The following is a 57351-nucleotide window of genomic DNA, read 5'->3' as shown; positions in this document are numbered from 1 at the left end:
TCGAGGCGTCGGAGCGTTCTAGTGTTCGTCGATGAGGATGCACGTCGGCGGACAGGCGCAGCGACGATGAGGCAGGGTTCCAGTCCGCTACCTGCATGATGTAGCCGAAAGTATGATGTCGCAGTCTGCTGCAAACCCGTTGCTGACGGAATGCATGGATCGGCCGGATGCAACAAGTTGTTGATACTCAAGCGCTAGGGGCGTTCAAAGGCGGAATCATTCGTAACCGCCCAGCTGCTCGGGGAGACAGGATCATGAGCCGGAAGTGTCGCATGGACATCGTCCGGAATTGCTGATCCAAAGGCATATGTTCAGAGTGGCGCGTACCGACAGCAAGGCCGATGATGCCGGCCTCAGCCGGCTGTTCATGATCGCCCTGCGTACTGGGTCCGCCAATGCCGTGAAATCCTTCCTAGGCCGGAAAATCAATATCTCCGCGACTGACGGGCGCGGCCGATCTGCGCTCATCATCGCCGCCGGAGCAGGACATCTGGCGATCTGCAGGTTGCTGATCGAGGCTGGCAGCGATCCATTCTTTCGTGACGTCAACGGTCTTGATGCCAGCCATCACGCCCGTGTCGAAGGGCACGACGAGGTTCTTGCATTTCTTGACGATGCGATGGGTCGCCAATTCGACAAGCCTGATGAGCCGGACCTGGAAACCAGCTCAGAGGTGCTCCCACTACCAGTCGGGTCGCGGCCCGTCTCCGCAAGCTTTGAACCTGTAAACACAAACTCCGATTTGAGTCCTTCAGACAATCATGTTCAACCACTAGTCCATGATCAGGATCAGGTTTCCAACGATGTAGATCGTCAGTGGGATGATTTGCCGGAAAGTTCGACTTCGAACGGCACCCTGACGTCTTCGCCGCCGGAACCTGACAATGATCCGGATGATATCGTTGGCGTTGGGTCAGTGCGCGGTGGCGAGGACTTTCCTGACGAACTATCTGCGCGTGCTCCGCATCCGTCTCAGGCCCCCGTGCAGGTTCCGTCGTCGACCCCGGTTGAACAGGCATCTGTCCCTCGTCAGGATGCTGACGCAGACGCCGATTCCTGGGAAGTCGACAGTACCGACCTTCCGGACGAGAGCGACAGGTCTGCCGTCCAGGAAGCCGGGCTGGTCCAGGCCCGCCTCTCGGCCAGTGCCGCCATGTTCGTCGGCGGCGAAGACTGGTCTTCGGTCCTCATCGAACTGCCCGATTTGCCAGGTATCCGATCCGAGCTCGTTCTCCCGAACAGCATTACTGCAATGGCGCGGAGTGCCCTGACCCGAGCTGCCCGCGCTGGCGAGTTCCAGGCCGATCTCTGCGACATGCCGGGTGGGTTGGTGGATGCCCGGAAGGACAGCCTGTGTCATGCCGTGCGCCAGACTGCAGCCGCCTTTGGCTGCGTTGTCGATCGCCCGCCGGATCCGTGGTTCGCTGCGCTGAGCTCGACGGCTGGCGTACCGGATCCCGGCGAAGGAATTGACGACGCAGTTGAAGCCTTTGCGACGCATCTGTGGTCCGCTGGCCGAGCAGCGAGCTACAATGCCCGTCTGGACACCATGCCGCCCCTGAAGCGCGCCGCAGAGGCCGACCTTTTCGGGAAGGTTGCTCAGGCAACAGCCGAGGCCATGCTCTCGCTTGCGATGTCGATCCCTGCAATCGACTTCATTCTGTCTGCCGATGATCTCGTCAGCCAGGCGCATCTGCCGTTCAGCTTCATCTCGTCCCACCCGCTGGAAGAGCAATCTACGGAAGATGAAGGTTTGGATGAAACAGTCGAAGATGACGAGGGAATGGATGAAATCGCCGGCACCGGCCCGGTGGAATTGATCGAGCTTCCCACTGCCTATGTCACTGCAATGATCGAGCTTCGCGCGGTCCGGAACGCGTGCTCAACCATCATGCTGCCGGCTGAAACCCGGCGTGCGGCCAGTGCCCTGCGCGGTCTGTCGCTCACACCGGATTTCCTTGCGTATCTTGATGGCGAGTTGCCGGCGGTCGAGGCGAACCAGCGCACCATGAAAGCCGTGTTCTCGGCAATGCGGCGTGCCGATCAGGCGCGGCAGGTCATCATCGAGCGACACCTGCCCCAGACAAGGTTTTTCGCGCAACGTTACAGGGGGCAGGGTCTGGAGTTTGATGACCTCGTTCAGGAGGCAAACATCGGGCTGCTGCGGGCAATCGAAACGTTCGATATGGCTCGAGGGTATCGTTTCTGGACTTATGCCCAGACATGGGTCTGGCAGCGGCTCAACCGCGCAGTCGCAAGCCTCGGCAGTCCGATACGCCTGCCGGTCCATGTGCATCAGGATCGCCGACGCCTCGAGGTTGCAATCGAGGAAGCCGAAAAATCCGGCATTCAGCATGATGTGCAACACCTCGCAACGTTGTCCGGCCTGCCGGTCACTCTTGTGAGGCGATTGCTCGGTGCATGGGTCGTTGATCTGCTCGAGGATCTGGATGATCTTGCCGGGGACGGGATTGCCGGTGCGCGGATAATCGACGATGCGCAACCGGACCCTCTCGCCAGTTCCCTCGAGATCGACCTTGTGGACGAACTGCATACCGCGATCGAGGAGCTGCCGCCACGACTGGCCGATGTTGTCCGGATGCGCTTCGGACTCGATGACAGTCAGGCACATACCCTTGAAGAGATCGGTCAGAAGTATGGGGTTACGCGAGAACGTATCAGGCAGCTGGAGGTACAGGCGTTCAAGATACTGAAGCATCCCGGCCGATCCCGTGTCCTGCGAACCTTGCTGGAACATTGAACATGAATTTCCGGAATGCGCCCCCCCGCGCCGCAGCGCTGGTCGAATCACTGCGTGGTCTTGGCTACTCGACGGCGACAGCGATCGCCGACATCATCGACAACAGCATTGCCGCCGGGGCCGGGGTCGTGGACGTCCGGTTTCACTGGGCTGGCGCCGGCAGCTGGATCACGATCCTCGACGACGGCAGGGGGATGGATCCGGTTGAACTGGATTCGGCGATGCGGCTTGGCGACCGCAATCCGCTCGACGAGCGAGCGGCCGGCGACCTCGGACGGTTCGGTCTGGGACTGAAGACGGCGTCGTTCTCGCAGGGAAGAAGTCTGACCGTCGCAAGCCGGACGACGAACGGCACCATCGACTGTCTGCGATGGGATCTGGATGTGCTTGCCAGCTCGACTGAGTGGCATCTTCTCGAAGGCCCTTCCGAAGGTTCCGAATTCCATCTCGACGTGTTGCGGGACCACATGTCCGGAACGCTGGTTCTGCTCGAGAAACTGGACAGACTGGTCACCAGCGAGTTCGAGGCGCAGGACTTCCTTGACGTGATCGATCGGGTTGAGGGTCACCTCGGCATGACCTTCCACCGGTATCTGGAGGGAAGGCATCCCCGATTGCAGCTGAAGCTGAACGGCAAGCTGGTTCAGCCGTGGGAGCCGTTTCTGACCGGCCATGCCGGCAAGCCATGGTCCCCGGCGGCGCTGCGTCTTGGTGCAGATCGGGAGATAGAGGTTCAGTGTCATGTTCTTCCGCACCGGGACAAGCTCAGCCCGCGCGAGTACGAGGAGGCCGCAGGGCCGGAGGGCTGGACCCTGGGTCAGGGGTTCTATGTCTATCGCAACGAGCGGCTTCTGGTTGCGGGGGGGTGGCTGGGGCTCGGTACCGGGCGTCGCTGGACCCGGGATGAGGCGCATCGGCTGGCCCGCATCCGGATCGACATTCCCAACAGTGCGGACAGCGACTGGAAGCTCGACATACGCAAGTCGGCGGCGCGGCCACCGGTCGGGGTACGCAAGCGCCTGACCCGTCTGGCGGAGGAGACACGGCACCGCGCACGGCGGGTATTCGCCCATCGTGGGCGGACGACCCCGGCAGTGCGCGGGGAGCCAGTCGAGATGGCCTGGCTGTCCACAAACACGGCGACCGGCACCCGCTATCGCATCTCCCGTACGCATCAGGGCGTCCTGAACATGCTCGAGCAGCATCCCGAACTTGCCCCGGACATTGAAGCGATGCTGCGCTGCATCGAGGAAACGGTGCCCGTGCAGCGTATCTGGCTCGATACGGCCGAGCAGAAGGATACCCCGCTGAGCGGGTTTGCGCATCAGTCCGACGCTGAAGTTTGTGGAGTTCTGGAGGCCATGTTCAGGTCTCTGGTTCTGAAGAAAGGTCTGACAGCCGAAGAGGCGCGCATCCGTCTTGCGCGCACCGAACCCTTCGATCGTTTTCCTGACCTCGTCTCGTCGCTTCCCGACGTACCGATCTCTCCCGGAGCCTGAAGCCAGATGTATGCTGCTGCAGGAAGCAACGCTTCCAATGTGATCAAGTTCGCCCAGACGCTTCTGGCAGAAGAGGATGGGGCGTCGGTGACCCCTGCACTCATCAATCAGAAGATCGACCTGATCCTCCAGATGAATCCGAAGTGGGCGGTCGAACTCGATCGGGACTCCGTGATCGAGGAGCTGGTTCGCCGGTTCAGCGTCTGGCTGGGTCAGGATACGACGCTGCAGGACAATACGGGTCACGATCCGTGGCTCAATGCAGCCAGAAAGAAGGAATGGCGATACTGGCAGCGCTACCGTGAGTGGATGGAAGGGCGTCTTTCGGACGTGGCCATGGATGGCCTCGATACCGCCACGGATCACATACTGGGTCTGCTCGAGGATCCGGTACGCACCGGCAACTGGGACCGCCGCGGTCTGGTCGTGGGTCACGTCCAGTCCGGCAAGACCGGGAACTACACGGGTCTGATCTGCAAGGCGGCCGACGCCGGCTACAAGATCATCATCGTACTGGCCGGGATCCACAACAATCTTCGCTCCCAGACGCAGATGCGATTGGACGAGGGCTTTCTGGGCTACGAAACCAGCCCCTCTCAGGACGATTTTCGCCTGATCGGGGTCGGCAGGATAGACTCCGACCCGGCCATCAAGCCGAATTCCGCCACAAATCGTTCAAACACGGGCGACTTCAGCGCCGCAGTTGCAAAAAACCTTGGTATCTCCCCCGAGGAACGTCCGTGGCTGTTTGTCGTAAAGAAGAACAAGACTGTTCTCGAACGACTGAACCGGTGGGTGCGAAACCATGCCGCCAACACAACCGATCCCGAGACCGGCCGCAGGCTCGTCACCAATCTTCCCCTGCTCCTCATCGATGACGAGGCAGATCACGCGTCAGTCGATACTGGTGAACAGGTTTTCGATGCGGACGGCAAGCCGGACGAGGAGCATGAACCGAAGGCCATCAATCGTCTGATACGACGGTTGCTTCATTCGTTCACCCGGTCAGCCTATGTCGGTTATACGGCCACACCATTTGCCAACATATTCATTCACGAGCGCGGACATACCAGGGAAGAAGGTCCCGATCTGTTTCCTGCGAGTTTCATCATCAATCTGGGCGCTCCATCAAACTATGTTGGACCATCCAAGGTGTTTGGCAGCGCGAGCAGGGACGAGGAGGGACTTCCCCTCGTACGCGCAGTGGACGATTTCACCGGCGATGATTCCGGGGGGTGGATGCCGCTCGGTCACAAGAATGGGCATCTGCCGCTGCACGAAGGCAGGGATGTTCTTCCCCCTTCGCTTGTCCGGGCCATCAACTCCTTCCTTCTGGCATGCGCAATCCGGGACCTGCGGGGGCAGGGCAAGGAGCACGCCTCGATGCTTGTTCATGTCACGCGTTTCACATCCGTGCAGCAGGCCGTCACTCGCCAGATCGAGCAGTATGTCCGGGAAAGTCGCCAGCGGCTTGTGCGGGACGTGGACAGCGCTCAGCTGATCGCGTCGCTGCACGAGCACTGGGAGCGCGAATTCGAGCCAACCACGATGCGGATCCGTCAGCGGTATCCCGACGACGTGGGCGTTGGAGGCGAAAACTGGGATGCTGTCCTGCTGAGACTGCGGGAGATCATCGCCGACGTCGAGGTCCGCATGATCAACGGAACCGCGAAGGATGCTCTCGATTACGGTGATAGCGGCGGCGTCGGCCTGAAGGTGATCGCCGTTGGCGGTGACAAGCTGGCCCGGGGCCTGACGCTCGAGGGCCTGAGCACGAGTTACTTTCTTCGCGCGTCGCGGATGTACGATACCCTCATGCAGATGGGACGCTGGTTCGGCTATCGTCCCGGGTACCTTGATCTGTGCCGTCTTTACACGACGCATGAACTTATCGACTGGTTCGGGCACATATCCGAGGCGGCGGAAGAGCTCCGCGAAGAGTTTGACCTCATGGCTGCTACCGGCGGGACCCCGAGGGACTACGGTCTCAAGGTTCAGTCACATTCGACGCTCATGGTGACCTCGCGTCTGAAAATGCGCGCTGCCCGCAGCCTCAGCCTGTCCTTCAGCGGGCAACTGCTTGAAACGGTCGTGTTCCACCGTGAGCCAGCGAAGCTGGCTGCGAATCTTGACGCAGGCAGACGCCTTCTGGAGGGGCTAGGCGCGGCCAGCCCCATTCCGGTCCGCGTGCGCGGGGGGAGTCGTCAGGAATGGACAGGTTCCATCTGGCATCAGGTTCCGGCGGCCGACATCACCAGCTTTCTGCAGGGCTACTCCACCCATCCTGCCGCATATCGCGTGGTCAGCCCCGTCATCGCGGACTTCACGCGCATCATGGCGGAAGCCGGCGAGCTGACGTCCTGGACCGTTGTTCTGCTCGGCGCACAGAATGGAAAATCCACTCCACTGTGCGGCGACGTGACGGTGCAGATGATAACGCGGACGGCAAAAAAGGAAGATGACCGGTTTGCGATCGGCCGGCTGATGTCGCCTCGCGACGAGACAGTGGACCTCGACAACAACGCGTGGGAGGCGGCGCTGAAGGTGACGCGCGCAGCCTGGGCCGGGGATCCGGGTCGTTCCGCGACCAGAGCCGAGCCTGACGCGCCAAATGGTCCGGCAGTGCGTCAGGTTGCTGGCTTTGGTGCAGAAGGAGTCGCCCCCCATCCGGAGAAGGGGTTGCTCATCCTCTATGTTATCGATCCCGAGGAGTGGGGGGCAGACCTGCCGGAAGTCCTTGCGTTCGGGATCAGTTTCCCGGGCAGCAACACCGGGCCAAAAATCGATTACAAGGTCGGCAACGTTTACTGGGAGCAGATGTATGGCAGTGCCGACTAACAGCGAGCTGTCGGCAACCTGGCGCGCGCTGTCGGGGTCGGGAACAGAAGAAGGCTGGCAGTTCATTGCCGTATCACGGCTCGGCCCGTGCACCCTGCATGCAGGTCGACGATTTCCCGGTAATGACGAAGGTCTGCTGGTCAGCTTTGTGGGTGCCCGGCTTCCGGGAATACGCCAGCTACCGAAGGCGCGCGGGTTTGAAGTCACCCATGTAGCCCTGCCGGGAGCTGCAGACACCACGTCGACGATCGGCCTGGTCAGGGAACCGCAGGGGTCGCTCGAGCTGTTCACGATGATCGCACAGGACATTGTGACCGTACTCGAGGGATGCCGCCACATGACGGCTCAGGAGATGCTTCAGGCGTTCCTCCGCCGCGTCACCACGTGGCAGGAATTCATGCAGCGGCCCGGCGACCAGCTGCTGTCGTCGGAAGCGGAGGTCGGCCTGTACGGGGAACTGCTGACCCTCGATCTTCTGCTCGATGCGGGCATCGAGCCCGTCCCGGCTGTTGAAGGGTGGCAGGGGCCCGAGGACGGCGTTCATGATTTCGTTTTCGGAGCTGGTGCGATCGAGGTGAAGACAACGGTCGCTTCCACGGGCTTTCCTGCGAAGATCGGATCGCTTGATCAACTCGACGATGGTGATCACAAGCCCCTCTATCTGTGCGGCCAGCGCCTCGGACTGGATGCGGAGGGCGACACACTGTCTCTCCGGGTTGCGCAGCTCCGCGACCGTCTGAGCCAATCGGGGGCACTTGGCCGGTTTGAGGTGAAAATGCTCCATGCCGGGTATCGTGACGATCATGCGGACAGCTACCTGCGGCGCTTCAGTTCGCTGGAAAGCCGGATACTCCTCGTTGACGAGGACTTTCCGCGCCTTACCCCTTCCATTGCCGGCCCTGTCATCAGGCGAGCGACCTACGAGATGGATCTCGATCTCGTGACGGCGAAACCGGTACCGATCAGCACGGCGCTTGCCGCCCTGGGAATGCTCTGAAATGAACCTTGAAGAATTTCTCGCCCAGACGCAGCGGCGCGTACAGGCCGATCTTGCGGAGCGCATGCAGGACGCAGCTGCGCCATATCCCCATGAGGAGCTGATTTTCTCGGAGATCGTGCTGCAGCACATGGCCGATGTCGGAATGATTGACGATCCGAAGATCTGCCAGTTTTCCGGACGGGTCGGCAACGCCGTGCTCCGGCTGGTAGGCTATGCGGTTTCCGAGGATCTGGACACGCTTGACCTCTTCGTCAGTCTTTACGACGGCAGGAACGTGGTGACCTCGGTACCTGATGCCGACGTGATGCAGGCGGCAGGCCATTGCCTGCAATTCCTGAAAAGCTGCGTCGAAGGCAAGCTTGTCACGAAGCTCGACGAGACAAACGACGCCTTCGAGATCGCAAGCGTCATCGAGGCCTGTTACGATGATCTCGACCGGATCCGCATATTCGTGCTTACCGATCTTCAGTCGAAGGCAAAGGCTTTCAAGCCGCGCGATGTCAAGGGAAAGACAATCTCGCTTGAAGTCATGGATATCGAGCGTCTTCACCGACACTGGTCCGAAGGCAAGCCGCGCGACGAACTCGTGATCAATTTCGAGGAAGTGAGTGGAGACGCCCTTCCGTGCGTTTTCGTTCCGGGTCAGCTGGCCGGATACGACTATGCGCTTACTGCAATACCTGCAGCAACGTTGTATTATCTGTACGAGAAGTTTGGTCCACAACTTCTCGAAGCCAACGTTCGATCGTTCCTGAGCGCAACCGGAAAGGTCAATCGCGGCATCCGGGATACGCTTCGTCAGGCGCCCGAGCATTTCATGGCGTTCAACAACGGCATTGTAATGGTGGCGGACGAAGCGCGCATCGGCCGGGCTACGGACGGATCCATTGGTCTGACGGGCCTCAAGGGCATGCAGATCGTGAACGGGGGGCAGACCACGGCATCGATCTACTTTTCGAAAAAGAAGAATCCCGATGTCGATATCAGCCGTGTTCGTGTTCCAGCGAAAATCATAATCCTCCAGTCGTCGGATCCGGCAGCCGAAGAGCAGATGATTGCGGATATTTCCCGGTTTGCCAACAGCCAGAACTCGGTAAAGCAGTCCGATCTTTCAGCAAACAAGCCGTTCCATGTACAGCTGGAGAAACTCGCCAACACAACCTTCTGTCCGGACGGCGTCGGGAGATGGTTTTACGAGCGGGCCGCAGGAAGTTACAATGTGCTCTTCGCACGGGAAGGAACCACACCCGCAAAGCTGCGGATGCTCAAGGAGGCCGTTCCGGCAGCGCGAAAGATATCCAAGACGGATCTGGCCAAATATCTCAATGCGTGGGACCAGCGACCTGACACGGTCAGTCAGGGATCGCAGAAGAACTTCAACCGGTTCATGGAGGATCTTTCTGAGGGCGCAACTGGTGTTCCCGAACCTCTGACTGTCGGGTGGTTCAAGAACGCGATTGCCAAGGCAATCATCTTCAAGGAGGCGCACCGCATCTCCCGAGCCAAGCATTTTGTGCAGGCACAGGCAAACATCGCGACCTATCTTGTTTCACTGCTTGCAAACCGTTCGGACGGCCGTCTCGATCTGGATCGAGTATGGAACCGACAGGGGATATCTCCTCAGTTGCAGGCACAGCTGGTAACGTGGGCTCGCGAGGTGGAGACAGTACTGCGAAGCAACTCCGGTGCACGAATGATCTCCGAGCAGGCAAAGCGGCCCGAATGCTGGGATGCTGTTCGGAAGCACAAGTTCAGTGTGCTTAGCACGGACATTCCGGAAATCGTCTGACCATGCGTCAGGGATCGAGGTGCGCAGGAGCTACAAGTGATCGGTCGAGCGGAGCCTGGCGTGACGTTTGACTGATCAGTTTGAATGAACCGTATTTGAAAGAACCTTCTCAACCACATCGGCAATCCTGAATGCGAGAAGTGGTGGTACCGCATTGCCTACCTGAATGTACTGTTCGGTTCGATTGCCTTCGAAGTAGTAGTTGTCGGGGAAGGTCTGCAAGCGCGCTGCCTCCCGGACCGTGAGGCTGCGACACTGTAGCGGGTCCGGATGTATGAAATAGTGACCATCCTTGGAAATGTGACTGGTGATCGTTGTGGACGGTGCTCCCCAGCGCTGAACCCGAAAGCGGTCCGCGAATTTTCCGGACAGCCAGTTCACGTGCGCCGGAGCAAGAGCTTCCGGAAACTCTGCGGCCTTCGGTGAGCGGCCAACTTCCTCGGCAAAGGCGGCAGCAAACGCGTAACGACACAGGTCCCCGGTCATGTGACTGCGTGCCTCATGATTGGGGAGCGACAACAGCTTCGGATCAATCAGCCAGTCGGAGAGCTCGTTGTTTCGTATTGCTGAAAGGGCTGCGGAGTGGCGGGGTGGTGGCTCGGCGATTTCGAGCGCGTTTGCGTGCTCCGCGAGCCGGAATGCGATACGGTCAAGCTGCTCGTCTTCTTCCTCGAAAGCGGCCAGTGCTGCCGTTCGAAATTCTGCAGCGACAGCTTCTCGCCACTTGCCGGGCGTATCGGCCGTGCGACTGAGGCCGCTTCTCAAGGGGGGCATTCCGCCAAGCACGTCCTGAACCGTAAGGGTGTTGGTCGATGGCTGCATTTTTGGACTGTCCAGTCGAAAGCCACCCCGGCTCTCGGCAATATCCCGTCGAACCCCGAACAGGATTACCCGGTGACGACACTGTGGAATGCCGAACCGTTCCGCCTCAATCACGTGCTCACTGCCCCGGTGATCTTCCGACGCCACCAGAGGGAACAATATATAGCTGTTCGGCTTACCGCCGGAAGAACGCAGGTCCGTCAGGACCTTCGGGAATATCCTGTCCTTGTCGACACGCGCCGACAATATTCCCTTCACGTTCTCCATGATGAACGCTGCTGGCTGGAGCCTGCCGATTATGTCGATGTATTGTTCGTACAGATAGTGACGATGATCATCGCCTGCCACGTAGTCCGCGATCCCCTGGTTCCGCGACCGTCCAACGACTGAGTAAGCCTGACACGGCGGTCCGCCGATCAGCACGGTGTCCTGTCCGGCTTTCGCCCGTATCGCATCCAGCCTTGGATAGAGAACCTGATCGGCGCCACTCGCCCCCAGTTCCAGCTGGATGGTCTCTGCGCAGGCAGCGGCCCACTCCCTCGGGTATGCCGATGTTAGCTGGTCCCGGTCGATCTCGCCGGCGACATAGCGATAATATGCCGTCGGAAGCGTATCGCTAAACTGCCGGACGAAACTGCGGAGCCGAAGCGTCGAGAAGGCGGCTGCTTCCTTTTCAACGGAAAGCGCGATCTCGAACGACTGGTGACCCTCGGCATTTCGGTGCCGGGAAAAACCTTCGGCAAGGCCACCCGGGCCGGCGAAAAGGTCAACGACCTTGAAATTGCTTTTCATAACGATGACATACCTTGGACGAGCGCCTTACCAGGTGTGTGACCGGGGTCCAGTCCTATTCTCATGGTTGATGTCGTGGATGCAGCCACCCGGTCGAGGATGATGTCGGGCATCCGGGGCCGGAACACGAAGCCGGAGATACAGCTGCGAAGCGGACTTCACGCACTTGGCTACCGGTTTCGCCTTCACGCAAAGGGGCTGCCGGGCAAACCGGATATCGTGTTGCCAAAATACCGGGCCGTGGTGCTCGTGCACGGCTGTTTCTGGCATCGTCATCAGGGGTGCAGGTATGCCACGACACCGGCCACCCGCACGGAATTCTGGAGCGAAAAATTCGCCGGGAATGTTCTTCGAGATGCCCGGAATGCCTCGCTCATCAAATCTGCGGGATGGCGCCTGGCGACAGTCTGGGAATGTGCGCTGCGGTCGGACGGGGGACACGAAGTAGCCAGACTTGTTTCCGAATGGCTGCGTTCGGATCGGACCGAACTGGAGATTCCCAGCTGTCTCCTCACGGAAAGATCAGGTTAGACAGTGATTTGATTCTCGGCCTACAGGAAGACCTCGCTTCTTCGTGCCTTGCAACTATGCTTGCCGTACGGAAGCCGCGGCCAGCCGGTGTTCAAGGCCACAGGGGAACGAATGGATCAGATCATTGGCAACCATCTTTCAGTGATTCAATGCCGATGAAACCGCCAGCCCGTCCCAGCTGGCAAAGGCGTCTCGCTTCCATCAAGGCACGGACGGTCGAGAACTGTCTGGCTGTCGAGTTAAGTTCCAGCGAGTATGATGCGGCAATTGTTGCCAGATTTCGGAGAAGCCTCTCCCATGACCTGCTGACGGCTTGGTCGCCGATTCTCGGACCCTCGAACTCGACATCGGTCGCTCGGTGCGAAGGGATGGTCGGTGGTTCGCTGTTTTCGTCCCACGAGTATCCGTGGCCTGCCAGCGGCGCTGGTTGGGCAGAGCCCATCCTGCAGGTTAGCATGACCCACATCAACAGGATGGCAGGTGAACCCCTTGGGGAAGGGCTTCTTCAACTCTGGATGCAGGGCCTTGATGGTCACATCCGAGTTATTCCGTGGGATGCCATCCGGGAAAGTTGCCTGACCCCCGAGCCGCAGGAACGTCAAACAACGTTCAGCCGGATGGCTCGGGTAGGATATCCGATTACCGGATACTCTAGCCCATACATATACGCATCGAATGACATGGAAGAAGACGTTGAATCGTATCTTGATGGATTTGACATCAAGAAATCGATACAGGCGGATTTGAAGGAACTGGTTTCTATGGGAAAACAGCAGCGTGCCTCTATTCTGTTGCGCAGCATTAGTTTCATGGGATCATTCAATTCAATACAATATTCGCCGGGCGATATCGGCAGGACGATAGTCGCCCTTGAGAGCGGTCCCTATTTTGGGTGGGGTGATTCAGGAAATGGACAAATCGCTTTATGTGCCGATCCAGGCGAAAGCGCTTTCAGGTTTCACTGGCAGAATTGCTAGAGTGAAACCGTTCTCCATTGAGTACAATGCGATTGATTGGCCGATTACCTTGTTTTCGCCGGAACGTAAAGGTAAGGTCGTGTGGAACACTCGGGCAACGCCCGAATATTCAATGGAATACGGAAGGGTAAGACGTTGTGCTCTGCAACCGAGTTTGGTTGTCGGTAAAAAGGGCCACGAAGCGCTGTATCGGGGATAGTTAGACAGCGGGCTCCATTACGACGACGGCGACGGGTGAAAGTACGGCCGTTATCGCACGGGGCCGAACAGAGTGTTGAGGTAAGCAGCCAGCCGGACCCCGCCTTTTTCAAGACGCTCTTCCATACGCGCCTTGTTCTGGAAGACGTACTGGTAGGACAGGGGCTCGCCGGTAGCGGGATAGATCCGGTCGCGCATTGCGGTGCTTTCCGCGATCCAGACGTTCGGATCAGCCGTCATCCAGACTCTGGCATCTTCCGTCGTGATCCGGGCGCCAAGCCACGTGGCCAGTTCCGAATAGGAAAGCTGCTCATTGTCGACCAGACCTGAGTCCCACACCGAATGCAGGTTCGTTGGTCGGCCGTTGAACGTCACGCGCGTGTCGTTGCCGCCCTTGTCGGTCCCGTTGCCCGCATGCAGCGGCTGGTGAAGGTCGCCAACGATGTGGATGATAAAGCGGAGCGCGAGCTGCTTGTCAGCAAGCGACGCCTTGCGGTCGCGGATCGTCGCCGAGAAGCTCTGGAGGGCGGTCACCGCGTCTCCTTCGGGTGGCGGCCCAACGTCCCGGTAGGTCTTGCCGGGCGGCACCGTGACATAATGCCACGGGCCCGCGGTGCGCTGCCAGAACGGATCCGGGGCCGAACGCATGAAGTCCGGCCAGTTCGATGCCTCCGCCATCGTTTCCGCCCCAAGGATGCGCTTCACACCGGCCCTGGCGCGTGCCTCCAGATAGGGCTGCGCGATGGCGCCGATGACCCGGTGGCCGGTTTTGCCCCAGGCGAGAACAGGAGCGGGGAGGGCCACCGCGGCAGCGGCGAGCAGAAGCATGATACGCATGGTGGCCTGTTGGCCCTGCCTCGTGTCAGTTTGATGTCGACGGGCGGCTGCCTCGATCGGGTCGAGAGGCTTGCAGAATGCTACCGACAACGATCCTGATGCTCGACGCTGGCAGACGGCACACCCGCCGTTCGAGGCTGCGGATGTGGTTGGGGATCCTGCTGCCTTACTGCCCGGCAGGTTCCGGCGCTTGCGTGCTGCGCATCTTTTCCACCTCGGCTGCTGTCTTGTAGTCCAGTAGTTCGACCTGAAACACCAGATCCGCGTTCGCCGGGAGCTGTCCCGACCCCTGCGCGCCATATCCCAGCGCGGGCGGCACGCAGAAACGAGCGACACCCGTCTTTGCCAGCATCTGCAGCGCTTCCGCGAAGCCGGGAATGACGCCGTCGACAGGAAGCGGTGAGTTCATGCCCTGATCGAACACGGCCCCGGTTGCTGCCAGATAGCCGATGTAGCTGACCAGTGCGATATCGGTCGAGGCAGGCCTGGAGCCGGTGGCAGGGCGCAGGATGGTGTAGCCAAGGCCGGTCGGGGTTCGCGCGGCACATGTCCGAAGCGCCGCCGGCACGACCGGGTTCGGTGGCAAGGCGATGATGCCGTTGCCCGGCCCTGTTGCCGGCGGCGCAACCGCACTGGTCGTGGCTCCGCGCGCTGGTGCCGCGCTGGCGGGAAGCGGTGCCGGCAGCAACGGCAGGACGCTTGTCAGAACGAGGCGGCAGAACGGGATCGAAGAGCTTTTCATGCGAAAGGCATATGGGGGTCTGGCGGCAATCGCTATGCCTTCGCGTGGTTGGTCGTGATTACGCGTTTTGCGCAATAGCGACCTTGGGTCCCACTGTATGCTCATCAAGTATACGAAGCGCCTTGCCTGAGCAGGTATCGAACCATGCTGTACGCCACCGGCAAAATGCACTTTCTGTCCAGCATGCTGACCCGAGTATCAGGACGCAGTACGTCTAAACTGGCCCAGGACAAGCTAGACCAACAAGTAGGCGTGACGATCTTGCAATAATGGCATTCGTTGGTAGATTATGGCGTGAAAAGATCCAACTAATCCACGCTCGCGATTATGGTAAGGAACTTATCCTGAAGTATCTGCCAGTCTTGCCCAAAATGTGCCTCCCGATGATGATTTGCGCATAGTGCGATAACGTTGGTCAGTCTATCAATTCCCTGTTCGGAAAGGCTAATTACATGATGAGTTTCCAGATAGATTTGACCGTTAAGATTTTTGAATGGAGTGCAGCCGCCATACTCGCACTTTCCGTTTGCGCGTCGAAGAACCTGCGTCCGAACCTCGGGGTTTCGGATGTAAGCACCTGCCATTCTTCTCCTGTATTCCGGTTCTTCGTTACCGAACCCCTCATCATCCAGATCCTGTATTGCCGGGCTTTCGCCTTTAAGAGCCAGATATTCCGCTTTGGTTGTAAGGTAGAAGGCAGGATCTAGATTCTGAAATGCTCCAGGCCCATGGTACATTCTCGCGTTATCATAAGTTCCATCCAACGGCGGCGTATGCGCCGCTCCCCAAATTGCACGGGCTGGATATTCCTGTCCCTGATATATCAAAAAGACGCCCCGGGGCGGCTGAAAGCCATACTTCTCCAGGAACTGCGATATTCCGAGCGTATTGCATTCGCTCAGCTTTTTCAAAATATCTTTTTTGGTAACGGTCATCAGCGGTACTCATTCAAGTGAGGTTAGAAGAAAACTTCAAAACTATTAAGTTATATTCACCCAAAATGCGATTTCAGTAAATTAGACACGTAAACTACCTATTTACACTTGGCGGTCCCATTTCGCGCAGCATTGCTCCAATCGGGGCAAGGCGCACCGTCATGTCCTGCTCGGCAGTTCTGAACTCTGCACGATGGGCATATTTGGATGGATGTGCCAGTGCGCAGGCAATGATCAAATGCGGCAGGATGGCACTTTGCAGTTCATGCACGGCATAGATCAGGGCAGGGTACCGCCCGTTTGGCGTAGTTACCGGCGGAACCAGTGATTGACCCAGGGGGCCCGTTCCGAATGTGCGGTTGAACATTGCAAGAGCTTCCAGGCCCTCGAAGATAATGGCTCGTGGAGAGACGTGGCGAATGATCCGTTCCAGCGTTGGCGCCGCCTCCTTCAGGGCATGCTCAATCTGCATGCCCTCCTGCTGTTCCCCGAACCTGCCAACTCCCGGGGAACGGCGGAACACCATGTTCGTCTTCGGAATGCGTCGGAGAATTGCGTCATCTATCCCGAGCACGGTTCGAAGCAGGGGCTGCATTACTGCCTGGATTTCGTACCGCTCATCAACATAATCGTGTTGCCAGGCCGAGCAGAACTCATCAGCGTCAGGCGACATGCTCCAGGTATCGGTGTTGCCACCCGGATTGATGCCGAGGATCATCAGCGGCGACGGCTCGATACGGCTGTAGAAAATGCTGTAGAAGCGTCGATCCCGCAGTCCTGACCGCTCGCGATATTCAGCGTCCAGTTCTTTCATGAAATCCACGCCGGAATCCATCGTGCTGTCATTCATGATTGTCTGCCCTTTGTAACACTGTGTCGGTTTTAAGATCCACCCCACGCTTTCCGGCGGGGTCACGCGGCCATTCGTTCTACCTGCCGTTCGGATCAGTTCCCCATTGTTCGTAGAGTGCCCGCCGTGCGGACTGTGCGAGAGGTACCGTTTCGGACCGGTGAACATCCACGAGGCGCTGCAGGTGAACGAGCTGAGCGAGCAGAATGGAATCGATACGACGGTCGAGTGCGGTGACGGCCGCATAGGAGAGATTGCGCTCGATAACTGCTGCCACCGTCCGCGCCGGGGCTTCGGTTGGATAATCTGCTACCTCGTCCACATAGCCGCCCGGGTCCCAGACGTCATAGTCAATGCTATCAGTCCAGACATCCGGAAAAATTATGTGTGACGCCGCTGCTTCGTCAAACCCAGGCGATCCAAGCAGGTTGAAGCGAACACTGTTAGGTATTGACGCGTCACCTTCTTCAGTCGGGTGACCGATCTCGACGTGCGACTTGTCTATCGCGTATGTTCGCTCTTTTACGAAATTATCGCCAAAATACAACTCAAGTACGTTCCATTCTGCAAGAGCAATCGCGGGAGATTGGGTAGTGGCGTCGGTAACGAGGGCAATCGCCATGCGGGTGCCACCACAGAGAGTTGCTGCCGACTCGCCCATCGCTAGCGACTGATCAAGACCGGAAAGCTCCATGAAAACGGCGAAGTCATCATCTGCCGTGGCGTAGACATGTTCAATCTGCTTCCGGTAGTTGAGACCGAGCACATGCGGCACTTCGAAGAGTGCCGCGGGTCTGTAGGTGCTGTGCTCGTCAATGCCCGCGCCGTCGTTCCGGAATTCGGATATCTGGAGCCCTCCGGCCTCAACAACAAGACCGCAGTCCGCGAGGTAGGTTGTAATGGCAGTATAGTCTATCTCGGCCGTCAGTCGCCGCACCATCTGTCGCATCAGGTCGTGGAAGGTGCCAAGCCATTGCTCCCTGTCGAAGCTGTTCCGGTGGGGGGCCGGCATGAGCGGTGAGCCTCGTACGGCATCGAGGAATACATGATCCGGGTCTCGGCCGAGCGCGGACGCCAGCCCGCGCAGGACCTGTTCCCAGTTCCCCGGGTTCTGACACAGCGTGGCCGGCAGTTCATCCTCCGCGAGCACGAAGCGTTGCTTCTGCTTCAACAGGTCGCCGAAAGCGGACTGCATTTTACCGGAACGCGTACCAAACGTTGTCTTGAGCTCTTCGACGAGATGCAACGTGTGCCGCGCCAGGTGAACGAATGTTTCGCGCTGCGCACGGCCACCGTCACGAAAGCGTTTCCGCAGTTGAGATGCCGCCTCGTTCGAGCCGCTGAGCCTGCGCTCTTTGGGCTTGCCGGCTGGGAAAGGGATAACGTTGTCTGCGGGGGTCATGACCTGGTTGTCTTCCAGTATGGGCGCCGATCGCGCCGGCGGTACATTTGGGCCTTACCGCCGTGCAGATGCGCCAGTGTCACGACCGTGCCACTGTCCGTCAACAACAGTGCGCGACCAGCAAGCCGTTCAGCCTCGGACGGCGGCAGACCGTCGGCTACTGCTTCGCGGAGAGCCTCCCGTGAAACCCGGAAGGCGCACAGATGACGGTCTACCTGGCTTGCAAGGTCTGAAAGCAGAAACAGCTGCTCTATCTGGACGTGCCGCATACCGCGTTGCCGGGCGCGGCGGTTTGCATGTCGGGTCATGATCAGTTGTTGCATTGACGTGCTCCCAGTCTCGCTGGGATCGTTATGACTTCCGGCGTCCACGACCGTGAGCACAAAGCATGGCATTGGCTGTGGCATTAATGTGGCCTTGGCGCTGGGCGGCCTCCTACCTTCGTCCCGCGCGTCGGGCACCTGTGTGCCAAAGGCCAGACGCGCGGCAGCAGCCGATTTCGCCCTGCTGGGAACCGGAGCCGCGTTGCTGCGGAAGCCCTTGTCAGCAAACTGCAGCTACAGTGTCTTGAACGTGACCAGTCGATGATTATCGATCTCGAAAAGCCAGTACTGTATCCGGGTTATCATGACACCTCTCGACACCAGATACGAGATCGTGCGAGAAGCATCCGGAGCAAAATCCAGCGCGACAATTGCAAGCTGCGGATTACTTGCAGGGTTGATCGTTGAAACAAACGCACCGAAGCGTTCGGCAGCATCGTCCAGCAGGCTGCGCCCACTGCTGAAAATGCCGTATATTGCCTCCAGTTCGCACAGGCTCGAATTCTGTAACCAAGACGCGTAGTTGAGCACCGTAGCTACCGCGCTCCGGTCTGCGATCTCGCGTTCCAGCTGGATGAGGATGACAGATCCGTTCGCGTCGATGGCGAGCAAATCGATCACGCCACCCCAGCCGGTAGCTACCTGTCGTCCCATGATCATCCAGTCGCCGAGCGGCATCTTGGGAGCTGTGACGATCATGTGCGCCAGTTCGGACACTTTCTCGAGCTTGATGCGCGGCAGCGCGACAGGTGGCGTACTCATTGTCCAGATGCTCATCGCAGTCCCGTTTCAGGTGCAGGAAGGCCAGTTTCGCGATCGGAACACCCGACGTCGAGATGATGCGTCACCAGGTTGCTGTCCATCAGGTCCGGTAATGTGCATCGCTGCGCAGCGACACCTTTGCACGGTCAAGTTCAAACCGGGAGCATATGCTGTCCAGCCGGTCTGCCGTCTGCAACCGTCGATCGGCATACAGAACGAAGGAGCCCGGCTCCTTCACTATTCGCCCGCGAGGATGGTCATCATATTCGGTTGAAAGGATGGAGAGCGGCAGACCGTGGGCCGCAAGCCAGACACCGCCTGCCTCCTGCCACCGGTCCCAGTGCTCCGCATGTCCACCGTCGTACGTAAGACAATCGCCATAGGGACTGGCGTCAGCAACAGGGCAACCGGCCGCGACAAGCATGTCGTCAACGAACCAGAAGATTCCCACGCAACCCTTTGCCTGCAATGTGTCCATCGTGTCGTACCCGGTTCCATGGCCGTCGACCGGCAAGCCTTTCGTATCACGCGGACGGCAATGTTCCACGATACTGCGCAAGCCGATACCTCCAGCTGTCGGTTGGTAGAGCGGTTCGCCGGTCCAGGGCGCGGTACGGGAACGAACAGTTGTTCGTGTGTCCGGTCCGGCCGGATTGCGTCACCCCGCCGGGGGACCGAAATTCTGCGCCAATGACGATTTGCTTTGACCGCACGCCCGTTGGTTCTTCGAAGTTCTTGGCTTCGGCTACGGCGGTGGCGCAGGTGTCAACGGTCGACGTATTGCCGGCGGGGCCCGTCTCGACGGGATCGTCGGCCGCGAGCGCAGGCAGGCAGGATCATCATGTATCGCGCCTCAAGCCTGATCGGGCAGCGGTCAGCGCGCGCATCCGCAACCAGCGAACGGTGCGTCCGTCACTACCTTTACGTTGCTCGACAAAGGCGCCCTTCAGACGTCGGTTCACGGTGCATCACGGCGTCCGGCTTCGCGCGACCTTCTCCCCTGTAAGAATGGCCTGAACTACCCCCGCCGGATGGGTTGCCTGACGGCGGTTCTTCCTGCGGGCTCAACTTTTGCTGGCAACGTCGCCCGGGCCGGCCTGCCAGCAAGATGGAATAGATCAGGCAGGGCTGACGCGAACCGGCTTACACAGGCAGACAGATGAGCGGCGCCCTATTCTCGTTCCGGGCGCGCTTCAGCCAGTCGCGACCGGATACACCGGCCTGACGCAGGGCAGCAATCGTCAGGGGCGCAGTCGCGGCCATTTCCTCGCGCTCACGAAGGGTTGCGGCTCGCGCCTCAGCCTTCGGGCGAAGGCGCTCCACAGCCTCTGCTCGTGCGGCAAGCCCTTTGCCAGGCTCTGCAGTCATCATCTCGCGCAACAGCTGTGCGGTCCCCAGCGGTCCGGTAAGGCTGCCCAGCGCCCGTCCGAATTCTCGCCCGGCATCCTCCGCTGCCGTCTCGTCGCCGGCAGCAAGCAGCGCCGAGCGTCGCCCGTCCGCGGCGAGGACGTAGGCGTCAGTCATCAGGTCCCGCAAGCCCGGTTCCTCACCCGCGGTGGCGAGCGCCCGGGCATGCCCGTGAAAGCGCTCTTCGATCGTGAGCAGGCGGCCGGCCGCCTCGCGCCACTGACCGATCTGCACTTTCTCCTCGCTGCTTGCCCAGGCTGCGTCGATCCGGCGGAGCTCGGCGCGGAGATCGGCCAGTTCCTGCCGGACGAGGTAGTCGCGCATCCCGTCCACCTTGCGCGACACGCGTTCGATCGCGGCGGCGAGCCCGTCCATACCCTTCTCGATCCGGCCGAGCCTGGCCGCTACAATGGCGAAGCCGACGACGCTCACCCCGATGCTTATTCCAGTGAGCGCCAGGTTCGCGATACCGAGCCCCTGCACGAGCGCGAGACCGGCCTTGATCTGCTCGTTCTGGTAAACCTGAATGCCCTGTTCGACGACGTCGAACGGATCAAGTTTCCCGGCCATCTGTACGAGACCGGTCGCCTCCTGCAGGTGGGCAACGATTTGGCCAGAGCCCACTTCGCGAAGCAGTGCGCCGCTGCGTACGATGTTGCCAGCATAATAGCGCAACATGAGTTCCGCCGGAATATCAAAGGGAATGCTCATTTGATCCTCCCGATCACGTCAGCAGCCGCAGCAGCAAAACCTTTCTGTACCTGTGCAAGCAGCGACGGCTCCGTCCCCTTGTTCTCCGACGCCAGCAGGCGAGCCTCGATCGCGGCTTCGATGGCCTCGATCAGCACGCGCTCCTGCCCGGAGCGCACTTCTCCGACGTTGATCACGCCAAAGTAGCCGAGTGCTCCTACTCCCGCCGCACCGATCGCCAGAACCGGCAGGCTCACGGTACTGGTCGTGACCAGCCCGAACATCGTCACGGTTGTCGTTGTGGCGAGCCCGGGGAGCACCGCAAGCAGGGCCGCCGCGGCGGCAAACGGTGCGGCCCCCCGGCCGATCGCCAGAACCTGACCCATGGCGGTGTCCGCAGCAGCATCGGCGCGGCCTGCTCTGGTCTCGATCTCGAGATGATGGGCCACGATCCCGGTCAGCTCGACGCGGGCCTTGCCGACGATCCATTCGGCACGCGCGCCCACCTCCTCGACGATCTGTGGCATGGCAGGATACTTGATGAAACCAGCGCGCGCCGCGGCCAGCTGATGCACCCAGAGCCCGGCCGCCCACGGACCAACGGCTACTGCTTTCTCCCGGCACAGCGCTGTAAGGCGTACCTCCGCGTCCAAGCACCATGCGTCGCGCCACTCGAGCACGCGCCGGCGCAGCGCAATCAGCTGAGCGTCCCGATCAATGGCCGCGTTGTCTGCCGCTGCCGCCCCAATCACGTCGTCATGCATCCTGCCGTATGCCCCTTGCGTCACGAACGTGACCCTGCGTCAGGACGGTCGGCGTGCCAAGCGATCCTGAAGCCCATATTCTGACCTGTGCGCACGTCGCTCGTTCGCGTGGCCTGCTTCCGGAAGATCTGGCGGGGGAAGCGGGCTGGCTGCCGCTCCGTTGCGGTCCGGACATGGCGTTGAGGCGCGGCCTGAACCGACCGCTTGTGGCCAACGGGTTCGAGCAGCCACGATGGTTGAAACAGTCGATCCATTACGGTGTGGCGTACTCTACCGCTTCGACGCGACGCGAGGGTCCGGCGGCAGAGGGGGCATGGAGCCGCGAAATGTCCTTCTTTCCGCGTTTGCAGCAGGTTTGAAGCGTCTGCACCTGACCACCAGTCACGAGACATCATGTCCGTGTCGTTCAGTACCAGTGCGGCGATTTGAACGAATGGTCGTCATCTGTCCCGAAGAGACGGGCATCCTCGAATTGCTCGTCCAGCCCGGCATCGGAAAGTGCGGCCTCACGTGAAACCAGTTCGGCGCGTGCCCAGACCAGAAAGTTTGATACTCTCGGCGGCATCTGATCAGAATCGTTCGTGTGGAGGCCGTCCAGAAGTCGGCGCAGCCGATCAAGGTCAGCATATTCTGCCAGAACCTCGCCAAGTTTCTCGCGCCGACGCTCCGCTATGAATCTGTCCCGCAGCGGCTGCTCCCGGATGCGTTTCTCCTCCTGCCGACGACGCTCATCGTCCTGTCTGCGCTCCCGCTCTTCCCGCTTGGCAACCGCAAGGACTGCAAGGGCAACCGAGATGTCTTCGGCAGCGTTTTCCAGCTTCTGAATCCTGGCATCCCGGAATGTGCTGCGCGGGCGTTGCCCGATCCCGACATGAACGGCTTCCATTTCGAACCCGAGCTGTCCGGTGCAGACATAGTCCCACTGGGCAAACACCGGTGGCATCTCGAAGTCCCACGAAGCACCCCGACGTTGACGTTCCCGCTTTTTGTCCCACGCAGCCTGCAATTTCTGTTCGACGGGCGTCAGCGTGTGCGCAACGCGTTTGACGACTTCCGTCACCCCGATCGAAATCGTTTCATGGTTTCCGGCAAAGTGGGCGCCCCTGGCGCCTTCCTCCAGTCGGAAACCCTGCACAGCCGCCGCCGCCACGATTCTTGAGAGGATCAGCTTCAGCCTTTCCAGCGAGCCCGGTCCGATCTGACAATGGATCAGGCCGGGACCCGAGATCTCCAGAAGACCTTTCTCTGATGCCTTTGCCGCGCGGAGTGCGGCAATGGAGTGCGCGACGACGGGACTGCTCACAGCGTCCATGCCACTATCCTGCCCGCTTGCCCGTACGCGCGCTTCCTCACGCACCGTGGCAATTGACTCCGGTTCATTACCGACGTGGGCTGCAGCGATCATGATCCTGTCCAGCTCCACCGAAGCTGCTTCCGGTAGGGCGGTCCGGGTTACCGGCTTGCCGGCATGTTTCTTCGCCCACCACCCCAGTGGCGGAGTTGGTATCCCGTGCTTCCGACATATCTTGTGGATCGCAACATCCGAAAGCCGGAAATCCTTTGCTACATGCGTTATGGGTCTGGACCATACCAGGTCGTAGAATGCCTGCCGGGTGAATTCGCGCACCGTTCGGTCCTTCCTGTCACAGCCGTGCGTACGTGGCGTCTGCCGAGCCGGAACCCAATCGCGGCTCTCAGTGCCGGGTGTCGAAGCGCATTGCCAGTCACTCCATCGGGCCGCCTATGCGTTGGGACGCCTGTCGATCCGAAGGCGAGCAGCTTCGACCCCGAGCCGATCCCGGTTGCATGTTTCCAGACCGCCGAGCCAGTCCGGAGGGATGCCGGCAAGGCCGAACCTCGCGCCGAGCAGAGCCCCGGCAATCGTGGCATTGGTGTCGGTATCGCCGCCTGCCCGGATCACGGCGTCCATCCCGGCCTCGTATGTTTCCGCTGTGGTGAACGCCCAGAGCGCAAGGCGTAGGCTGTGCAGGCAATGCCCGCTGCCTGAGCGCTTTGGTGCCTCATACGGTTTGAACGTCGGGCCACCATCGCCGGCACGCCCTAGCGAGTCCACTGGGGGCAGCCCCCTGATCGCCCACCAGACTGACGCAGCGTAAAATGCGGAGCAGTCTGCCGCAGCGTCGCTCGGGTGAGTGAGGCGCGTATCGGATGCCGCGAACCGGGCGGCCAGAACACCGTCATCGCAAGCCAGCGCATGAGCCGCCGCCCGCATCAGGCCTCCGTTGCCCTGCGCATCCTCGTCATCAGGTGGTGTCGATCCGTCCCGCCAGCACGACAGGGCGTACCGGGTCTGCATGCCAACGTCGGGCGGCTTTCGGTCGAGCCACCCCAGCATGTTATCGACTGCGCCATCAGCGTCGAACTGGTTCCGACCGGTGTAGGACCGCAGGACTGCGTGCAGCAGATCGGTGTCATCCGAAGCTGCGCCGGGAGCAAAGTCGAATGGCCCACCCCCGACCATTTTGAAGCGTTCGCGGGGGATGTCTGCGGCGTCCTCGAACTCGAACGTCACCCCCAGGGCATCGCCAACCGCCGCGCCCATAAGCGCGCCCATCGCACGTTCAGTCAGATCCGACATACCGGCCTCCATGCACAAGTTCCCATACCTATGGCGTGACGGATCGGGCTTCTCCGCGCTCGCCCTGCAGCAGGAGCGGTTCGCCGTCTCGCAGTCGGCACATCGCAGGGAAGTCCGATCCGTCGCTATCCCATGTGAAGCTGTGGATGGGCACCAGTCGCGTGGCCTGCATCGCTTCGGCGAAGCGCCGCAGGTCGGCCGGGGACGCATGACCACTGGTGTGAAGGTGGACCGGCCTTGCGGCGGCGAGCCAGTCCACGAGCGGTGCACCGAGCGAGCCGAGATAACCTTTCCACATCGACCAGCACCACGCGTCGTCGCTGGTTGGCACAACGCCGCTCCGGGCATAGTCCCGCATCAGGGACTCCCGCAGCATGATCACCCAGCGATCGGTTGTTCCGTTCAGGGCTCGCGCGGAAATTCCGCGTCCCCCGGTCGCCATCCTGTCGACGAACCCGGACATGCCTTTCCGTTTGTACATCCGTGCCATGGCGGAAGTGATGACGACCTTGACGTTCTCCATTCCGGCACGGGGTAGCCGTCCGTGATCTGCCAGAAGCTCCAGCACCTCCGCCGTGTAGAGATCGACCACAAGCGTGCGATCCGCCCGCTTCGCGGCGCGGTAGAGAGTGACTGTGCGATCCACATTCTGCGCAGACCAGGCGACGAATACCCGACCCGGCGTCTCGCGGAAGAAGGGCACAAAGGCATCCTCAAGCTCCGACTCACTCGTCGTTGACTTGTCACTGCCGAGGTTGGTTCCCTCCATCAGAAGCACGTCGATACCAGGCGGCGGATTGGCGATGAAGCGCTCGACGAGCGCTGACTTCCGCCCATGGGCACGGAAATCACCCGAATAGAGGATGCGCCTTCCGGCAACATCGATCAGCAGCATGAATGCATCGAAGGCCGAATGATCGGTCAGGAAGGGCGTGATGATGAACGGCCCGATGGCAAGTGGTTCGCCCGACCGCCAGTGCCGGAACGACCGGTCCAGCGTCTTGCCCGTTATGGACGCGGTGAGACGAATCAGCTTCTCGGTCGCGTCACCGCTATAGACCGCCCAATGATCCGGGATCTCTTCCAGCAGGCCATAATGGTCCTGATGGGGATGAGAAATCAGAACCGATGCCGGCGACTCAAGGTCCATAGTTTGAGGCAGGAGACCGGTCGCATCCCCGGGGGCGTCCAGTGGACGCCCCACGTCCAGTATGAGCCGGTGATCCCCGGCACATATCTCGATGCAGTTCCCGCCGATCTGATCGGTCGAGCGATGCACCGTGAGCTTCACATCGTGACGGGCAGTTTCCGCGCTCACCGCAGGAGCGGTGCTCATGCCCCCTTCGCTTCCTCCGGAGGCACGCCGCGACCGAGCTTCACGCTGGTGGCCGACCCGGCCAGCAGCACCCGTGGCGTCCCGAGCGCGCCTTCCAGTTTCGCCCTGTGCTGTTTCCAGACCGGACCCTCGCGCTGGTCGATGTCGAAACTGCCTACGATGAGGAACGGCTTGATGTTGACCGTGAGCGCATCACCGTGCGCAAGCGCCGCCCGTGCCATGTCCTGCCGCACCGTCGAAATGCCTCTCAGCGCCACGACGTTTTCACATGATCGGAGGAAGCCGGCACGAATATCGCCTTCGAACGTCGAGAGGAGCTTTTCGTAGGTGGCGATCTGAGCGACGACCTTCGCATCGCCCTCGGCGCGTACTTCCTTGTTTGCAAACAGTTTCGCCTCGTAGAAATCGAGGATCGGGCCAGAGGCTGCCCACCGGAGTGCCGCGATGTCGATCCGCTTCGCGCTTGCGCCTTTGCCGGGTTCGGTTTCGGTTGCCTCCTCGGCTTCCCTGGTGAGTGCGATCTCGACGTCAACGACGTTCGAATGAGAGCCGATTACCTTTCCAACGAACTTCTTTTCCTCACCGGCATATGGCTTTGCGGCGGCTTTCAGGGCCGGGATGTCAGACAGGACTGTCGTGAACGGATCGGCAAAACCGTTGGGCCACTGGCTCTGCAGCTGGAACACTCCTCCCAGCGCTCGGACATATTCCTTCTTGAGACGCGGCTTCAGCAAATACTTGTAGTGTGTATCGACGACGACAGCGCCCGATTCAAGGCCAATGCGGGCGAGGCTGCAACCTCGATAATAGACGTTCAGATAGTTGTTGCGGACTGCGACGAACAGGTCGGGGTCAGATAGCATTCTCGGCCACCATTCGCCTGCGGGTTCGTCGTGGAGACTATTCAGCGCTGCTACGAAGTCGTCCGATAAACCCTGCTTGTACGCCATTCTAAATTCCCGCCCGTCTGTCCGACAACCACCCTATGTCAGGATGGCTAACATTTCATGACCCTCTGACTGAGCCGGGACTACGCGCGTATGGTTAGCGCGTTCAGTCCGAAGCCACGAACCTGGCATTGTCGAGCTTCGTTTCGCCGTCCCACCGGTAGGCAACCAGAGGGCCTCCCTTTCCGGCGCTGTAATCCACGCATGCGAGGTTGGGCGCGAGGACAGTCGGGGTTCCCGTCAGCCAGTAATGCCCGATGAACAGCGGCTTCTCATCGCGGTATCCGAGAACCGCGCCGGGAGGCAGCAGCCATTCTGCCGGTATCCGTTCGAGGTGCTGGGGACCAAGAAGCGCGGCGTCACGAACGGTGACAGCGGCAGTGTCCCACCAGCGAATCCTGACGCTGTGGCGAGCGATTCCATCAGCATCATCGAACGCGCAGCCATGCGGGAGTGCTACCTCACGCCCCTTCGTCAGCGTCTCGACGCAACGGAACTCGGGCGTTGACGCACTTTCCACTCCAAAGATGTTGTGGTCGCCCTGCGTGGCTCGCACCAGCGCTTCACCCTCCAGGGCCCGATGGTCTGTCAGGGAGGTCTCGACCTCCCGCATCTGCTCCGGGTGCCAGCAGGCGTGCACTACGCGGATGCCGGGCAGATCAAGCCACAGGGGAAGCGTCGCGAACCACTCCGTGATCTCGGAATGAAGAGCACGATCCTGCTCGACTTCATCAAGAAAGACGGCGTGCTGGTGTCTGTTCCCCTTCGTATGTGGGCGTAGGGGGTGTTCACCAGCGAATGTGTTCCACGCCACGGCGTTCAGTTCGTGGTTGCCCATCACCGCGAGAGCATTACCGGCGTCGACCATCCGGCGGGCAACCCGATAGGACGCGATCTGATGTGGTCCGCGATCGATAAAGTCACCAAGGAAGATCGCCTGTCGTTCCGAATGCCCCCAGGTGCTTCCGGACCGGCGATATCCAAGTTTTGGCAGGAGGTACTCGAGTTTCCCGACGTGGCCGTGGATGTCACCAATGATGTCGTAGTTCATATGGATTGTGCCTCGGTCAACCAGCAAGCGTCGACATGACCATGAGCGCCGAAGGACTAAGATTCCACCTTCTGCACCCATTGTTCAGAACACGAACGAGGTTCCTGGCCGTATTGATCGAACCGGGCCCGCTCGATAACGATGCACGTACACGACCCGAGGTTCACCCGGACGTGGTCGAGGTTCGAGCTGTGGACGAACGCGTTCGTCATGCCGTGCGATTGGGGAAAGCAGACTGAAATGGCGCGCGGCGCCGAGCAATTTGCAGGCGCAGACGCAGGTTCCACGCGCGCTGCAGCAGCAGCGGTTACCCGCGCAACTCGGCGATCAGGTTCCCTGCGACGATGACGATGATCGTGCCGACAATCACCAGCCGGATCAGCCGCATGCGCAACTCCGGTCGCTTGTACAGCGGCGGCCACGGTTCCAGGCTCACAGCTGCCTCGTCGGGAATGCCGACCCGCGCGCCGCCCGTGCCTCTGCCTCGGCCAGACCTGCTTTCCCTTTGACCCGTCCGCGCCTGATCGGAATATGGTGACGGGCGCCGGCGGCAAAAGAGCCTGACCCCGACGGTTTCGCAATCCTGTCGGGCCTTCAGCTCAGCAGTTCACCAGCTGTCACGCCAAGCGGTTGCGCCAGCTTCTCGACGATCATGATCGTGGGGTTGCGGGCACCGCGCTCGATATCGCTGACATAGGTCCGGTGGATGTCTGCCTCGCGGGCAAAGGCTTCCTGGTTCCAGCCCTTTTCCTCGCGCAGGCGGCGTACATTTCGGCCACGGCGAGTGCGAACATCCACGTCGGTCAGAGACGCGCCTGCAGAGGATCGATCTACAGACGATGAGAGACAATGGAGTTGACTTGGTCCTCCGGTGGAGCACCAGTGCTAGTCATCGTCTACAGGTGAGAATATGCCACTACGCTTCAACATGCTGCTCGAAGAGGCCGGGATCGACCCCGCGGCCGTCCGTCTGCTTCGCCACAATCCAGTGGTCGCTGGGCGTTCGCTGGTCGATGTCTGGCGCAGCGACCCCGGGCTGTTCGAGGACTATCAGAGCACTCAGGCAGTCGCCAAGCGCAGCTCCTTCCTGCGACCCTACTGGGCAGCATTCACCGGCACATGGGACGGCCGTACGATGTTTGTCGGGCTCTATGCGGTCGGGACGCCCGTGCTGGTCGAGGGAGAGGTTGTGACGGCCATCAGCAACGAACTCAAACCGGCAGGCACGACGGACCGCTACCCTTATGAGCGCTCACCGGCGCTGGTCGAATATGCCGGTCGACTGTTCGTGGACTGGGGCGGGGGACCGTCCGGCAAGCGGGCCTGGGCGCAGCGGGCCGAGGCGCAGGACAAGGCCATCTCGGAACTGCATCTGGACAGCGTGGAACAGCCTTTCCCGGGGGTCATGACGTTGACGGCGCCGCTGTCGGCACTCGATGCCGCACCGGCCGGCTGGGCGTTGCCGCTGGCGGCCGCAAGGGGTGTCTACCTGCTCAGCTGCCCCCGGGACGGGAGCCTCTACGTCGGCTCGGCCACCGGGGAGGGGGGCTTCTGGTCACGCTGGGCGGAGTACCGCGCCAACGGCCACGGCGGCAATGTCGCTCTGCGTGACCGCGAACCCTCCGACTTCGTGGTCAGCGTGCTGCAGGTCGCAGGATCGACCGAAACGCAGGATGACATCCTTGCCGCCGAGGCCGTCTGGAAACGCAAGTTCAACAGCCGTACGGTGGGACTCAATCGGAATTAGGCGCGCGACGGCCGCAAGTGATCCCTTGAGCGTTCCCGGGCGGCGGTGTTTCGGCCAAACGATTGCCGTTGCTTCCGCAGAACCTGGTGTTGCCTTGACCGGCATGGCGGTGACAGGAAGGGGCAACCCGAAGGAAAATCCGATGCGCCTCCGTTTCGCCCTCCTGTTGATGCCGCTGGTGCCTCTTGTCCAGGCGAACGCCGCCGTGCCGGTGCAGGCGGTCGCTGCGGGAAAGCAGGATGCGGCGCTGCTGGCGTTTCTTGACCGGGCTTATGACGCGCAGCTGGACCTTAGTCCGGAGTCCCAGACGCAACTTGGCCTTAAGACCCATTATGATCGGCTTGACGACTATACCGATGCCGCCGCGCTGCGCGCGCAGGCGCTCTCCGAACGGCAGCTGAAGGAAATGCAGGCGCAGTTCAAGCCGGGCCAGCTGAGCGAGGGCGCCCGGGTCAGCTACCGCCTGTTCGAATATGAGGTCGATCGCGGCCGCCGGTCGCTGCAATTCCGGAACCTGCGTTTCCCGGTGTCCACCAACGGCAGCCCGGCGGGCGACATCCCGGTGTTGCTGGTCAACAATCACAAGATCGATACGGTCGCGGATGCGCAGGCGTATATCGCGCGGCTGCGCGAGACGGAGCGCGTGATGCGCGAGGTGTCGGCCACGATGCGGGCGCAGGCCGCCGCGGGGATCGTGCCCAACAAGGTCAACTTCGCGCCGGCCCGAGCGGACGCGCAGGCGGTTCTCATCGGTGCGCCGTTCGACACGGGGCCGGACTCCACGGTGCTGGCCGATCTCCGAAAGAAAGTGGTGGCGCTTGCCGCGCCGGCGGCGACCAAGGCCACGCTGATGGCCGATGCGACCGCCGCGCTGACGGGGCCGTTCCGGCGTGGCTACGACCAGCTGATCGGAACGCTGGACGCGATCGAGCCGCAGTCGAAGGGCAATTTTGGTGCATGGAGCCTGCCGAATGGTGCGGCCTATTATGCGGACCGGCTTCGTAACTCGACGACGACCGACCTCAGCGCCGATCAGATCCACGCGCTGGGTCTGCGCCAGGTCGCGGCGATCCGGCAGGAGATGGAGGCGATCAAGCGCGAGGTGGGCTTCACCGGGACGCTGGAGCAGTTCTTCGACAAGATCCGGACCGATCCGCAGTTCAAATATCCGAACACCGAAGCAGGCCGCGAGACCTATCTGCGGGACGCGCGCGGGGTGATCGCAGCAGTCATGACGGCGGCACCGCGCTATTTCCGCGTGCTGCCTAGGGCGCCGCTTGAGGTTCGCGCCGTCGAGAAGTGGCGCGAGCGCACCGCGTCTACCGCATTCTACAATTCCCCGTCGGCGGACGGCACGCGGCCCGGCATCTACTATGTCAATCTGGTCGACATGAACCAGACGCAGAAGGTGCAGGTTGCGGGCATCGCGGCGCATGAGGGCGCACCCGGACATCATTTTCAGATTGCCCGCCAGCAGGAGCTGACCGGCATTCCGAAATTCCGGAAGTTCGGCGGCTACGGCGCCTATGCGGAAGGGTGGGGGCTCTATTCCGAACGGCTGGCCGACGAGATGGGGGTGTACGAGGATCCCTATGCGCGGTTCGGCATGCTGTCGTTGCAGGTGTGGCGCGCGATCCGGCTGGTGCTCGATACCGGCATCCATTCCAAGCGCTGGACGCGGGAGCAGGCGATTGCCTATTTCAAGGCGAACAGTTCGGTGTCGGATACCGACATCGCGCGCGAGGTCGATCGTTATTTCAACTGGCCCGGCCAGGCGACGAGTTACATGGTGGGGCAGCTCAAGATCACCGAATTGCGTGCGCGGGCCGAACGGGAACTTGGGCCGCGGTTCGACATCCGCGATTTTCACGAGGCGGTGCTGAGCCAGGGCGCGCTGCCGCTCGACGTGCTCGACGAGCAGGTCAGTCGGTACATCGCCGCGACACGAAAATGACCGGGCGGCCGGTGTGGCGGGCCGGCGCAACGTCAGCGCGGCCAACCGTGTGCAGCAATTTGCCGCCTCGGCGGCCAACGAGATGTGATGAATAGATGTCGTCTCGGACGTGCTGTTCGACGGTCGGAGGCTGCGGGCGCTAACGGTGGTCGATGCCTTCACCCGCAAAGCGCTGGCGATTGATGTGGACCAAGGTATCAAAGGCGAACATATCGCAGCAGCAATAAGGTGGATCGCAGTGATCCGTGGTGCACCCAGGACCATCCGCGTAGACAATGGGCAGGAGTTTAACTTGAAGGCGCTGGACCATTGGACGTACGAGAATGGCGCCACGCTCGAGTTCAGCCAGCAGGGCAAGCCGACCGAAAATGCCTTCGTAGGGTCGTTCAAAGCCCACTGGTTCCGGTCGCTGGCGGACGCCCGGGGCAAGATCGAGGCATGTTGGTGGGACTATACCGAGACGTGTTCTCACACATTGCTCGGCTGGTTGACACCGGTCGAATATACTGGCGCAGCGTTAAGATTGGCACAGAATGAACGCCGGTTTCCCACCCCCGGCTGGATGAGAAACCGGGGGACCCTCAGTCTTCGCCTCGTTGACCGGCCAAGCTTCTTTGTAGTGGATGCCGAGGGTTCCAAGCTTTGCCCATCGTTTGTTTAAATGCACGCCTGCATAGAAGCGCAGGCCGAACTCGCTGACAACAATTGGGTTGGCCGCCGACCGGGGATGAGAGGACCGCCCTTCCGAGGCGGCTTTCTCAGCAAACCTTTATCGGCAGTCTCGGTCCAACGTAACGTCGACTGCGAGGACGTCATTCAATTTGCTTGACAAGCAGGCGGTGAAAAGAGGCATAAAAGCGGCCTTTGCGGCAGAGAAACCGGCACCCCCTGTCAGTACGGTGGCAACGATGCCCGCTACTGCGGCACCTATTGCAGATTCTCGAAGGCAATCGGAGATTGCAGCTGCAATATCTTGCTCGGACCCAACTCTTACTTTAAGCGTCGCTGTATAATGTGGATTGGTGCAAACAAGATCTGGCCAGCGAAAATCGCATTTACATATTTCGGGAGATTCCCAAGTTCCAAGTACACGTTCATAGTACAGACCGCTTGGGGAAAATTTTGCTGCGATCGCCGTCGATTTAGAGAATGGCTGAGCTGTATCCGTATTAGCTGAATAAATCACGAAAGACTCATCCGTCTTGTAAAGCAGGACGGTTTCTGGTGAATCTTGCAGTTCTGAGTTCTTTGGTAAATATAGTCTTGGCGGCAGCTGTCTCTGCATCAGAGCGGCGAGGATTGGGTCGGCATTCTGAAAACTACTTATGTGAACCAACTCTGGATTTCCGTTAGCATGAAAAAGCTCAATCTCTTGAAAAGAAGCGTCAACCTCCATGATAGCACAAGAAACGAATGGGGTTATCATCTGCAGAACCGGACCAAGAGGTGGTGTCTGCGAGAACCAGATTTGGTTGTTCGGGAGGATACCTCGTCGCCAGGAGTGCACCCAGCCTGACGTGGGTGCCTGTCCAGACGCAATAACACCAACAAACTTTTGGAAGCGAATAGCATAAAACGAGTTGGCTAATCCGAGTTGGTGAGTCACAATTATACTCCTTTTGAATCGGTTCAAAAAATTAATTGAATATAATTCTGAAATAATACCGGTTTTTCACTACTAAGACCGGGTATTAATATGTAGAGTGACCGTTTTAACGGAATTAAAGTTATTACGCTTCCTGAAAATGCAGGAGTGGTTACCCCGATGTGAGAACGCGGAATCCGAAAATTGTGCCATGCTTCTACTTCTGCCGCTATTGTCGAACGTGAAGTGTTCGTAGCGGCGGTTTCTTCTCTCGCGGGCAATAGAACAGTCTTTACTCTGTCTGTGGGGCTCTGACCGTAGTAACCCAATAGGTCGTGTCCGTTAACAGCGTTGCCGCACTAGCCGATTTTTCCGGACACCAGTTGTATCGCGCAAGTCGTTAGTCTTGCGCACTGCATATAGCCGGCTTATTCTGAGATTTCAGCTGAGTGAACAGACATCGGCGGCAGACCTCTTGAGGTGCCGGCGACAAGACGCAAAGTTGCTTTTAATCGTGCAAAGAGCCGCGTAGATGCTTGCCATTGACAACGATTCTCCGATGCAAGAAGCAACATCCCCGTCGTTCGGTCCCGGACACTCGTAGCCTCATCGGTTTCCTCGCATTGCAGCGTGCTTCTCCACGGGTCTTGATTGTGATTGTAACTGATCGCAAGAATCCGTCGCTCGTGGAGGCTGCCAAAGCACTTGGCGCATCTCGTCTTCTGTCCAAGACACTATCCGTCGACGAACTGACCGAAAGGCTGCATAAGGTTCTGACAGAATCTACCTGTTTACCACTATCTAACATGAAAAGTGCGGCGTTGAGCATAAGTGCAATACGTGGAGGTATGGAAGAACTGTCCCGCGCGCAGCGCGCGGTGCTCATAGCGCTTGCGGGAGGCCGTTCGAACAAGGCGATGGCATGGGACCTGACAATTACCAAGGCGACAGTAAAAGCGCATCGGACTGCCGTTTCCGCAAGCTGGGTGTCATTGACCGGACCTAGGCACTGCTTGCCTTGCGACCGTTAATTCAAATGGACGAACACGCTCCAACGTTCTGACTATTATACGGTACGCTTCCGTCCCAGCACTAAACGGCATGAAGCCTAAGCGGTCGCGAATGTCTCTCGCAAAATGGTAGTTTAAGAACAAATTCGCGACACCAGCTAATTTGCGAGCTTGATATCGAGGTTTGAGTTGCCTGAATTACTTCAATCGTGGCAGTCACCTGAGGTGTAGCAAGTAGCTTTAGAAACCAACGCCGGCGTCAACCGAGCAGTTCGCCGGCGGTTACGCCGAGCGAGTGTGCGAGCTTTTCGACGACCATGATGGTGGGGTTGCGTGCACCACGTTCGATATCGCTGATATAGGTTCGGTGGATGTCGGCCTCATGGGCAAAAGCTTCTTGGCTCCAGCCCTTTGCCTCGCGCAGGCGACGTACATTTCGACCAAGGCGAGTGCGAACATCCACCCCGGTTAGAGACGCGCCTGCAGACGATCGATCTACAGACGATGAGAGACAATGCGGTTGACTGTCTTTGTGTGTCGAGCATGACGGACGTCACTCATCGTATGCACCGATGAGCGGTGGCGGGAGGCAAAGCGGTGGAACAGTTGTCAACAACAGGACCGATCAGCGCATCCACCATTCGTGATCGTGCGGCGCATGCTGCCTTTGGACAACCGCTTGTGACCAACACGCTGCGCGGTCTGATCGCCGAGGCAATTGTAGCCACCCTGCTCGAACCCGACTGGCGGTGGTGTTCGGCGGATTATGCTGCCTGGGACTTTGACCGGGGGGATGGGCTGCGGCTTGAGGTCAAGCAGTCTGCGGTACGGCAGAGCTGGGCGCAGCCAAAGACCATGTACCGCCCAGCAACGTTCGATATTGCTCCTCGGACGGGGCGGTACGACGGCGATGTCTGGCTAGCCCAGGAACGGCGCTGGGCCGACATCTATGTCTTTGCGCATCACTCGGTCGCCGATGATACCGCTGACCACCGCGATCCGGCGCAGTGGACCTTCTACGTTGTCCCCACCGCAGAGCTGCCGGCTCAGAAGACCATCGGGCTGGCAAGGGTTCGTACGCTGATCGCTGGATGCGGCTTCGCGGACCTGCACGCCGCCGTTGCCGAACTGGCGAGTCGAGTGCTCTCCAACCAGACGCCGCTGTTCGAGCGTTCGCGCTAGCGGGTTCTCCGCGTGGACGGTGGCTGGTTCCGTTTAGCCTCCTGCTGCGCTTCCCAGGCAGCTTTGCGCGGAGCCCACTTGACCTCCATGATCCTTACAAACTCTTCATGGCTGACCGCATTGAGGCCGTGGCGAAGTTCCCACTCATCATAGTCGAGACGTTCACCGCTGATGAGAACAGCCTTCGGCATACCGCTCTCTTCCAGTTCAAGAAGGTTTCGTAGCCTTTCCTGCAACCTGCAATATCGAACGTCGCCGGTAAGCGCCCTGTTTTTGATCGCTCGCACAAACAACGCAAGCTGCGACAGGTTCGCCTGTTTCCCGTTCAAGGTAACGCGCCGTGTCTTGCGAGCAATCCGGCGAACGATCTCATGCCGCGCCCTCGCGCTCGGTCCAGCGAGTATGACGGTTTGATCGTCTTCGCCTTCATAGTCTGGAGATACGCCTGCCGGGTCGAACTCTGTCTCGTTGCTCATGGTTATTCCTCCGACCAGTGATTGGGTCGTCGATACTCCGGGATAAGACCATCATCGGGTCCGTCCCATGGCGGCGGACCGTGCAGGTCGTACATGGCCTTCCAGTCTTCGTCTTTCCAATGGAGCGGTATTCTCAGGACATACTGATGCGCGTCAGCCGGCGGCTTGAGAATGCCTGCGTCGTTGAGGTGCTTGGTGACTTGCCGACATGCGGAAATGTCGCCCTTGATAGCCTTGGTCATGAGGTTGCTGAACTCGACCTCGAACGCTGGCTTTCGACGCTTGCGCCCACCTTCGGTCACGGAGACATCTTCGTCCAGTATCGCTGCCATATCGAGGGTCTCAGCCTTGCGGCGTCCGGGCCGGTTGCCGCCGACGCCACCTTTCTGGAACCGGCTGTGGATCGGGGGGCGGCAATAGCCGACCTGCCCGTCATTACTGTCGCTCATGCCGCGACCTCCAGCGGGTCGACAATGGTCCGCGATGCCTTGACCACGTCAAAGGATCGACCCGTGGTCTCCAGGGTCACTGTCAGCTCGAGTTCCGCACCACGCCGGACGATCAGGTCGCAGTAGTGCGGATCGAGTTCCATGATACGGGCACAGCGTCCAGTCTCGACGCACGCCAGCAGGGTCGTGCCCGAACCAGCAAACGGATCAAGCACCAGATCGCCGGCGTGACTTGCGTCGCGAATGGCGTCGGCGATCATGAGCTGCGGCTTGACTGTCGGATGCATCGCCAGCTCCTTGTCGCGGCTGGCGCCAAAGCTGTTCACGCCCGGATAGTCCCACACGTTGGTGCGGTTGCGGCCATGTTTGCCGAGCGCAATATTGTTGATGTGCGCCCGCCGGCCATGCTGAAAGATCGCGACCATCTCGTGACGCGACCGGTAGAAAGTCCCCATGCCGCCGTTGCTCTTGGCCCACACCGCAATATTGACGAGCTTGTGGTAGCTGGCTTCGCCCGCTGCCAGCAGATCGGCCAGATGACGCCAGTCGATGAAAAGATAATGCAGCGCGCCCGAACGCGAGGCCTTGGCCATGCAGCCCATCGCATCCAGCAGGAAGCGCTGGAACGCGAACTTGCTCATCTCGCCTGATGCCATCGCGAACTCACGGTGTTGAACGGCGCCCTTGCCGCTGACATGACCGTTGATCTTCACATTGTAAGGCGGGTCGGTGATGACGAGGTCCACCTTGCGACCCTGGAGGAGCGTGGCGTAGCTAGCCTCGTCACGGGCATCGCCGCACAGCAGCCGGTGGTCGCCCAGCAGCCAGACGTCGCCTGCCCGTGAAACCGCCGGATGGTCATAGGCAGGGGCGGGGGACGGGGCCTCCAGGCCGGGACTGTGCGTACCGTCCATATCCCGCAGGCTGTCGATCTCCTCGAGCTCGAAGCCGGTCAGGGTCAGGTCGAAGTCGACGTCGAGCTCTTCGATCGATAGTATCTCAAGGGCCAGCAGATCCTTGTCCCACCCGGAAAGCTCACCGAGACGATTGTCTGCGACGCCGTAAGCGCGGACTTCGGCTGGCGTCAGATGGGCAAGGCACAGCGTCGGGACCGTATCCAGGCCCAGGAGCTTGGCTGCCTCAAGTCGACCATGGCCGGCAACGATCATGCGATCCCTGTCGATCAGGACTGGATTTGTAAACCCGAACTTGCGGATGGAGTCCGCGATCTGCCGGACCTGCTTCTTCGAATGTGTTCTGGCGTTACCCGGTCGACCCACAAGTTGCGCGACTGCCAGCTCGAGGATCTTGGCCTTGAAGAGATTAGGCATCGTATAAATCCTTTTCCACAGAGTATCAACTCTTTAAGTCTGTGGTAGGGACGAAGTTCTCATCATCTCCCGGTAACTTATTGTCAAGCGCCTTAAAGATCAGACATTACCCTTGTGCGTCAGACGCAGATTTCAGTACCGACCAATGCCGATTGAAACTGCGAGACACATCACCCTGATCTCGATCCCGTGATCGCGTCTACGTCGTCGGCTGACCCAGTAGGTCCCGTACCGCAATCGTTTTCGCATAGGCCGCCACGGAAATTCCCTTTCCAAAGCACCGCGTATGCCGGCGAATTTGGCGCAACCCTCGGGGGCGAGCCGGTTCTGGAGCTCGATCCGGCGTTCTGAACGCCAGAAACCGCTAAATCCTCCCTTACAAATGGGAATTCGCGGCAGACTGGTTCGCCTGAGACTACGTCCCGCACCACTTTTTCCCGATCTACGTGAATGAGTTAGCCTTCGGGCTCCCGCCAGCCCGTTCGGGCATGGCGAGCCGACGCTTACCGGCGACGCCCCGGCACATAGCGGCGTGAGGCAAAAGCTGGACGACGCGAAAATATCGCTCCGCTGATTGCCCCGTTAGGCGGGTTTGCCGTCCCGTTCCGGCACGGGCAGCTTGGTGGATGCCGCGGTCAGAACCGGTGCTGATTGATCCGCATGACCTCGTCCAGGAAGTCGACCACGGCGCGGATGCGCGGCAGGCGTTGCTGGTCGGCGTGCATCAGCAGCCAGTAGCTGCGTGTCACCGCGACTTCGGGCAGCACGCGTTGCAGGCGGCTGTCCTGTTCCGCGGCGAAGACGTGCAGCACGCCGATCCCCAAGCCGTTGGCGACGGCGGCCTGTTGTGCCGCGATCGAGCTGGAGCGGAACACGGTAGGTGCGTCGCTGACGATCTGGTCGAAATAGCGCAGTTCGGGGATGTCGATCAGTTCGTCGATATACCAGACCAGCGGATGCGCCTTGACCGCGTCGAGCGTGTCGATCGGCGGGTGGCGGTCAAGATAGTTGGCCGCAGCGTAGAGCCCGAGCCGGTAGTCGACGAGCTTGCGCGCGACGACCCGGCCGCGCGGTGGGCGGGTGAGGCCGATCGCGATGTCCGCCTCGCGCCGTGACAGGCTGACCGACCGGCTTTCGGGCGCGAGTTCGAGTTCGACGGTCGGGTGGCGGGCGTGGAGCAGGTGGACGTTGGGCGCGACGAGCCAGGTGCCGAACGCTTCCGGAGTCGCGAGCCGGACCGAGCCGGCGATGGTGCCCGCATCGTCGCCGACCGCCGCGCTGGCCGCGATCATCTCGACCTCGATCCGTTCGGCATGATCGCGCAGCAGGTCGCCGGCATGGGTGAGCAGGACGCCGCGCGGCGACCGGTCGATCAGCCGCGCGCCGAGTGCGGCCTCCAGCCCGTTCATGCGGCGCGCGACCGTGCTATGATCGAGCCCGAGGGTGCGTGCCGCGGCCTGGAGCCGACCTTCGCGCGCGACCGCAAGAAAGAGGCGGATGTCGTCCCAGTTCAGACTCTGCATTTTTGCACAACGGATGCGGTTTCGCGGCGGTTCCGGTGGCACGGTGCAGAGGCTAAGACGACCATGATAACTTGAGAGGAAGAGCCATGCGCAACGTATCGCATTTCATCGGCGGGCAGACCGCCGTCTGGTCCGGCGTCCGCACGGGTGACATCTACGATCCGACGATCGGCCAGGTTCAGGCGCAGGTCGCGCTGGGCACGGTCGAGACGGTCGCCGAGGCGGTCGCCAACGCGAAGGCCGCGCAGCCGGAGTGGGGCGCCACGAACCCGCAGCGCCGCGCGCGCGTGATGTTCAAGTTCAAGGCGCTGATCGAAGAGCATATGGACGAGCTGGCCGCGCTGCTCGCGTCCGAGCATGGCAAGGTCATCTCCGACGCGAAGGGCGATATCCAGCGCGGGCTCGACGTCGTGGAATTCGCATGCGGCATACCGCATCTGCTGAAGGGCGACTATACCGAGGGCGCCGGGCCGGGGATCGACGTGTATTCGATGCGCCAGCCGCTGGGCGTCGTGGCGGGGATCACGCCGTTCAACTTCCCGGCGATGATCCCGCTGTGGATGCTCGCCCCGGCGATCGCATGCGGCAACGCGTTCATCCTGAAGCCGTCGGAACGTGATCCGTCCGTGCCGGTGCGGCTGGCCGAACTGGCGCTGGAGGCGGGGTTGCCCGCCGGCATCCTGAACGTCGTCCACGGCGACAAGCTGGTCGTCGATGCGATCCTGGATCATACCGACGTGAAGGCTGTGAGCTTCGTCGGGTCGTCCGACATCGCGCAATATGTCTATGGTCGCGGTGCGGCCGCGGGCAAGCGGATGCAGTGCATGGGCGGCGCCAAGAACCACGGCATCATCATGCCCGATGCCGACATCGACCAGGCGGTCGCCGATATCCTGGGCGCGGCCTATGGCTCGGCAGGCGAGCGTTGCATGGCGCTGCCGGTCGTCGTGCCGGTCGGCGAGAAGACCGCGGAGGTCCTGCGCGAGAAGCTGGTGGCGGAGATCGCCAAGCTGCGGATCGGGATCTCGACCGATGCCGACGCGCATTACGGGCCGGTGGTGAGCGCACAGCACAAGGCGCGGATCGAAGGCTATATCCAGATGGCGGTCGACGAAGGGTCCGAACTGGTGCTCGACGGGCGTGGCTTCACGTTGCAGGGTTATGAGGACGGCTATTTCCTGGCGCCGACGCTGCTCGACCATGTCCGGCCGGACATGCAGAGCTACAAGGAGGAGATCTTCGGGCCGGTCCTGCAGATCCTGCGCGCCGCGACGTTCGAGGAGGCGGTGAGCTATCCGACGCAGCATCAGTATGGGAACGGCGTCGCGATCTTCACGCGAAACGGCGACTTTGCGCGGAACTTCGCAAGCTCCGTTGAGGTCGGCATGGTCGGCATCAACGTGCCGATCCCGGTGCCGGTGTCGTACCACAGCTTCGGCGGGTGGAAGCGGTCCGGCTTCGGCGACCTGAACCAGTATGGCACCGACGGTATCCGGTTCTACACGCGCACCAAGACCATCACGCAGCGCTGGCCGAGCGGCGGGTCGGTGATCGACCAGAGCTTCATCATCCCGACGATGTGATCCTCCGGTGTCCGCGGCGTGTTGCGAACAACGTGTCCGCGGGTGCCCGAAGCCGGCACGGGACGGGGGTCGGGATCGTTTGCTGCGCGACGTTCAGGTAGTCGCGCGGCATCCGGCGTTCAAGCTCAGGCCAGTCACCCGGCTGCGTAGGTCTGGATCAGGTCGTGGATATAGTCGCGGCCGCGGTAGAGCGCGTCGGCGGACATCCGTTCGTTGAGGCCGTGCGTACCCGACGATCCGTCGTTCCAGAGGCCGGGAATGCCATAGGTCGGCACGCCGATCTGGCTGAGATAGGTCGCGTCGGTGGCCCCGGTGGACTGCGTCGGGATGACGGGGATGCCGGGGAAGTGCTTTGCGCCGACCGTCTCGATCGGTTTCAGGATGGCGGGATCGAGCGGTGGGGTGACCGCGACGGGGCGTTCCTGGATCTTGCTCGGCAGAACCTTGACCTGCGGGTCGGCGATGGCGGCCGCGATCGTGGCGCGGGTCTCGTCGGGGGTTTCGCCCGGCACGATGCGGCAGTTGATCCCGGCGGTCGCGCGCTGCGGCAAGGCGTTGGCGGCGTGGCCCCCGTCGAGCAAGGTGGCGACGCAGGTCGTGCGCAGGAGCGCGTTCATGGCGGGATCGGCCGAGAGTGCGCGGGCGGCGTCCGCATCGCTCGGGGTCGCGGCCAGTGTGCGCATCGCGGTGCCGACCGCGTCCTTGCGGAGCGCGCCGGCCTTGGCGAGATAGGCTTGCGAGACCGGGTTCAAGTGGACGGGGAATTGCACGGCGCCGACCTTGAGGATCGCCGCGGCAAGCCGGTAGATCGCGTTGTCGGGCAGCGGGACAGAGCTGTGGCCGCCGGGGTTGGTGACTTCGAGAATGTAGTTGCGCGGCGACTTCTGCGAAACCTGGACGCCGAGCGTCTCGGGTCCGCCGCCGGGCGCGGTCCGTCCGCCGCCGCCCTCGTTCAGCGCGAAGCCGGCCTTCAGCAGTTCGGGGCGGTTCTCGACCAGCCAGCGGGCGCCGTTCAGAACGTTGGGGTTGCTGCCTTCCTCGCCGCAGGTCAGTGCCAGCTTGATCGTGCGGCGCGGCTTGTAGCCGGCGGCGCGCAGGCGAATGAGCGAGTCCGAGAAGATCGCGGCCTGCGCCTTGTCGTCGCTGGTGCCGCGGGCGTAGAAAAAGCCGCCTTCCTCGATCAGCTTGAACGGTTCGCGGACCCAGTCCTCGCGCTTGGCTTCCACCACGTCGATATGGGCGAGCAGCAGCATGGCGGGCAGTTTCGCGTCGCTGCCGACCCAGGTGGCAACGAGGCCGCCGTCGCGGGCGCGGCCGGGTGGCACGTAGAGAACCAGTTCCTTGTCGCTGAACCCCGCCGCGCGCAGCCGGGTGGCGATCTGTTCGGCGGCCGTCGTGCAGTTGCCGACCGACGAGGTCGTGTTGGTTTCGATCAGTTCCCGGTACAATTCGCGGAAGGCGACCCGATCAGGCCGCGCGGGCGGGGTCTGCGCCGCGGCGGGCAGCGACTGGACCGCGAGGGCGGCGGTGATCAACAGGGCGGGAGCGCGCTTCATCGATGGGGAGCCTTCCGGGAACAGGGCCGTGCTGCGATGCCGCATGGTGTGGCATGGCAAAGGGACCTCGCGCAATCGCCGTAAGGGTTTCAAAACGTGGTCCGGACGAGGAGCGGTTGCATTCGTGGCCGACCGCATTACTCCGTCTAGATAACGACGAAGACGCTCCGGGGAGATGGATATGCGCCGACTGGCCGCGATGGTGGTGCCGTTGCTGTTCGCGCAGGCGGGCGCCGCGCAGGACCGGCCGGTTGTGCCGATGTCGCCGCAGATCGACGCCAGCCGACCGGACTGGGAGAACCCCGCGGTGTTCGAACGCGGCAAGGAGCCGGCGCGGGCGTCGGGGTTTCCGTTCGAGGATCGAGACAAGGCAATCGCGGGCGACATGGCGGCGTCCGCGCGGTTCCTGTCGCTGAACGGCGCGTGGCAGTTTCATTTTTCGCCGAACGTCGAAGGCGCGCCGGCGGATTTCTATCGCGACGATTACGACGTGTCGGGGTGGAAGCCGATCCGCGTGCCGGCGGACTGGCAGACCGAGGGGTACGACCAGGCGCGCTACAATAACATCACCTATCCGTTTCCGGCGAACCGCCCGCTGATCCCGCATGATCGCAATCCGGTGGGATCGTATCGCCGCGATGTCGAGGTGCCGGCGGGGTGGGCGGGGCAGGACGTGCTGCTGCATATCGGGGCGGCGGGTTCGGCCTATTATGTCTGGGTGAACGGCCGGATGGTCGGGTATAGCGAGGACAGCAAGCTGCCGTCCGAGTTCGACGTGACGCGACACCTGCAGCCGGGGCGCAACAGCATCTCGATCCGGGTCTATCGCTGGTCCGACGGATCTTACCTGGAGGATCAGGATTTCTGGCGGGTGTCGGGGATCGAACGCGACGTGTTCCTGATGGCGGCCCCGAAGGCGCAGGTGCGCGATTTCGCGGTCAAGGCCGGGCTGACCAACGGGTGGCGCGACGGGACGCTGGACGTGACGGCGAAGGTCTTGCCGGGGCGGACCGCGATGACGGTGCGGACGACGTTGCTGGATGGCGCACGGACGGTGACGCAGCGGAGTGCGGTGGTGCGGCCGGGGGCGGGCGAGCGGAGCGTGCGGTTGAGCGCGCGGGTGGCGGACGTGCGGTCCTGGTCCGCCGAGACGCCGAACCTCTACACATTGCTGGTCGAGATGATCGACGCGCAGGGCAAGGTGATGCAGGCGACGGCGCAGCGGATCGGGTTTCGCGACGTGGCGGTGCAGGGCGGGCGGCTGACGGTAAACGGGCGGCCGGTCTATATCCGCGGGGTCAACCGGCACGAGCATGACCCCGACACGTTCCACTTCATATCGATGGCATCGATGCGCCGCGACATGGAGATGATGAAGCGCAACAACGTCAACGCCGTCCGCACATCGCATTACCCGAACGACCCGCGCTGGTACGACCTGGCCGACGAATATGGCCTGTACGTGATGGACGAGGCCAATATCGAATCGCACGCCTATATGGAGATGGGCTGGAAGGGCGACCGCGAGCGCGAGCTTTACCAGATCGGGTACGACCCGGCGTGGGATGCGGCGCATGTCTCGCGCGTCGCCAACATGGTGGAGCGCGACAAGAACCACCCGTCGATCATCTTCTGGTCGTTGGGGAACGAGGCGGGGATCGGGCCGGCGTTTGCCAAGGCGGCGGCGGAGGCCAGGCGGCGCGATCCGACGCGGCCGATCAGTTATCTAGGGTGGGGGACGCTGAGCGAGGCGAAGCCCAACACCTATGCGGATATATTCGCGCCGATGTATTTCAGCGTGGACCAGACGATCGCCTACGCCCGCGACAAGCGGTTCACGCAGCCGCTGATCCAGTGCGAATATTCGCATATGCAGGGCAATAGTGGCGGGAACCTCGCGGATTACTGGGACGCGATCTATGCCAATCCGAAGCTGCAGGGCGGGTTCGTGTGGGACTGGGTCGACCAGTCGATGCATGCGCGCGATGCGAATGGCGAGCCTTATTGGGGGACGGGCAACCTGTACGGGCCGAACCCGGGTGGCGACATCGAGTTCGGCGACGGGCTGATCCAGCCGGACCGGACGCCGAACCCGAGCCTGTTCGAGCTGCGCAAGGTGTATCAGCCGATCGCGTTCCGGGCGGATGATCTGGCGGCGGGGCGCTTCACGATCACCAACCGGCAGGATTTTCGCGATCTCGCCGGGCACGAGTTGGGCTGGGTGATGCTGGAGGACGGTGTCGCGGTGGCGCGTGGGGTGATGCCGGCGGTGAGCGTCGCGGCGCGGGCGGAGGGGGCGGTGACTGTGCCGATGCCGACGATCGCGCGGCGGGCGGGACATGAATATGTCATGACGCTGACCGCGCGGGCGCGGGGCGGGGCGGTGCCGATGGTGCCGGCGGGGAGCCTGGTGGCCTGGGAGCAGTTCGTGTTGCCGGCGGTCGCTGAGGAGCCCGTGGTGGTGGCCGGTGCGGTGACGGTGCGTGATGCGGATGGGCGGGTGACGCTGTCTGCCGGGGATGCTGCTTTGGTCGTGGACCGGGCGACCGGGATGGTGGCTTACGACAAGGGTGGGAGCGCGGTGCTGACCGGGGGGAGTCCGGATTTCTATCGCGCGCTGACCGATAATGATCTGGGCACCAAGGTGGAGCGGACCCATGCGATGTGGCGCGATGCGTCGGTGCGCCGGACGGTGGAGGCGGTGAGGGTGGAGCGGAGCGGCGACAAGGGCGTGGTCGTGGTGCGGTTCCTAGTGGGCGACGGGGCGGCGCGGTTCGAGAACCGGTATCGGATGCTGGGCGACGGGAGCGTGACGGTGGATGCGGCGTTTACGCCGTTGCGGAGCGGATTGCCCGATCCGCTGCGCGTCGGGTTGGCGTACCGGATGCCGTCGGGGTTCAAGGGCGTGGAATGGTACGGCAAGGGGCCGCACGAGAGCTATGTGGATCGGCAGGCGGGGGCGGCGCTGGGACGCTGGGCCGGGGCGATCGCGGACCAGAACCATGATTATATGCGGCCGCAGGAGACCGGGAATAAGGTCGGCGTACGCTGGATGCGGGTGACGGGGGCGGGCGTGCCGGCGCTGATGGTGCGCGGGGCGGCGCCGCTGTCGATGAACGTGCTGGGCTTTCCGTATGACGACCTGTCGCGGCGGCCGCCCGGAACACGCAAGAGTAGCGATATCGTGCCGCATGGCGAGGTGAGCCTGTCGATCGATGCAGTGCAGAGCGGCCTGGGCGGGACGGACAGCTGGAGTGCGCTCGGGCGGCCGCTGGAGCGGTACCGGATCGCGGTGGCGCCGGTGCGGTACCGGTTCACGCTGTCGGCGGGTGGTGGTGCGCTGGCGGGCGCCGGGGCGATGCCGGCTTCGGCAACGGGGGCTGAAGTGACGTTCTGATCGTTGGGGCGTGAACGCGCTTGGTTAATGTGCCGGCGTGGGACGGGCGTAGAGGGGCACTGGTCTTGCTGGTCGCTTTGCGCGATGGCGGGCGGGACGATGGGAGCGGTGCGATGACGGGCGGAACAGGACGGGCAGGCTGGCGGCCGGTGGCGTATGTGGCGCTGGGTATTGCCGTGCTGGGTCCGCTCGCATGGATCGCCGGGATTTCGGCGCGGGAGCCGGTGGTGCCGGCTGCGGCGCCGGTACGGGTTGCGGCGGCGAAGCCGGCGGTGGCGGCTCCTGCTCCCGTCGCTGCTGCGCCGGTGGATCAGGGGATGGTGATCAAGCGCGTGCTGGATGTGCCGCGGCCATTCACGCATGGCGATTATGTGTGGGACGAGGCGGGCGTGCCGGCGGGGCCGATGATCGTGACGGTCGACCTGGTCGCGCAGACGCTGTCGGTGTTTCGCGGTGGGTACGAAATCGGGACCGCGGTGGTGATGTACGGCGCGGACGAGCGGCCGACCCCGACCGGCATCTTCCCGATCACGCAGAAGGACGCGGACCATGTGTCCAACCTGTACGATGCGCCGATGCCGTACATGTTACGGCTGACCAACGACGGCGTTGCGATCCATGGCAGCGACGTGGAATGGGGCACGGTGACGCATGGCTGCATCGGCGTGCCAACCGCGTTTGCGGCGAAGCTGTTCAAGGTGATGAAGCTAGGCGACCGGGTGATCATCACGCGCGGCGAGATGCTGGGGCAGGGGCAGGCGATCAAGGCTGCCTGAGCGGGCTTTGCACTCCGCCCGTTCGTGCTGAGTAGAGATCGAGTAGCGCTCTTGCGCGTAGCGAGGACTCGTATCGAAGCGGGGTGTTCAGGGGTGGGACTGGAAGAGGTTGCATCTAGGCCCCGGCCTGCGCCGGAGAACTGTCAGGCGTTCTACTCCGCCAGTCGCGTGTAGCGGCCGTCCAGATACACCAACGGGTCGACGTCGCCGTAGGAGCGGACGTCGACGAGGCGGCCGATGAAGAGGCCGTGGGTGCCGTACCCGAGCGAGACGTCGTTGTGGCAGACGAAGGCGGCCTGTGCGTCGGCGAGCATTGGCAGGCCGCGCGGGCCGGTGATCCAGTTGCCGGTGGCGAAGCGGTCCTCGCCCGAGGCGCCGCCACCGCAGGCGCGACTGACATCCTCGTGCATCGCACCGAGCACGTTGATGCAGAAGTCGGCGCCGGCGGCGAGCGGGGCGTGGAGCGAGGCGGAGCGGTTGACCGAGACGATCATCGACGGCGGATCCATCGATAGCGCATCGACCGCGGTCGCCGCCATCGCATAGCGGCGACCGTTGTGCAGCGCGGTGATGACCGTGACCGACTTGGCCATCCGGCGCAGGGCCAGCCGGACCGCAGCGGCGAGCGTCGCGGTGTCGGTGGCGGGCGGGATATCCAGATCGGTCGCGGTCGTCATTCGGCGCTCCAGTAGATGTCGATCGCGGCTTCGGTGGCGGCCAGCACGCGGCCGATCGGCAGGGTGGACGAGGGGCCTTCCTCGATTGCGCGTTCCAGCGTGGCCTTCTTCACGTCGCCGGCGATCGTGACGATCATGGCGTGGCCACCGGCGAGCGCCGGCAGGGTCAGCGTGACGCGGTTGGCGGGGCGATCGGCGGGCATCGGATCAGGCCGGACGCCGACCGCACGGCGCGCGGCGGGGCCGTTCACCGCATGGTTGAAGTCGGGACCCGGGAAGATCGACGCGGTGTGGCCGTCCTCCCCCATGCCCAGCCAGACGAGATCGGGCGGGAAATGCAGGTCGGCGAGGCGCGCGTCGGCGGCGCGGCCGGTGGCGGCGGGATCGTCCGTCGCGGTGGCGCCGCGGACGAGCGGCACGAGCGTCGCGCCGGTCTTGCCCGCCATCTTGGTCAGTTCGGCGAAGTTGCTGAGCTTGTCGTCATCGGGCACGATCCGGTCGTCGGTCAGCGTGATGACGACCTTGTCCCAGGCGATCTTGCGCTTGCCGAGTTCCGCGAAGATCGCGGCCGGCATGCTGCCGCCGGTGACCGCGAGCAGCGCATGGCCGCGACCGGCGAGCGCGCGTTCGATCACGAATTCGATATCGTCGGCGACCTGTTGCGCCAGGCTGTCGCGATCCTCGAACTCCCACCATTCGGCTTCGATCATCGGTAGGGTCTCCTTGGGGTGTCGGGCGGGGCATAGCGGATGGCGGCGGGGGTGGCGAGGGGGGGTATTGGCTGCTCCCTGCACCCATTGGGGGAAGGGTCGGGGTGGAGGGCTTTGCTGGGGGTGAGGGTTTTTCTGGCCTGAGCCCCCCACCCAACCCTCCCCCCGGTGGGGGGAGGGCTATTCTGTTTCACCCGCTTAAAGCGTGCGGACCAGGAGGTTGGCGATGGCGGCCCAGGGGGGGTCGGCGAGGACCTGCTGGCGCATGCCGGCGCCGAGCGGGAGCATCTGGAGCTTGCCGGCTTCGCGGCCAATGAGGCGGCCGAACAGGAAGCGGCCGGCCGGGCGGGGGACGAGGATGTCGCGGTTGAGCGCAGAGGGGAAGCCGTCCGGACCCACGCGGCGGCACCACAGGACGTCGCCGGCGCGGTAGTCGCCGACGCCGGCATCGACGATGACCGCGACATGATCGGGCGCGGGACGCGGCGGCAGGACGGCGTCGGATTGGCGCGGGGCGTGCGCGCCGGTGCCGCCGAGGATCGCGGCGACGGCCAGGTCGGCCTGGTCCGGCAGGCGGACGAGATCGGCAGCGGGGACGCCAAGGGCCGCCGCGATGCGGTTGAGCCAGCCGACCGACACGGTGCGCATCCCGGTTTCGAGGCGGCCGATCGTCTGCGCCGTGGTGGGCGGGGTGCAGGCGTCGGCGACGTCCTGCAACGTCATGCCCTTGGCCCGGCGGACGTCGCGGATGACGGTGATCATGGAGAGCTCCTAACCAGTTCGGTTATTCCGCTGTCCTACAATCGTGACGTTGTGGCAAGTGCTTGGACGTAGGCGGAGGATGAGGGCATGGGCGTGATACTCGATCGACGGGGGCAGGCGGTGATGGCGGCGCTGGCCGCGGGGCGCCGGTTGTCGGACACGCCGGTGGCGCTGGTCGAATTGCTGGTGCGCGCGGACCTGGCGCGGATGACGGAGGGCGGGCTGGTCGCGACCGAGGCAGGCAGGGGCTGGTCGGTGCGCGATGCGAGGCCAGAGGGGGCGAACCGGATGCTGGTGGAGCGGAACCTGGCGGCGGTCGAGGGCGCGGGGCGACGGGTGACGGTCAATCTGGGCGAGTCGCCGCTCGGCTGGCTGCGTGCGCGGGGGCATGTGACCGCGCGGCAATATGATGCGGGCGAGCGGGTGCGGGCGGACTGGGAGACGGCGCAGCTGGCCCCGCGCGTGACGATGCGGTGGGACCCGGCGGCGACGCCCGGCGGCGGCGGCGCGGGCGGCGCGATCGATCCGTCGGGCGCGCAGCTGTCGGCCAAGCGGCGGTTCGAGGCGGCGGTGGCGGCGGCAGGGCCGGGGCTGTCCGACGTGCTGTGGCGGGTGGCGTGCGCGGGCGAGGGGCTGGAGGCCGCGGAGCGCGCGCTGGGGTGGCCGAAACGCTCGGGGAAGCTGGTGCTGAGGCTGGCGCTCGACCGGCTGGCGGATCATTATGGCATGGGGTGAGGCCTGGAAGAGGGTGTGCGATGATCCTGTACGGAAGTTCGTTTTCGCCGTTCGTGCGCAAGGTTCTGGCGTTCGCGGCGGAGAAGGGGGTCGCGATCGACCTGCACCGCGTGGCGCGTGGCAGCGACGATCCGGCGTTCCGCGAGGCGAACCCGCTGGGCAAGATGCCGGCGTTGCGCGACGGCGACTATCTGCTGGCCGATTCGTCGGCGATCGTGGCGTATATCGAGGCGCTGCATCCCGAGCCGGCGCTGATCCCGGTGGAGCCGCGGGCGCGGGGCACAGCCATGTTCTGGGACGAGTTTGGCGACGCGGAGATGTTCGACGCGATCCGTCCGCTGTTCTTCAACCGGGTGGTGAGCCCGCGGTTCGAGGGCAAGCCGGGCGATCTGGCGGCGGCGGACGCGAGCGAGGCGGATGTCGTGCCGGGGGTGCTGGCGTATCTGGAGGCGCGGATCCCGGAGAGCCTGTTCCTGGTCGAGGACCGGATCACGCTGGCGGATCTGGCGGTGGTGAGTCCGTTGGTGAACCTGGAGCATGCCGGCGGGACGCTGGACGGGTTTCCGCGGATCGCGGCGTACAAGGCGGCCATCCTGGCGCGGCCGTCCTTTGCGGGATTGCTGGAGAAGGAGCGGGCTCTGCTGGCGCGGATGGGGTGAGGTGCTTGCTGGGCGGCCTGCTCTTGCGCCGGTGAAGCTCTCACCGCCGACCGAAGGGAGATCCCGGCTTTCGCCGGGATGACGTTGGGGGCGGGGGCTTTGCCTTGGACGGCGCGGCCCTGGATCCCGGTTCAGGCGTCTTCGGCGGCTGCGGCGGTGTCGCGGTAGTAGGGTTCGACCTTGCCCTTCAGGGTGATCGTCATCGGGTTGCCCTTGCGGTCGAGCGTGCGGCCGACGGCCATCTTCACCCAGCCTTCGGAGATGCAATATTCGTCGACGTTCGTCTTTTCGACGCCGTTGAAGACGATGCCGACGCCGCGCTGGAGATGCTCGGGAATGAAGAACGGGCTCTTCGGGTTCGTCGACAGGCGGTCGGGGGGCGTGTCGGACGTAGCCGCGGCCTGATCGGCGGCCGTCTGTTCGGAAGCGGCCTGCGCCTGCTCGGCGAGCGGCTGGTCGGTCGGGATCTGGTCTGGGGTCTGGTCGGTCATGATGCGTTCCGTGCTTCGTGTTTCGTGTCCGATAGCGCGGTGCAGCAAATTACGCTATCGGCGCGGCCATGTTGAATCTGAACGGTATCACGGTGCGTCTTGGCGGACGCACGATCCTCGACCGCGCGACCGCCGCGTTGCCGACGCGGGCGCGCGTCGGCCTGATCGGGCGGAACGGCGCGGGCAAGTCCACGCTGATGAAGGTCATCTGCGGCCTGGGCGACGCTGACGAGGGCACGGTCGAGATGCCGAAGGGCGCCAAGATCGGCTATATCGCGCAGGAAGCGCCGTCGGGCACCGCGACGCCGTTCGAGACGGTGCTGGACGCCGACCTGGAGCGCAAGGCGTTGCTGGAGGAGAGCGAAACCGAGCAGGACCTCGACCGGTTGGGCGAGGTGCACGAGCGGCTGATCGCGATCGACGCTTATGGTGCGCCGGCGCGGGCGGCGCGGATCCTGGTAGGTCTCGGTTTCGACGAGGAGATGCAGGGGCGGCCGCTCGACAGCTACTCCGGTGGCTGGAAGATGCGCGTGGCGCTGGCGGCGTTGCTGTTCTCCGGTCCGGACCTGCTGATGCTCGACGAGCCGTCGAACCATCTCGACCTGGAAGCCACGATGTGGCTCGAAAATTTTCTCAAGGGCTACCGCGCGACGATGGTGGTGATCAGCCACGAGCGCGACCTGCTGAACAATGTCGTCGACTATATCCTGCACCTCGAGAACGGCACGACCACGCTCTACGCGGGCGGCTATGATTCGTTTGAGCGGCAGCGGGCCGAGCGGCTGGCGCAGCTGGAGTCGGCGCGGGCGAGCCAGGCCAAGCAGCGCGAGAAGTTGCAGGACTATATCGCGCGCAACTCGGCACGCGCATCGACCGCGAAGCAGGCGCAGTCGCGCGCCAAGGCGCTGGCGCGGATGCAGCCGATCGCGAGTGCGGCCGAGGATCCGACGCTGTCGTTCAACTTCCCCGACCCGAGCGAGCTGCGCCCGCCGCTGGTGACGCTGGACATGGCGGCGGTGGGCTATGCCGAGACGCCGATTTTGCAGCGGCTGAACTTCCGGCTGGACCCGGACGACCGGGTCGCGCTGCTCGGGCGGAACGGGAACGGCAAGACGACGCTGGCGCGGCTGCTGGCGGCGCAGCTGCCCGCAATGGACGGCGAGATGACGTCGTCCGGCAAGATGAAGGTCGGGTATTTCACGCAGTACCAGGTCGAGGAACTCGACACGTCCGACACGCCGCTGGAGCATATGACGCGGATCATGAAGGGGATGAGCCCCGGTGCGGTGCGCGCGCAGCTCGGGCGGTTCGGGTTTTCCGGCGACAAGGCGCTGACCAAGGTCGGCAAGCTGTCGGGTGGCGAGCGGGCGCGGCTGGCGCTGGCGCTGATCACGCGGGAGGCGCCGCACATGCTGATCCTCGACGAGCCGACGAACCACCTGGACGTCGATTCGCGCGAGGCGCTGGTCCAGGCGCTGAACGATTATTCGGGTGCGGTGGTGCTGGTGAGCCATGATCGGCACATGCTGGAGCTGACCGCGGACCGGCTGGTGCTGGTCGATAACGGGACGGCAACCGAATATTCGGGATCGCTCGACGACTATACCGAAATGGTGCTGAAGGGGTCGGGCAGCTCGTCCGGCGATGCGGCGTCGGGCGGCGGCAAGAACAAGTCGAAGCAGGACCGGAAGGCCGCGGCGGAGCTGCGCGAGAAGTCGCAGGGGCTGAAGAAGGCCGTGCAGGCGGCGGAGCGCGAGATGGCGATGTTCTCGGCGATCCGCGGCGAGATTGACCTGGCGATGTTCGATCCGAAGTCGGCCGGGGCGGCTTATGCGAAGCTGACGATGTCGGAGCTGATGAAGAAGCGGGCCGAGGCGGAGGCCGGGCTGGCCGCGGCGGAAGCGGTCTGGGTCGAGGCGAGCGAGGTATTGGAGAAGGCGAGCTGAGACTTGCTGGCTGACTGACGGTTTGGGGTGGGGGGACTGGTGAAGCGGGCGAGTTGAAGCGCGCTTCGTCCCTCTTGTTCCCGCGAGGGGTTGGGGTGTGGGCAACCGCTTCATACCTGCGACGTTGCTAGTTCGAGCATGTCGGCTCCCTCCCAAGCAGGAGAGGAGCCCAGAAGTAGAAGGACCCCCTTATGAATTATCGCAGGATCGGGCGTTGGGCGGCGGGCGTGGGGGCGGTCGCGGTGGCGGGTGCGGGGTTGTACTGGCTGAAGGAGCGGACGACCGAGAAGGCGGATTATGTAACCGTCGAGGAGGACGGCGTGTTCGAGCTGCGCCGTTATCCGCCGATCCTCGTGGCGCGGACGGTGCAGCCGGGCGGGCGCGACCGCGCGCTCGGGCAGGGGTTCGGCGTGCTGGCCGGCTATATCTTCGCCGAGCACCGCGAGGGCGACGAGATCGCGATGACCGCGCCGGTGCTGGCCGAGCGGACCGAGGGGCGCGGGTGGACCGTGAGTTTCGTGATGCCCAAGGCCTACACGCGCGACACGTTGCCGACGCCGGACGCAGGAATCGAGATCGAACTGATCGCGGCGCGGAGGGTGGCGACGATCCGCTTTCCGGGCAAGGCCGACGACGCGTTGCTGGTGGAGAAGAGCGCGCAGCTGGCGGCGTGGATCAAGGCCCGCGGGCTGGAGCCGGTCGGCGGCGTGGAGCATGCGTTCTTCAACTCGCCGTTCATTCCCGGGCCGCTAAAGCATAACGAGGTTTGGCAGGCCGTCGTTTGAAAGGCAACGGCGTGAACCAGATCAGTTAAAATCGGTTGACAGCGGCGCGCTGATCTGGCACGTGACGTGAATGATGAGAAATTCCGAAAGGGGCCGGGGCGGAGACGCTTTCCGGCCCCTTCGTCGTCCGGGGGGCATGACGCATGGGAGATGGGGCGACGGAGACGAAGGCGGACAAGCCGGCGACCTGGTCGGCGACGATCGAGAAGAGGTTTCTGGAGGAGCTGGCCGGGTCCGCCAACGTGACGCAATCGGCGATCGCGGTGGGGACGACCGACAAGCGGGCGTGGCAGCGGCGGCAGGCGGATGCGAAGTTCCGTGCGGCGTTCCTGCGCGCGCTGGCCGAGGGGTATCTGCGGCTGGAGCTGCGGATGCTGCAACGCGCGCTGGCGCGCGCGGCGGGGGGCGAGGCCGAGCGCGATGCGCCGACCAGCCACGAGGAGCGGACCTGGTTGCAGCTGCTGCGGCAACATCGCGCGGCGGTGCAGGCGACCGGCATCTTCGAGGAGATCGACGACCTGGGCGTGGTGACCGACCGGATCGACGAGAAACTGTCGGAGATGAAGCGCCGGCTGGAAAGCATCGCGGAATGAGCGGGGGGCGGGGCCATGGAACGATCGCTGGGCGAACGGCTGGCGTTCCTGCCGGATGCGGAGCGGCGGCGGATGCTGCGCCGGCTGGGCGAGGGCGCGCGCGGGCTGGAGCATCATTGGGAGCTGTGGGCGCGGCCGGGGCAGCGCGCGCCGCCGGGGGACTGGCGGTTGTGGCTGATGCTGGGCGGGCGCGGGTTCGGCAAGACACGCGCCGGGGCGGAGTGGGTGCGCGCGCAGCTGGAAGGGCGGCCGGGGGTGCAGGCCGCACTGATCGGCGCGACCTATGCCGAGGCGCGGGCGGTGATGGTGGAGGGGGAAAGCGGGCTGCTGGCGATCGCGCCGGCTCATGTACGGCCGGTGTGGGAGCCGTCGCTGCGCCGGCTGCGGTGGCCGGGCGGGGGGACGGCGACGGTGTATTCCGCGGCGGAACCGGAGGCGCTGCGCGGGCCGCAGCATCATGTGGCCTGGGCGGACGAGATCGCGAAATGGAAGGGGGGCGACGCGGCATGGGACAATCTTGCGATGGGATTGCGGCTGGGGCGCTTGCCCCGGATCGTGGCGACCACGACGCCGCGGCCGGTGCCGCTGGTCCGCCGGCTGATCGCGATGCCGGGCGTGGTGGTGACGCGTGGGCGGACGGCGGACAATCGCGCGAACCTGGCGGACGCGTTCGTGGCGACGATGGACGCGCTGTACGGCGGAACGCGGCTGGGGCGGCAGGAGCTGGACGGCGAGCTGATCGAAGAGATCGACGGTGCGCTGTGGAGCCGGGCGCTGATCGAGGCGTGCCGGCGCGATGTGGCGGTGCCGGCGGTGCGGACCGTGGTGGCGGTCGATCCGCCGGCGGGGGCGACGGCGACGTCGGACGCGTGCGGGATCGTGGTGGTCACGCTGGGCGCGGACGGGGTGGCGCAGGTAGTGGCCGACGCCAGCGTGCAGGGCGCGAGCCCGGAAGGCTGGGCGCAGGCGGTGGCGGATGCGGCCGCGGCGCACGGGGCGGACCGCGTGGTGGCGGAGGCGAACAATGGCGGCGCGATGGTCGACAGCGTGCTGCGCGCCGCGAACCGCGCCATGCCGGTGAAGCTGGTCCATGCCAGCCGCGGCAAGGTGGCGCGGGCGGAACCGGTGGCGGCGTTGTACGAGGCCGGGCGCGCGGTGCATGTCGGCGCGTTTCCGCGGCTTGAGGACGAGCTGGCTGGGCTGTTGTCGGGCGGCGCCTATGTGGGGCCGGGGCGGTCGCCGGACCGGGCGGATGCGCTGGTGTGGGCGATGACCGAGCTGATGCTGGGGCGCGGGGGTGGCGCGCCCGCTTTAAGGGTTTTGTAGTTTCCTAGGTGGTGCGCGTCTCGGCTGCGCTCGACGGGTCCCTCGACTTCGCTCGGGATGGACGGTTCTGGCTTTTTTAGGAGTGCTGTCATGTGGTTGTTCGGGCGGAAGTCCGGGCGTGCGGAGGCGCGTCCGGCGTTGGTGCGGAGTGCGGGGGGCGGCGTGCTCGGGGATTGGCCGCGCGGGTACGAGGCGCAGGTGCGGGCGGCGTATCTGGGCAATGCGGTGGCGCAGCGGTCGGTGCGGATGGTGGCGGATGCGTGTGGCAGCGTGACGGTGCTGGCGGCCGAACAGGGGCATGTCGCGGAACGGATCGTGAAGCCGGTGCTGGAAACGGTCGCGGCGCAGATGCTGTTGCACGGCAACGCCTATCTGCTGATCGGGTGCGGGGCGGACGGGGTGCCGGAGGCGCTGTATCCGCTGCGGCCGGAGCGTGTGACCGTGGAGGCGGATGCGGGCGGGTGGCCGGTGGCGTACCGGTATCAGGCGGGGGCGGTGACGACGCGTTATCCGGTAGCGGGTGAGGGGGGCGCGGGGGGTGTGGTGCACCTGAAGGCGTTGCATCCGCTCGACGATCATTATGGGGTCGGGTCGCTGGGTGCGGCGGCGGGGCCGGTGGCGATCCACAACGCGGCGACGCAGTGGAACAAGGCGTTGCTCGACAATGCGGCGCGGCCGTCGGGGGCGCTGGTCTATGACCCGGGCGAGCCGGGGGCGGTGCTAAGCCGTGACCAGTATGATCGGTTGAAGGCGGAGATGGAGGCGAGCTTCGCCGGGTCCAGCAACGCCGGGCGACCGATGCTGTTGGAAGGGGGGCTGAAGTGGCAGGCGATGAGCCTGTCGCCGGCCGACATGGATTTCGTCGGGCTGAAGGCCGCGGCGGCGCGCGAGATCGCGCTGGCGTTCGGGGTGCCGCCGATGCTGCTCGGGCTGCCCGGCGACAATACCTACGCCAATTATGCGGAGGCGAGCCGTGCGCTGTGGCGGCTGACCGTGCTGCCGCTGGTGGCGCGGTTGCTCGACGGCGTGTCGGACGGGCTGGCGGCGTGGTGGCCGGGGCTGGCGCTGGTCGTCGACCTGGATGCGGTGCCGGCGCTGTCGGGTGATCGCGCCGCGATGTGGGGGCAGGTGGCGGCGGCGGATTTCCTGTCGCGGGCGGAGAAGCGTGAGTTGCTGGGGTTTGCGGTGGAGGTGGCTGGTTCCCCGGCGGAGGCCGGGGCCTAGGTGGCGCGGTTGCGTCTAGGCCCCGGCCTTCGCCGGGGAACTACAGGCATTGAGGGGGGAGGATGGGATGACCGATGTGGCGATGTTGGCGCGGTTGCTGTGCCAGGCGGAGGAGGAGGGAGCGGCGCTGGTGACGTTGCGCGCGCTGATCGAGGAGGCGAGCGAGGCGGGGGCGGGGCGGGCGCTGGAGCGGCTGGGGCTGAGCGACCTGTCCGCACGTAACGATATCAGTGCGTTGCGCGAGCTTCTGAAGGCGTGGCGTGATGCGAAGGTATCGGCGCGCAACGCGGTGCTGGCGTGGGCGATGCGGATCGCGCTGGCGCTGCTGGTCGTGGCGATGGCGGCGCGGCTGGGGCTGACCGAGTTGCTGAAGCCATGAGCAGGCCGGCAGAAGTGGTACGGTTCGAGGGCTATGCGGCGCTGTTCGACGTGGTGGACCGCGGTGGCGATATCGTGCGGGCGGGGGCGTTTTCGCGGAGTCTGGCCGGACGACCGGGGCGGGTCGCGCTGCTGCGTCAGCACGGCGGGTTGCGGCCGGTCGGGACGATCGACGCGCTGGTCGAGGATGCGCGCGGGCTCCGCGTCGCCGGACAGGTGCCGGCAGGGTCGACGATGGCGGCGGCGTTGCTGGCCGGCGCGGTGACGGGGCTGTCGTTCGGATACCGTTCCCGGCGAATTCGCCAGAGAACATATCGTGAACTGATCGACGTCGACCTGCTCGAAGTGTCGCTGGTCGCGGTGCCAATGCAGCCGGACGCGCGGGTCGATCGGGTCTGGTGAGGCGACCGCCTTGCCGACCGAAAATTTTCAACAGGAGAGACATATGTACGAAGTGAAGGCAGATGTGTTCGGGCGGCCGGCCTTGTCTGGTGCGCGGGCGGACGGCTCGGTGACGGCGTTCGTGGAGGGGTATCTGCGCGCCGGGCGCGAGGTGGGCGTCGAGCTGAAGAGCGTGAACGGCGTCACGGATGCGGCGGGCGGCTATGCCGTGCCGGAGGAGATCGACCGCCGGATCGATGCGG

Annotated in this window: 53 protein-coding genes and 1 pseudogene (1 of these 54 only partly in view); 25 read left to right on the top strand and 29 right to left on the bottom strand. The window is 63.1% G+C overall.

Going from position 1 to position 57351, the window contains the following annotated elements:
* Window positions 1-316: 316 nt before the first annotated feature.
* Genes IEX50_RS15395 through IEX50_RS15375 form a run of 5 tightly spaced genes read left to right on the top strand, consistent with a single transcriptional unit; the run spans window position 317 to window position 9887 of the window.
* On the top strand, window positions 317-2761 hold the full coding sequence (locus IEX50_RS15395; protein WP_184075325.1) for a sigma-70 family RNA polymerase sigma factor: 2445 nt from the start codon (window positions 317-319) through the stop codon (window positions 2759-2761).
* A gap of 2 nt (window positions 2762-2763) precedes the next feature.
* Complete coding sequence (locus tag IEX50_RS15390) at window positions 2764-4260, top strand: ATP-binding protein (RefSeq protein WP_157176883.1); 1497 nt, start codon at window positions 2764-2766, stop codon at window positions 4258-4260.
* A gap of 39 nt (window positions 4261-4299) precedes the next feature.
* Window positions 4300-7098, top strand: a complete 2799-nt coding sequence (locus tag IEX50_RS15385) for a Z1 domain-containing protein (RefSeq protein WP_198350672.1) — start codon at window positions 4300-4302, stop codon at window positions 7096-7098.
* Window positions 7082-8095: a PD-(D/E)XK motif protein gene (locus IEX50_RS15380; protein WP_157176885.1), complete on the top strand. Its 1014-nt coding sequence runs from the start codon at window positions 7082-7084 to the stop codon at window positions 8093-8095. Before IEX50_RS15385 ends, IEX50_RS15380 begins: the two co-directional genes overlap by 17 nt.
* A gap of 1 nt (window position 8096) precedes the next feature.
* Window positions 8097-9887 (top strand): AIPR family protein, encoded by a 1791-nt coding sequence (locus tag IEX50_RS15375; RefSeq protein WP_157176886.1) that lies wholly within the window; start codon window positions 8097-8099, stop codon window positions 9885-9887.
* A 75-nt stretch (window positions 9888-9962) separates the two neighbouring features.
* Here IEX50_RS15375 and IEX50_RS15370 read toward each other — a convergent pair whose 3' ends face one another.
* Window positions 9963-11501 (bottom strand): DNA cytosine methyltransferase, encoded by a 1539-nt coding sequence (locus IEX50_RS15370; RefSeq protein ID WP_157176887.1) that lies wholly within the window; start codon window positions 11499-11501, stop codon window positions 9963-9965.
* 63 nt (window positions 11502-11564) lie between these two features.
* Between IEX50_RS15370 and IEX50_RS15365 the strand changes: the two genes are divergently transcribed.
* On the top strand, window positions 11565-12032 hold the full coding sequence (locus tag IEX50_RS15365; RefSeq protein ID WP_157176888.1) for a very short patch repair endonuclease: 468 nt from the start codon (window positions 11565-11567) through the stop codon (window positions 12030-12032).
* 455 nt (window positions 12033-12487) lie between these two features.
* Entirely contained in the window at window positions 12488-13009 is a 522-nt protein-coding gene (locus tag IEX50_RS15360; protein ID WP_157176889.1) for a hypothetical protein, read from the top strand.
* A gap of 249 nt (window positions 13010-13258) precedes the next feature.
* On the opposite strand, the gene IEX50_RS15355 is transcribed toward IEX50_RS15360, so the two are convergent.
* The 17 genes from IEX50_RS15355 to IEX50_RS15280 form a co-directional block, all read right to left on the bottom strand.
* Window positions 13259-14035 (bottom strand): S1/P1 nuclease, encoded by a 777-nt coding sequence (locus tag IEX50_RS15355; RefSeq protein ID WP_308419298.1) that lies wholly within the window; start codon window positions 14033-14035, stop codon window positions 13259-13261.
* A 175-nt stretch (window positions 14036-14210) separates the two neighbouring features.
* Window positions 14211-14861, bottom strand: a complete 651-nt coding sequence (locus IEX50_RS15350) for an FKBP-type peptidyl-prolyl cis-trans isomerase (protein WP_157176891.1) — start codon at window positions 14859-14861, stop codon at window positions 14211-14213.
* A gap of 233 nt (window positions 14862-15094) precedes the next feature.
* Window positions 15095-15721, bottom strand: a complete 627-nt coding sequence (locus IEX50_RS15345; protein WP_157176892.1) for an HNH endonuclease — start codon at window positions 15719-15721, stop codon at window positions 15095-15097.
* A gap of 94 nt (window positions 15722-15815) precedes the next feature.
* Window positions 15816-16571: a hypothetical protein gene (locus tag IEX50_RS15340; RefSeq protein WP_157176893.1), complete on the bottom strand. Its 756-nt coding sequence runs from the start codon at window positions 16569-16571 to the stop codon at window positions 15816-15818.
* Window positions 16572-16650: 79 nt separating this feature from the next.
* Window positions 16651-17973, bottom strand: a complete 1323-nt coding sequence (locus IEX50_RS15335) for a hypothetical protein (protein ID WP_157176894.1) — start codon at window positions 17971-17973, stop codon at window positions 16651-16653.
* Window positions 17970-18296, bottom strand: a complete 327-nt coding sequence (locus IEX50_RS15330) for a hypothetical protein (protein ID WP_157176895.1) — start codon at window positions 18294-18296, stop codon at window positions 17970-17972. Before IEX50_RS15330 ends, IEX50_RS15335 begins: the two co-directional genes overlap by 4 nt.
* 234 nt (window positions 18297-18530) lie before the next feature.
* On the bottom strand, window positions 18531-19073 hold the full coding sequence (locus tag IEX50_RS15325; protein ID WP_157176896.1) for an endonuclease NucS domain-containing protein: 543 nt from the start codon (window positions 19071-19073) through the stop codon (window positions 18531-18533).
* Between the two features lie 85 nt (window positions 19074-19158).
* On the bottom strand, window positions 19159-19617 hold the full coding sequence (locus tag IEX50_RS15320) for a hypothetical protein (protein WP_157176897.1): 459 nt from the start codon (window positions 19615-19617) through the stop codon (window positions 19159-19161).
* 584 nt (window positions 19618-20201) lie between these two features.
* On the bottom strand, window positions 20202-21176 hold the full coding sequence (locus IEX50_RS15315; RefSeq protein ID WP_157176898.1) for a hypothetical protein: 975 nt from the start codon (window positions 21174-21176) through the stop codon (window positions 20202-20204).
* Window positions 21173-21919, bottom strand: coding sequence for a hypothetical protein (locus IEX50_RS15310; RefSeq protein WP_157176899.1), 747 nt, complete (start codon window positions 21917-21919; stop codon window positions 21173-21175). Before IEX50_RS15310 ends, IEX50_RS15315 begins: the two co-directional genes overlap by 4 nt.
* Window positions 21920-22325: 406 nt before the next feature.
* Window positions 22326-23546, bottom strand: a complete 1221-nt coding sequence (locus tag IEX50_RS15305) for a hypothetical protein (RefSeq protein WP_157176900.1) — start codon at window positions 23544-23546, stop codon at window positions 22326-22328.
* A 114-nt stretch (window positions 23547-23660) separates the two neighbouring features.
* A complete protein-coding gene (locus IEX50_RS15300; protein WP_157176901.1) occupies window positions 23661-24518 on the bottom strand; it encodes an ADP-ribosylglycohydrolase family protein in 858 nt (285 codons plus the stop codon).
* Window positions 24519-24546: 28 nt separating this feature from the next.
* Window positions 24547-25854: an MBL fold metallo-hydrolase gene (locus IEX50_RS15295; protein ID WP_157176902.1), complete on the bottom strand. Its 1308-nt coding sequence runs from the start codon at window positions 25852-25854 to the stop codon at window positions 24547-24549.
* The gene (locus IEX50_RS15290; RefSeq protein ID WP_157176903.1) at window positions 25851-26804 is read right to left on the bottom strand and encodes a hypothetical protein; all 954 of its coding nucleotides are present in this window, start codon (window positions 26802-26804) and stop codon (window positions 25851-25853) included. The genes IEX50_RS15295 and IEX50_RS15290 overlap by 4 nt, the downstream gene beginning before the upstream one ends.
* Window positions 26805-26907: 103 nt before the next feature.
* Window positions 26908-27852 carry a metallophosphoesterase gene (locus IEX50_RS15285; protein ID WP_157176904.1) on the bottom strand — a complete coding sequence of 315 codons (945 nt, stop codon included), beginning with the start codon at window positions 27850-27852 and terminating at the stop codon, window positions 26908-26910.
* Window positions 27853-28159: 307 nt separating this feature from the next.
* Window positions 28160-28288 carry a hypothetical protein gene (locus IEX50_RS17700; protein ID WP_260161288.1) on the bottom strand — a complete coding sequence of 43 codons (129 nt, stop codon included), beginning with the start codon at window positions 28286-28288 and terminating at the stop codon, window positions 28160-28162.
* A gap of 158 nt (window positions 28289-28446) precedes the next feature.
* Window positions 28447-28650 carry a helix-turn-helix domain-containing protein gene (locus tag IEX50_RS15280; protein WP_157176905.1) on the bottom strand — a complete coding sequence of 68 codons (204 nt, stop codon included), beginning with the start codon at window positions 28648-28650 and terminating at the stop codon, window positions 28447-28449.
* A 112-nt stretch (window positions 28651-28762) separates the two neighbouring features.
* Here IEX50_RS15280 and IEX50_RS15275 point away from each other — a divergent pair, with 112 nt between their 5' ends.
* The 3 genes and pseudogenes from IEX50_RS15275 to IEX50_RS15265 all read left to right on the top strand — a co-directional run.
* On the top strand, window positions 28763-29599 hold the full coding sequence (locus IEX50_RS15275; RefSeq protein WP_157176906.1) for a GIY-YIG nuclease family protein: 837 nt from the start codon (window positions 28763-28765) through the stop codon (window positions 29597-29599).
* Window positions 29600-29741: 142 nt separating this feature from the next.
* A complete protein-coding gene (locus tag IEX50_RS15270) occupies window positions 29742-31553 on the top strand; it encodes a DUF885 domain-containing protein (protein ID WP_157176907.1) in 1812 nt (603 codons plus the stop codon).
* A 22-nt stretch (window positions 31554-31575) separates the two neighbouring features.
* A pseudogene (locus IEX50_RS15265) lies at window positions 31576-32085 on the top strand (DDE-type integrase/transposase/recombinase); the annotation flags it as partial.
* Window positions 32086-32322: 237 nt separating this feature from the next.
* Here IEX50_RS15265 and IEX50_RS15260 read toward each other — a convergent pair.
* Window positions 32323-33159, bottom strand: coding sequence for a hypothetical protein (locus IEX50_RS15260; RefSeq protein ID WP_157176909.1), 837 nt, complete (start codon window positions 33157-33159; stop codon window positions 32323-32325).
* Between the two features lie 785 nt (window positions 33160-33944).
* Between IEX50_RS15260 and IEX50_RS17820 the strand changes: the two genes are divergently transcribed.
* Window positions 33945-34169 carry a LuxR C-terminal-related transcriptional regulator gene (locus tag IEX50_RS17820; RefSeq protein ID WP_373285331.1) on the top strand — a complete coding sequence of 75 codons (225 nt, stop codon included), beginning with the start codon at window positions 33945-33947 and terminating at the stop codon, window positions 34167-34169.
* Window positions 34170-34407: 238 nt separating this feature from the next.
* Here IEX50_RS17820 and IEX50_RS15250 read toward each other — a convergent pair whose 3' ends face one another.
* Window positions 34408-34611 (bottom strand): helix-turn-helix domain-containing protein, encoded by a 204-nt coding sequence (locus IEX50_RS15250; RefSeq protein WP_157176911.1) that lies wholly within the window; start codon window positions 34609-34611, stop codon window positions 34408-34410.
* 134 nt (window positions 34612-34745) lie between these two features.
* Here IEX50_RS15250 and IEX50_RS15245 point away from each other — a divergent pair, with 134 nt between their 5' ends.
* Window positions 34746-35330 (top strand): hypothetical protein, encoded by a 585-nt coding sequence (locus IEX50_RS15245; protein WP_188699505.1) that lies wholly within the window; start codon window positions 34746-34748, stop codon window positions 35328-35330.
* Here IEX50_RS15245 and IEX50_RS15240 read toward each other — a convergent pair.
* The 4 genes from IEX50_RS15240 to IEX50_RS15225 form a co-directional block, all read right to left on the bottom strand.
* Complete coding sequence (locus IEX50_RS15240) at window positions 35327-35806, bottom strand: hypothetical protein (protein ID WP_157176913.1); 480 nt, start codon at window positions 35804-35806, stop codon at window positions 35327-35329. The two genes, IEX50_RS15245 and IEX50_RS15240, sit on opposite strands and share 4 nt — an antisense overlap.
* Before the next feature lie 2 nt (window positions 35807-35808).
* A complete protein-coding gene (locus IEX50_RS15235) occupies window positions 35809-36255 on the bottom strand; it encodes a DUF5681 domain-containing protein (RefSeq protein WP_157176914.1) in 447 nt (148 codons plus the stop codon).
* Entirely contained in the window at window positions 36252-37586 is a 1335-nt protein-coding gene (locus tag IEX50_RS15230; RefSeq protein ID WP_157176915.1) for a site-specific DNA-methyltransferase, read from the bottom strand. Before IEX50_RS15230 ends, IEX50_RS15235 begins: the two co-directional genes overlap by 4 nt.
* Before the next feature lie 635 nt (window positions 37587-38221).
* The gene (locus tag IEX50_RS15225) at window positions 38222-39109 is read right to left on the bottom strand and encodes a LysR family transcriptional regulator (protein WP_157176916.1); all 888 of its coding nucleotides are present in this window, start codon (window positions 39107-39109) and stop codon (window positions 38222-38224) included.
* An 86-nt stretch (window positions 39110-39195) separates the two neighbouring features.
* Here IEX50_RS15225 and IEX50_RS15220 point away from each other — a divergent pair, with 86 nt between their 5' ends.
* Window positions 39196-40692, top strand: coding sequence for a CoA-acylating methylmalonate-semialdehyde dehydrogenase (locus IEX50_RS15220; protein ID WP_157176917.1), 1497 nt, complete (start codon window positions 39196-39198; stop codon window positions 40690-40692).
* 134 nt (window positions 40693-40826) lie between these two features.
* On the opposite strand, the gene IEX50_RS15215 is transcribed toward IEX50_RS15220, so the two are convergent.
* A complete protein-coding gene (locus tag IEX50_RS15215; RefSeq protein WP_157176918.1) occupies window positions 40827-42248 on the bottom strand; it encodes a M20/M25/M40 family metallo-hydrolase in 1422 nt (473 codons plus the stop codon).
* Window positions 42249-42429: 181 nt separating this feature from the next.
* On the opposite strand from IEX50_RS15215, the gene IEX50_RS15210 reads away from it, so the two are divergent.
* Window positions 42430-45645: a glycoside hydrolase family 2 TIM barrel-domain containing protein gene (locus tag IEX50_RS15210; protein WP_157176919.1), complete on the top strand. Its 3216-nt coding sequence runs from the start codon at window positions 42430-42432 to the stop codon at window positions 45643-45645.
* Between the two features lie 113 nt (window positions 45646-45758).
* A complete protein-coding gene (locus IEX50_RS15205) occupies window positions 45759-46421 on the top strand; it encodes a L,D-transpeptidase family protein (protein WP_157176920.1) in 663 nt (220 codons plus the stop codon).
* A gap of 152 nt (window positions 46422-46573) precedes the next feature.
* Here the strand turns inward: IEX50_RS15205 and IEX50_RS15200 are convergent, their stop codons facing one another.
* The 3 genes from IEX50_RS15200 to IEX50_RS15190 all read right to left on the bottom strand — a co-directional run bounded on the left by IEX50_RS15200 (window position 46574) and on the right by IEX50_RS15190 (window position 48570).
* On the bottom strand, window positions 46574-47098 hold the full coding sequence (locus tag IEX50_RS15200) for a flavin reductase family protein (RefSeq protein ID WP_157176921.1): 525 nt from the start codon (window positions 47096-47098) through the stop codon (window positions 46574-46576).
* Window positions 47095-47808 (bottom strand): 6-phosphogluconolactonase, encoded by a 714-nt coding sequence (gene pgl / locus IEX50_RS15195; protein WP_157176922.1) that lies wholly within the window; start codon window positions 47806-47808, stop codon window positions 47095-47097. Before pgl ends, IEX50_RS15200 begins: the two co-directional genes overlap by 4 nt.
* Before the next feature lie 198 nt (window positions 47809-48006).
* Complete coding sequence (locus IEX50_RS15190; protein ID WP_157176923.1) at window positions 48007-48570, bottom strand: helix-turn-helix domain-containing protein; 564 nt, start codon at window positions 48568-48570, stop codon at window positions 48007-48009.
* A gap of 288 nt (window positions 48571-48858) precedes the next feature.
* Between IEX50_RS15190 and IEX50_RS15185 the strand changes: the two genes are divergently transcribed.
* On the top strand, window positions 48859-49305 hold the full coding sequence (locus IEX50_RS15185; RefSeq protein WP_157177128.1) for a DUF6456 domain-containing protein: 447 nt from the start codon (window positions 48859-48861) through the stop codon (window positions 49303-49305).
* A 20-nt stretch (window positions 49306-49325) separates the two neighbouring features.
* Window positions 49326-49964 (top strand): glutathione S-transferase family protein, encoded by a 639-nt coding sequence (locus tag IEX50_RS15180; RefSeq protein WP_157176924.1) that lies wholly within the window; start codon window positions 49326-49328, stop codon window positions 49962-49964.
* A gap of 131 nt (window positions 49965-50095) precedes the next feature.
* Here IEX50_RS15180 and IEX50_RS15175 read toward each other — a convergent pair whose 3' ends face one another.
* Complete coding sequence (locus IEX50_RS15175; RefSeq protein WP_157176925.1) at window positions 50096-50455, bottom strand: DUF3297 family protein; 360 nt, start codon at window positions 50453-50455, stop codon at window positions 50096-50098.
* Between the two features lie 68 nt (window positions 50456-50523).
* Between IEX50_RS15175 and IEX50_RS15170 the strand changes: the two genes are divergently transcribed.
* From IEX50_RS15170 to IEX50_RS15135, 8 genes are all read left to right on the top strand, one after another.
* Window positions 50524-52401, top strand: coding sequence for an ABC-F family ATP-binding cassette domain-containing protein (locus IEX50_RS15170; protein WP_157176926.1), 1878 nt, complete (start codon window positions 50524-50526; stop codon window positions 52399-52401).
* Window positions 52402-52592: 191 nt separating this feature from the next.
* On the top strand, window positions 52593-53186 hold the full coding sequence (locus tag IEX50_RS15165; RefSeq protein WP_157176927.1) for an SOUL family heme-binding protein: 594 nt from the start codon (window positions 52593-52595) through the stop codon (window positions 53184-53186).
* A gap of 143 nt (window positions 53187-53329) precedes the next feature.
* Entirely contained in the window at window positions 53330-53779 is a 450-nt protein-coding gene (locus tag IEX50_RS15160) for a hypothetical protein (RefSeq protein WP_157176928.1), read from the top strand.
* 15 nt (window positions 53780-53794) lie between these two features.
* A complete protein-coding gene (locus IEX50_RS15155) occupies window positions 53795-55105 on the top strand; it encodes a DNA-packaging protein (RefSeq protein ID WP_157176929.1) in 1311 nt (436 codons plus the stop codon).
* Between the two features lie 90 nt (window positions 55106-55195).
* Window positions 55196-56329: a phage portal protein gene (locus IEX50_RS15150; RefSeq protein ID WP_157176930.1), complete on the top strand. Its 1134-nt coding sequence runs from the start codon at window positions 55196-55198 to the stop codon at window positions 56327-56329.
* Between the two features lie 67 nt (window positions 56330-56396).
* Window positions 56397-56708 carry a DUF6127 family protein gene (locus IEX50_RS15145; RefSeq protein ID WP_157176931.1) on the top strand — a complete coding sequence of 104 codons (312 nt, stop codon included), beginning with the start codon at window positions 56397-56399 and terminating at the stop codon, window positions 56706-56708.
* Entirely contained in the window at window positions 56705-57109 is a 405-nt protein-coding gene (locus tag IEX50_RS15140; protein WP_157176932.1) for an HK97 family phage prohead protease, read from the top strand. The genes IEX50_RS15145 and IEX50_RS15140 overlap by 4 nt, the downstream gene beginning before the upstream one ends.
* 43 nt (window positions 57110-57152) lie before the next feature.
* Window positions 57153-57351 carry the 5' portion of a phage major capsid protein gene (locus IEX50_RS15135; protein ID WP_157176933.1) on the top strand. Its footprint extends 827 nt past the window's final position, so only the first 199 of its 1026 coding nucleotides appear in the window; it begins with the start codon at window positions 57153-57155; its stop codon lies beyond the right edge, outside the window.

The organism is Sphingomonas prati (genome assembly GCF_014643515.1).
Lineage (GTDB): Bacteria > Pseudomonadota > Alphaproteobacteria > Sphingomonadales > Sphingomonadaceae > Sphingomonas_R > Sphingomonas_R prati.
This window is presented reverse-complemented; position numbering and strand designations above follow the sequence as displayed.

Bases quoted from the DNA above. Each gene is read 5' to 3' on its own strand.
- IEX50_RS15390 (WP_157176883.1), top strand. From the start codon at position 2,764: ATGAATTTCCGGAATGCGCCCCCCCGCGCCGCAGCGCTGGTCGAATCA.
- IEX50_RS15380 (WP_157176885.1), top strand. From the start codon at position 7,082: ATGGCAGTGCCGACTAACAGCGAGCTGTCGGCAACCTGGCGCGCGCTG.
- IEX50_RS15375 (WP_157176886.1), top strand. From the start codon at position 8,097: ATGAACCTTGAAGAATTTCTCGCCCAGACGCAGCGGCGCGTACAGGCC.
- IEX50_RS15370 (WP_157176887.1), bottom strand. From the start codon at position 11,501: ATGAAAAGCAATTTCAAGGTCGTTGACCTTTTCGCCGGCCCGGGTGGC.
- IEX50_RS15365 (WP_157176888.1), top strand. From the start codon at position 11,565: ATGGTTGATGTCGTGGATGCAGCCACCCGGTCGAGGATGATGTCGGGC.
- IEX50_RS15360 (WP_157176889.1), top strand. From the start codon at position 12,488: ATGACCCACATCAACAGGATGGCAGGTGAACCCCTTGGGGAAGGGCTT.
- IEX50_RS15355 (WP_308419298.1), bottom strand. From the start codon at position 14,035: ATGCTTCTGCTCGCCGCTGCCGCGGTGGCCCTCCCCGCTCCTGTTCTC.
- IEX50_RS15345 (WP_157176892.1), bottom strand. From the start codon at position 15,721: ATGACCGTTACCAAAAAAGATATTTTGAAAAAGCTGAGCGAATGCAAT.
- IEX50_RS15340 (WP_157176893.1), bottom strand. From the start codon at position 16,571: ATGAATGACAGCACGATGGATTCCGGCGTGGATTTCATGAAAGAACTG.
- IEX50_RS15335 (WP_157176894.1), bottom strand. From the start codon at position 17,973: ATGACCCCCGCAGACAACGTTATCCCTTTCCCAGCCGGCAAGCCCAAA.
- IEX50_RS15330 (WP_157176895.1), bottom strand. From the start codon at position 18,296: ATGCAACAACTGATCATGACCCGACATGCAAACCGCCGCGCCCGGCAA.
- IEX50_RS15325 (WP_157176896.1), bottom strand. From the start codon at position 19,073: ATGAGCATCTGGACAATGAGTACGCCACCTGTCGCGCTGCCGCGCATC.
- IEX50_RS15315 (WP_157176898.1), bottom strand. From the start codon at position 21,176: ATGAGCATTCCCTTTGATATTCCGGCGGAACTCATGTTGCGCTATTAT.
- IEX50_RS15310 (WP_157176899.1), bottom strand. From the start codon at position 21,919: ATGCATGACGACGTGATTGGGGCGGCAGCGGCAGACAACGCGGCCATT.
- IEX50_RS15300 (WP_157176901.1), bottom strand. From the start codon at position 24,518: ATGTCGGATCTGACTGAACGTGCGATGGGCGCGCTTATGGGCGCGGCG.
- IEX50_RS15295 (WP_157176902.1), bottom strand. From the start codon at position 25,854: ATGAGCACCGCTCCTGCGGTGAGCGCGGAAACTGCCCGTCACGATGTG.
- IEX50_RS15290 (WP_157176903.1), bottom strand. From the start codon at position 26,804: ATGGCGTACAAGCAGGGTTTATCGGACGACTTCGTAGCAGCGCTGAAT.
- IEX50_RS15285 (WP_157176904.1), bottom strand. From the start codon at position 27,852: ATGAACTACGACATCATTGGTGACATCCACGGCCACGTCGGGAAACTC.
- IEX50_RS15275 (WP_157176906.1), top strand. From the start codon at position 28,763: ATGCCACTACGCTTCAACATGCTGCTCGAAGAGGCCGGGATCGACCCC.
- IEX50_RS15270 (WP_157176907.1), top strand. From the start codon at position 29,742: ATGCGCCTCCGTTTCGCCCTCCTGTTGATGCCGCTGGTGCCTCTTGTC.
- IEX50_RS17820 (WP_373285331.1), top strand. From the start codon at position 33,945: ATGAAAAGTGCGGCGTTGAGCATAAGTGCAATACGTGGAGGTATGGAA.
- IEX50_RS15240 (WP_157176913.1), bottom strand. From the start codon at position 35,806: ATGAGCAACGAGACAGAGTTCGACCCGGCAGGCGTATCTCCAGACTAT.
- IEX50_RS15235 (WP_157176914.1), bottom strand. From the start codon at position 36,255: ATGAGCGACAGTAATGACGGGCAGGTCGGCTATTGCCGCCCCCCGATC.
- IEX50_RS15230 (WP_157176915.1), bottom strand. From the start codon at position 37,586: ATGCCTAATCTCTTCAAGGCCAAGATCCTCGAGCTGGCAGTCGCGCAA.
- IEX50_RS15225 (WP_157176916.1), bottom strand. From the start codon at position 39,109: ATGCAGAGTCTGAACTGGGACGACATCCGCCTCTTTCTTGCGGTCGCG.
- IEX50_RS15220 (WP_157176917.1), top strand. From the start codon at position 39,196: ATGCGCAACGTATCGCATTTCATCGGCGGGCAGACCGCCGTCTGGTCC.
- IEX50_RS15215 (WP_157176918.1), bottom strand. From the start codon at position 42,248: ATGAAGCGCGCTCCCGCCCTGTTGATCACCGCCGCCCTCGCGGTCCAG.
- IEX50_RS15210 (WP_157176919.1), top strand. From the start codon at position 42,430: ATGCGCCGACTGGCCGCGATGGTGGTGCCGTTGCTGTTCGCGCAGGCG.
- IEX50_RS15205 (WP_157176920.1), top strand. From the start codon at position 45,759: ATGACGGGCGGAACAGGACGGGCAGGCTGGCGGCCGGTGGCGTATGTG.
- IEX50_RS15200 (WP_157176921.1), bottom strand. From the start codon at position 47,098: ATGACGACCGCGACCGATCTGGATATCCCGCCCGCCACCGACACCGCG.
- pgl (WP_157176922.1), bottom strand. From the start codon at position 47,808: ATGATCGAAGCCGAATGGTGGGAGTTCGAGGATCGCGACAGCCTGGCG.
- IEX50_RS15190 (WP_157176923.1), bottom strand. From the start codon at position 48,570: ATGATCACCGTCATCCGCGACGTCCGCCGGGCCAAGGGCATGACGTTG.
- IEX50_RS15185 (WP_157177128.1), top strand. From the start codon at position 48,859: ATGCTGGTGGAGCGGAACCTGGCGGCGGTCGAGGGCGCGGGGCGACGG.
- IEX50_RS15180 (WP_157176924.1), top strand. From the start codon at position 49,326: ATGATCCTGTACGGAAGTTCGTTTTCGCCGTTCGTGCGCAAGGTTCTG.
- IEX50_RS15175 (WP_157176925.1), bottom strand. From the start codon at position 50,455: ATGACCGACCAGACCCCAGACCAGATCCCGACCGACCAGCCGCTCGCC.
- IEX50_RS15170 (WP_157176926.1), top strand. From the start codon at position 50,524: ATGTTGAATCTGAACGGTATCACGGTGCGTCTTGGCGGACGCACGATC.
- IEX50_RS15165 (WP_157176927.1), top strand. From the start codon at position 52,593: ATGAATTATCGCAGGATCGGGCGTTGGGCGGCGGGCGTGGGGGCGGTC.
- IEX50_RS15160 (WP_157176928.1), top strand. From the start codon at position 53,330: ATGGGAGATGGGGCGACGGAGACGAAGGCGGACAAGCCGGCGACCTGG.
- IEX50_RS15155 (WP_157176929.1), top strand. From the start codon at position 53,795: ATGGAACGATCGCTGGGCGAACGGCTGGCGTTCCTGCCGGATGCGGAG.
- IEX50_RS15150 (WP_157176930.1), top strand. From the start codon at position 55,196: ATGTGGTTGTTCGGGCGGAAGTCCGGGCGTGCGGAGGCGCGTCCGGCG.
- IEX50_RS15145 (WP_157176931.1), top strand. From the start codon at position 56,397: ATGACCGATGTGGCGATGTTGGCGCGGTTGCTGTGCCAGGCGGAGGAG.
- IEX50_RS15140 (WP_157176932.1), top strand. From the start codon at position 56,705: ATGAGCAGGCCGGCAGAAGTGGTACGGTTCGAGGGCTATGCGGCGCTG.